The organism is Bacteroides sp. HMSC067B03 (assembly GCF_001811315.1).
Classification (GTDB): domain Bacteria; phylum Bacteroidota; class Bacteroidia; order Bacteroidales; family Bacteroidaceae; genus Bacteroides; species Bacteroides faecis.
This window is the reverse complement of record NZ_KV804338.1, coordinates 1-43,371: the sequence shown is the minus strand read 5'-3', so window position 1 is coordinate 43,371 and position 43,371 is coordinate 1. Positions and strand designations below refer to the sequence as shown.

The following is a 43,371-nucleotide window of genomic DNA, read 5'->3' as shown; positions in this document are numbered from 1 at the left end:
CGCAATCCCTGAAAATTTGTTTTTGTAATCTTTTTCATCTTACTTTTTTTATTATTATCAATTATTAAAAAAATAAATAACGGCATTGACCATCAACCATTTATTGCTATATATCCCGCGAAGGATTCTTCATAAGCCATAATCCAACAGCTGTAAGATTGCTATTTACTATTTGCTCATCAAAATACGACTCTTCAACCTTTTTATCAACAAAATATTCTATCTTATCCAGCGAGACGTCTTCTACTATAGCTATATCATAGATGATACTCCACCATAAGTTATCATACCAGAAATTCATACTATTTTGAGGTGCGGTAACGACTAATTCTTCTACCAACTTTCGTAACTGTTTACATTCCACTTCCCATATTGGAGGCAATTGAGAGAAAATTCTTTGGAATAACACTATATCGGTCTCACGATGACATCCTTGGAGAATAACTTGATGAGACAAATAAAGTATATCCCTGAACAGACTTTCCAAAGTATCTACTTCTATTTCCCTCATCTCTGATAATTTCAAAGACACATACAAGATTGAGTTTAAATATGGAAGTCTAAGCATTCCATATTTCTTTTGCCTGATACAATCCGATAATACAAGATTAGCTTGCACTATAACATTAGTTACCCATGCCTGATCTACAGTATCTTTATCATAATAAAGACGAGACAACAAATACAATCCTGAAGAATATAAAGGATAGGGGCTACGTAGTTCCTTCATAGAAGAAGAACGAATATCACAAAGTAGAATCTTATCAATATCATTCAACACATTATCTTCGGGATCACTTTCCACTAAATGCTCCCCTAAGAGTACAGACAATCCATGCCCAATACCACCTAATCCGTCAACTATGCTGGGAGAAATATTGGGTTTTAATTGATTGAATACATCATCTAGTAATTCTGAAGCGATCTCTTCATAAACTGTACTTCCTGAATAATGAGCGTATTTGTACAAGAAAAGAGCAATTCCGATTTTTCCATTGAAAAGCCCTATCAATTCTGTATTTTTCAGATTAGCAACAATAGTATTGGCTATCTGCTGAAGTATTTTATCCATATATATTCTGTTTTTTTATTCTGATTGCATCTCTGAAAAGCTGAATTAATTGAGGAACATAATAATCAAAACTAAATACCTCCCGACTACGATGCATATTATCTGTCAATTGTTTCATTCTTACCTGTTCTTTCAACTTATTCGATAATTCATAAAAATCATGAAAGAAGATGCCGACATCCAATCTTTCAGCCAGTTCCTGAGTGGCCGCAATATGTTTACTATTATCAGGAAAAATCACCGGAAGCCCGGCTGCCGCATAAGTGCTAATCCGAGCAGGTATATTCAAATCATCCCAGGTAGCTTTCAACAAATCGCCATTATTACGGCTTTTAAAGCAATGCAACCATCCGGCATCATATTGCGAGAATTCTTTCGTCCAACTATCTGCAGAAACATGAGAATGAATATGGAAATGCTTCGGTGCTATCTGCATATAGCGCACCATCGCCTTTTCCTTGCAGGCATGATAGTTTTCAGTATACAAATGAATATGAATGTTGTTCCTTACCAGAACAGACAGATCATTATTAGAAATACCAATCATCCTTCCGGCAATCAAAGTATGTACGGCTCCATCTTGTGATGATAGTTTAGAAGAGAAATCGTCCTTAAAATAATCTTTCTTGGGTAAATCTCCATCCATTATGAAAGACAATCCATGGTTTGGTGGTAAGAACTGTTCAAACCATAATTTAATCGCTTCATTCAAAAAAATCTTTCCTGTCGCATGGGTATACAGGTATATCAGTCTGTTCCACATACCATTGCGGAGGCAAACAGATGGGCCTTCTTTGAAATGCCATACAAAAGGTATGTCCGGAAAAGCCTTCAGCACATCATATGCCAAAGGAACTGCTCCAAAGTTTAACAAACCATAAATGATGTCTGGTTTCACCTCCTCGATACCCTGTTTCCAATTCTCAAACGGAATATCCTCTATATGTCCAAAAGGTAAATGTCCTACTGTAGAGAAACTATAGGTAGGATTTTGTATCCACAGCCCATATAATATGTGTCCGCCCTGCTCCAAAGCATAAATACGCTCCGGATTATAAGCCAGTTCTCCTAATATCAAAATTTTCAGAGGATTCTCACAAGGCTTCTGTTCTTTTCTAAAACTCTCATATAGTTTCTCTTCATCTATGAACTTATATTTGGAAACTTTCATCCTGACAGGAGACTGAATCTTATAGTAACTCCTATATTTATTGATTCCTCCTCCATATTTCTCACCAATGATGCAATGCCGCTGCGCAGGATGCAATGTCCAGTAACAAGATACCTTATTAGTCATACCAAAAGTACCGGACTTTGTCAATTTACACCAAAACATAGCAAACAGATCTTCAGTCACCCATTCGCTTCTTTCCAGCCAGCGTTCATCCGTTTTTTTATGCGCTGTCTGAACCAATTGTAAACAACATCCTTTTTTTAATCCTTTACTTTCGGTATCAGATGTATAGTACATGGTATCCGGAGAGGTATATTTCATACCTGTATATACAAGGACCAAATCATCGTATTCTTGAAACTTCTTATAAACCGACTCCAAATGATCCTCAAAATAATAATCATCGGAAGGCAAATAGGCTATCAATTCGTTTCGGGCAATTTTAAGTCCTTGATTTAAAGCATACCCCAGACCTTTATTACTTTCATTTTTAATATATACGATTCTTTCATCATTCAGGAAGTCGGAAATAAACATCTCCGTATCATCCGTACAACCATCATTTATAATAATTAATTCCCAATTGGGATAAGTCTGTCTTTGTAGGCTTAGAATAGCCCTTCTAATAAAAGAAGCCTGATTATAGGTAGGCATTATAACCGAAAAGTGTGTATTCATAATATTTCAGGTTTTGTTGTTATGCGAAGACAAAGAACGGGTATAATAAGTAAAAATAATGAAATTTATGGCCCAAAAAATGAAACTTTCTATTCATTTATTAACTAAAAACTTGAAAACGTATACCAAAAGAACAAAATCGATTGTTATGATCAATTTCTTTCATTTATTGAACAACTTTTCCCTCGTTATCACTTCAAAACGTTTTTACTTTACAGAGAAAAACACCGAATGTTGTTTAAATCTTATTTTATGGAAGCACAAATAGAAGAAGAAGCAAAAAAAGAAGAAGTCGTACAACGAAGTGAAGAGGTACAAACCATTATTGACAGGATGCCTACAAGAGGTGCAACCTATGCAATAATACTAACAACACTACTTATTCTTATAATTCTGATATTAGGATTTGTTATTAAATATCCTGACTCTGTAGATGGTCAGATCTCAATAACAGCGCATATTGCCCCTGTCAGGCTAGTGGCAAATACATCCGGTAAGCTACATTTACTACATGAGAACAGAACATCCGTATGTGAAGATCAGGTAATCGCCTATATAGATAATGAAGCTAACTACAAGGATATCTTGCTTCTAGATTCCTTATTAAATAGGTATAGCAATCAAGATCTTGAAGATTTCCCTATCAGATCCGGGCTTATATTAGGAGGGGCGAGCTCCCCGTACAACTCTTTTTGTATTGCACATTCCCAATATTATCGGACATTGCACTCTGATGTCTATAAAACAATGTGCAATAGCCTCCAACAACAAAATGAAATAAATTCTGAAATCATAGAAAATCTGAATAAGGAGCTTCTTTTAAAAAGGAAAAAGCTAAGTATTGAAAAAGAACGATTGACTAAAGACAGCATCCTGTATCTTGCAAAAGCTATCAGTGAGCAAGATTTTCAACGCCAGCAAAGCACTTTTTACGATTTACAGGCAGCCTATAAAGAACTGCATAGCAGCAGACTGTCGTATACCGCACAGATAAAAAGGAATGAGCAACAGATACAACAATATTTATTACAAGAGCAAGAAGCTCTGGATAAGTTGAGAGAAGAATTATCCGTCAGCAAATCCCAATTGACCAACACTATTCATGCATGGAAAAAGCAATATCTACAAATCAGTCCTATTAATGGGCAAATGGAATACCTGGGATTCTGGAGAGAAAATTATTTTGTACAAAACGGGCAGGAGCTATTCTCTATTCTTCCCGATCAAAATGAAATCGTTGGTGAAATGATAGTTCCATCCTATGGTATCGGCAAAGTTAAAATAGGTCAAACCGCCAATGTAAAAGTTAACAATTATCCATATATGGAATATGGACTAATCAAAGGTAAAGTCAGTTCAATCTCACGGTTATCAAACAAGGTTCAAATGCCATCAGCCACCCAAGCAGAGAGCAATGTTTATCGCATAATCATAACATTTCCTGATGGATTACAGACCAATTTCGGCAAAATACTCGATTTGGATTTTGAATCTCAAGGCACATCCGAGATTATCACAAAGCCGAAACGCCTCATAGAAAGACTATTTGACAACCTGAAGGCAAACGCAGAACAATAAACTTCCCATTATAATTCTATAAAACAATGATATTTCATAGATTTCCAGTCGACTACCAAATGGATTCACAAGATTGTGGTCCGGCATGTTTAAAAATCATAGCCAAACATTTTGGACGATATTACTCTTTACAATATCTCAGAGACCGTTGTGGCATAACCAGTCAAGGTATCTCTTTACTGGATCTAAGTACCGGAGCCGAAAGTATCGGATTACGTACACTTGCCATTAAATGCACATTGGAAGATGTCATCAATCAAGTCCCTTTCCCTGCTATTCTTTTCTGGAAAGATTCTCATTTTATTGTTGTCTATCATGCCAATAAGAAATACATATGGGTATCTGATCCGGCTAAAGGACGCATTAAATACACTCACGAAGAATTCAAAAAAGGATGGTATCAGAAAGGAGCAACCAATGGCGTACTTCTGGCAATAGAACCGACTATAGATTTCAATAGAAGCGATGTCGAAAAGAAACTGGAGAAAAATAGCTTCATCAGTATCCTACGTTATTTTGTTCCTTACAAAAACAGCTTTGCAACGATATTCTTCATTATGCTGGCAGTTACCTTGCTACAAGGAATACTTCCTTTTATATCCAAAGCCGTTATTGATGTAGGCATAAAGACCTCTGACATCAATTTTATTAATATGGTATTGATCGGCAATATCAGCATATTGCTGAGTATTACCATATTTAATGTCATACGCGACTGGGTGTTATTACATATTACTTCACGAGTCAATATTGCACTAATATCAGATTATCTGATAAAACTCATGAAGCTTCCTGTGACATTCTTCGAAAATAAACTTTTGGGAGATATACTCCAGCGTGCACGAGATCATGAACGTATCCGAAGCTTCATTATGCGTAATTCACTGTCAATGATCTTTTCTGTCCTGACATTTATCATATTCGGAATCATACTTTTGGTATACAACCCGATTATATTCTATATTTTCCTGTCCGGTTCAATATTATACGCAGGCTGGGTATTATTATTCCTCCGTATCCGTAAAAAATTGGACTGGGAATATTTTGAACTCATATCCCAAGACCAAAGTTATTGGGTAGAAACCGTATCCGCTATTCAGGATATCAAGATATATAATTACGAGAAACACAGGAGATGGAAATGGGAAGGAATTCAAGCCAGACTATACAAAGTCAATAAAAGAGTGCTCAACATCACTAATGCACAAAACCTGGGAGCCCAATTCATTGAAAATATAAAAAACATGGGGATCGTATTTTTCTGTGCCAGTGCAGTTATAAAAGGTGATATCACCTTCGGAGTAATGATCTCTACGCAATTTATAATCGGAATGCTTAATGGTCCACTTATTCAATTCATCAGTTTCGTTGTATCTGCTCAATATGCCAAGATCAGTTTTCTACGCATGAATGAGATCAGACAACTACAAGATGAAGAAGAACTGCTTTCTATTGGCAGTACCTCTATTCTGCCCGAAAACAGAGACATCAGTTTAAACAATATAATATTTCAATATAGCCCTAATTCTCCACTAGTATTGACTAACATATACCTGACTATTCCGCAAAATAAAGTAACGGCTATTGTAGGAGGAAGCGGTAGCGGAAAATCTACTCTGCTCAAACTATTAGTCAGACTTTATAAACCGACCTTTGGAGAAATAAAAATGGGTAACATGAATGTATCGAGTATCAACCTGCGTACCTGGAGAAATATGTGCGGGGTAGTCATGCAGGATGGCAAACTATTCAGTGAAACAATATTAGCAAACATTGTATTGGATGACGAACATATTGATTACGATCATCTGCACAAAGTGTGTCAGATGGCCCAGATAGAGGATGAAATCAATGGTATGCCCAAAGGATTTGATACAGTAATTGGAGAGAAAGGACGAGGAATAAGCGGAGGACAGAAACAGCGCTTACTGATAGCACGGGCACTATACCGTAATCCGGATTTTCTCTTTCTGGACGAAGCAACAAACTCATTGGACGTCATCAATGAGAAGAAGATTGTTGAAGCACTGAACAGTGCTTTCAAAAACAGGACTGTTATCGTAGTAGCTCACCGGCTAAGCACCATACGAAACGCAGATCAGATTGTTGTTCTTAATAAAGGCAGAATTGTAGAAGTAGGCAATCACGAAAATCTTATTGCCAGAAAAGGTGAATACTTTAACTTGGTCTCTTCCCAATCATAGCTATATAAAAACTAATATTCAACATAAATAGAGACATTCATATGAATCTTAAATGGATAACAATATGGTTTCTGCTATTTCCTGCACTTTTACAGGGACAACCATATCAGATTTCTTTAGAACAAGTACTAAACGAGTGGTGCCTGATGTCACCATCGGCACAAAAAATCAAGTTGTCACACGAGAATTCCATATTGGAGTTTGAGAATTACAAAAAAGAATTTCTACCGTCTGTCGCTTTCTCTTTAAGCCCTGTAAACTTTAACCGCTCACAAAAGCTAATGCAGAACTCTGAGAGTGGAAATTATTCATATGTAGAAGATTACTCCAACAACAGCAGTACAGAAATAGCCATCCGACAAAAAGTCGGTATCATCGGAGGCGAGCTCAGTGTCAGTTCACGACTCAACTACCTCCGGGAATTCTCCAATAACAGAAATCGTTTTGGAACTAATCCACTTTACATCAACTATTCGCAACCCTTCATCGGAGGTTTCTATAATTACAAGAGGCAAAGAGGTATACAGTATGCAGTATATAATAACTCACTGAAACAATATTGCTCGGAAATGTCAGATATCCAAACAAAAGCTGTAAACCTATTCATGACCCTGTTCTCAAGTAAGCTCGCAGCTGATTTGTCACATAAGAATCTTCTCATATCGGATACTCTTCTCATTGCCAGCAAAGCCTTACTCGACAATGGATATTTTACCGAATATGAATATCATCAAATGGAGCTACAACAGTTGAATAACAAATATGCTTTCGAGAATTCCACTAAGAATTATCAGAAAGCACTTAGAGAACTTAGCACATTCCTGAACAGGCCTGAATGGATAGATGAAGAAGTAGAGATATTAACCCCGGAATTCAATTTACCTTTGCAGATCGACGAAAAGTCAGCTATTGTTTATGCCCGTCACAATAGTCCGTTTGCCTTATCGCAAGAAGAAAAAAGACTAAAAGCCGAACAAACACTATTTACCGCCAAACTAAACAACCGCTTCAATGGCAACATTAAAATAAGCTACGGACTCAACCAATATTCCGATCATTTTCTGGATGCATACCAAAAGCCGGATTATACTCAAGGAGTCATGATAGGCATTCAGATTCCAATTTTTCAATGGGGTATCAACCGTAACAAGATTCGCATGGCAAAGAACAACTATCAAAACAGTATGATAGAAATAGATCAGGCAGAAGTCAATTTTGATAACAACATAAAAGATATAGTGGAAGATTATAATCACAATATGAATCTATGGTTTGTTGCAACTAAAAGTTATCAACTCTCTCAGGAACAATATGTATTATTGGCACATAAATTCCACTCCGGCAAAGTATCCGTTTATGATTTAGCCTCTGCACAGCAAGAACAATACAGCGCCATGCAAAGATATTACAATGCCATACAAAACGCTTGGAATAGTTTTTGTGTTCTACGCAAAAATACACTGTTCGACTTTAGCAAACAAACTGAGTTAAAAGATTTATTTTTTCCTATCACATCACATGACAATTAACTTTTTGTAAAGATCGTATTTCTCAAATACATCTTTGAGTTGTATGTCATTCTGTTGTTGCCCATGATTAATATGATGTAAAGCACAGTTTTGCACACTCAGATTTTCCAGATAGTCATTGCCCGATCTATTATGGGTGTAGACTTTCTTACATAACTTATCATTATAAAGTGCCATAGCTTTAAACCAAATATCATCACTAAACGGACATATATTCATAAAAACCGATTCATTAAAAACCTCATCAGAAAAAATATGTGGCGGATAAAGTATACCACCAACACCTGTTGGGAAATTCAGAACAGATGCTTCCATATCAAAACATTTTTTCCACCCCAGATACGGTAAAAGCTTTCCATCTTGCAAATGAATACGACGCCCTCGGTTAAAATAAATAAATTGAGGATCTTTGATGTAGCTATTGACTAATTTTTCTATCAGGTCAATATGATATATCGCATCGTCATCAATTGTAATTATTGCATCATCAGGGTAGCTACGCAGTGCTGGTATCAGTTTCTTATATGAACGGATATCCTTACAGTATCTTACTTCCAGTCCTCTCTTCATTTGCAGTTGTAAAGTATTGGGCAGAGTTGTAGTTTTAAGTGAATCAGGTAACCATAAAATGATTCGATTCGCTTTTACGGTTTGCTGCATTATCGATTCAATAGCCAGATAAGTTTCATATAAGCGTGGCTCATATGTCGTAAGTGAGACTATGATTTCATGATCACAGTAATGTGTATCTGTAACACCACTTTCACAACTGTGCAACAAATAGTCATTCAACTGGATGACCCGGCTATTATAAATTGAGTTTGTGTAAACTAAAGCAATATCTGCATAAAGTCTATCAAGATTATCGATTTTCTTAATAGCTGCTTCTATTTTTTTTATTAAAGGTGTCATTATAGTATATAAATTAAAAGTTCTACTATGATCCAATACAAAAAGGAAGACTATGAGCCTTGTGTACAAAAATAAACATACTGATCAGAAAAAGATAGAACATATAGTCCAATAAAAGCAACGATTTATTCATTTACAAAATAGAATCCTGATTATTAAACTGTGCTTGTGGAAAAACTAAGTCCCTTCTCCGAAAAAAGTAATATCTTTGAGTGCATAAATTAATTCGTCCGGCTATAGGCATTCTTTCGTCCGGCTATAGGCAAACGCAACGTCGCCTATAGGCAAACTTGCGTCCGGCTATAGGCGGACGAATTAATTTATGAAGAGAAAGAAATTATCCGTAGAACAAAAAAAATATAAAGTAACTATGAGCATTTATTACGATTTATACACGAGTGGTAATCCACAAAAAAAGGAGGAACAACAGGCACTTTATGCACGTGTTATTCCATCAGGCAGCATTGATGCCGATAAGTTCGTTGAACTAGTATCCAAATCCAACGGCTTCAGTCCAGCCACAATAGAAGGTTGCCTGCAAGCCGTCAGTGATGAGCTACAACACTGGCTCGCGCAAGGCTGGACCGTAGAAGTCGGGGAAATCGGACATTTCTCCCTATCACTGACATGTGACCGTCCGGTGATGGAGAAGAAAGAAATTCGTTCTCCTTCCATCCATTTAAATAAGGTGAACCTGCGCATTAACAAAAAGTTTCGTGAGAGTCTGGAGCCATTACAACTGGAACGCATAGAGTCACCCTATCGTACTAATAACGATTCCAACGAAGAAAGATGCCGTACCCTCCTGATACAACATCTGGACAAACATGGCTGTATCACTCGTACCGATTTCATGAGATTGGCAGAAATAAGCCGCAACAAAGCGATTGAACTACTCAATAAGTTTTTGAAAGAAGAGATAATCCGGAAGTATGGAGGAGGAAAAACTGTCGTATATCTAAAGAAGTAGTTTTTCTAATAGTAGTATCACACTACAAAGCAAGCTCATAGTGAAAAAATGACGTTCATTATCAGCAATATACGGATTATTAATTATTTGTTTAACGCACTTTCGAAAAATAACTTGCACAGTAATTTCAGTTGCCATATCTTTGCATCGTGATCACAAAACAGAAACTCGATTTATAAACTATTTAAAAAACTAAAATTATGGCACTGAAATATGTAGTCAAAAAAACAACCTTTGGTTTCGACGATACCAAAGCAGAAAAATATGTAGCGCGTCCGTTCAATGTAGTCAACGTTGATTTTAAGATGCTGTGCGATCAGGTAACCAAAGTGGGATTCGTTCCACGCGGTACAGTAAAAGCCGTCCTCGACGGACTCATTGATTCTTTGATAACGTACATGGAAATCGGAGCATCCGTCAACTTGGGGGAATTTGGAACTTTCCGTCCCTCCTTCGGATGCAAGAGCCAGGAAAACGCAGAGGAAGTCACTACGGAAACATTGAAAAACCGTAAAATCATCTTTACTCCGGGGGAGTTGCTGAAAAATATGATAAAGTCTGTCAGCATTCAGAAACTGGATGTAACCAGAAACAGCAGTTCTGCTCCTTCAGGTGGTGGTGAAGAAGGCGGAGGAAACGAAGGCGGTAATGACGGCGGTGATGAAGCACCGGACCCGACAGTATAAGGAATCATTTTATATTGTTATATTTAGAGAAAGAGGATGTCTCCAATCAGTGGGGACATCCTCTCCTTTTATACAACAAAATATATCTGTCTTTTACTTATTGTTCAGCAAAGCATAAGCACACCACAAGATAGGTGCCTGTCCATGATAATCTCCGGCAATGCGAGGACGGTCCATATAATATTGCTTACTATTTTTCTTTCCCGTTCCAATACAAACTTCGGTAAGATCATTCTTATCGTCTATGTAATTGCATAGGCCCAACCAGGCTCTGCGTGCAATAGGAGCAAATTCTTCTTTATCCAACCAGCCGTTCTGAACACCTAAAATCATGGCATAAGTAAACATTGCCGATCCGGATGTTTCAGTCCAAAAATCAGGCTGGTCAATCAATTGGTTCCACAGTCCATCTTTATTCACGTATTTCTTCAGATTGTTCATCATCAAAAGATAGCCTTTCATAATCCGGTCTCTGTTCGGATCATTTTTTGGCAGATTGAACAGAAGCTCTGTCATTCCTACAGCCATCCAGCCATCTCCACGTCCCCAATAATAAGGAACATCCGGTGCATGATAGAAAAGCCCGTTAGGATGTTGTAATTCATCCAGATATAGAACCATTTCTTTGGCAGCTCTATTGATGTACTTAGGATCTCCTGTGGCTTTATAAGCCTCAGACTGTACAATAGTAATCATATACATGTCATCGATCCAAAGACGAGTTTGCCAAGAATACCCTTTTTTATCCCATTTGCGTTCTTCTTCGTTTGCATTGGCAGGCAGCTGCCACTGAGTATCAGCATACGGCAACCCCAGATCCAGATAACGCTGGTCCTTCGTTATATTATAAAATCTAAGAGGCAAGCAACCAAACATATTCTGGTCTACGTGTATGGGTGGAGGCAAGAGTTCTTTTTCCAAGTGGAACAATAGCTCGAAACGATTTCTCAACAGTTTGATCAGCTCTTTGTTATTCGTCAATTCTGCAAAACGAAGAGCTCCATACCATGTACATACCTCAGCATAATGTATTCCCTTATCAAAATATAGCTGATGTTTGGTTTCCATCAAGCGTCTGCTTAATTTATTGCCAACAGTCTTAGGATCTGCCTTTACAGGAAAATCTCCAAAATAATTTTGAGCAGTAGCTACATTGGTCGTACAGAATGCAGCCAGCAACAATACACAAATTAAGTAATAATTCTTTTTCATCATTTTAATTGTTTACATATAGTTAATACTCACGTTATAATTAGATTATAGTCCTGCCACTGGTATCCAGCGACTTATGGAAGATACATCACTAACCGCTTCCTCTTCTTTATTATCAGTAATAGAGAAATTGACCAGCACCTGTCCCGAAGAAATTGTCAAACTGGAACGCGGAATAGATATTTCGGCAATGTAACCATAGTTGTCAATACGATCTTCATTGGTATCATTGCACACATAGGTTTTTACTTCTACCCCCATTTCCGCGCTATTCCATTTACCGGCATAAGTTTCGGTACTTTTCAATCCATCCATTGATACTTGTATCCGTTTAGCACCGTTCGCCAAACTTTTACTATCATCCGGAGAGAGATAAACAGTAGCATAATCACCTCTCAGTAAGCTCCGGTCAAGTACTTCCACCAGGAAATATACATTCTTGTCATCACACGAACAGCGGAGAGTTCCCTGCACTTGCGATTTTTCTCCGACAAAAAGCGCATGGTCCGTATTCGCCCATTCCTGATTGTTGCCATCTACCTTTACACTGCGGCATATTGCATCAATACGATGATTAAGAATAAATTGTGATAACATGATTGTTCCATTAGAAGTATCAGGCATCGCTCCCACCAATTGATGCGAATTTTCCAGATTCAGCGTTCCCCAATATCCCTTACCCGAAAATGGTGAATAAGCACTTCCAAAATTACGCGCTTTGGCATCCCCCATTTTCATATAGAAAGTAGAAGATTTGTTATACGAAAGCACAGTCTCACCCGATGGAAACTGAGATAAATATGGAGCGCTACCTAAAAAAGACAGATTGTCGCTATCAGCCGGTCCTTCCTGATCCGCATCAAGATGATCCCATTCACCATCTTCACCGGAATAAGCCAGTGATATATAATATGTTCCACGGTTATTAGTTTCTACAGCAGCCGCCAGTTCATTGCTACCTTTAAGTTGAATAACAGACGGCATCTGATGATTGAAGTATGTTTTTCCGTCTTGCTCCCACTTCATCCGTATCACATAGTAAGGGATACTACCAAATGAAGGCGTCCACGTTTGACCGCCATCTCTGGATATGACCATTGCAGTTCCGGTGTCTTTGCCTTCAATACCCGTACGGCTACTGTCCGTGAAATAGCAATGGATTTCTCCCGAAGACAATTCCAGCAAATACGGCTCCCAGTTGACACCCTGATACACTGAGACCGGTTCACTCCATGTAACGCCATTATCGGTACTACGCCTCATTTCAATACCTGCATCTTTAGGCAAGTCTCTATACCCATTATTAGCCCTATAGGAGGCTACGGCCAAAATATCTCCGTTGGAAAGTACTAGCCCATCACAATTTGAATAACGCCGGTCATTCTTTTCACCTTTACTGTCGATAATACTGTAATTAGCAAACAACTTGCCTTTATAACTCCATGTTTTAAAGTCCGTACTGGTCGCATAAGAACAACTGGCACCAATCTGATTGTTGTGATAGAACATGATATAACCATCATTAGCCAATTTCTTAACCCGTACATAATTAGGTTTGGCAGATTTTAGTACACTCTCTCCCAATTGTGAATACGTCCGAAAGTTCATCTTCAAGGACGAATGCGAAGTGACATCAGCGTGCGAATTAATCACCGGAACACCTTGATTGAGTTTGTCTATAGGAGTAATATGAGCAACAAATGGTTGTTCCGATTCTTCTTTATCACCCTTATTGCCAGTTCCGCCACCATCACCTCCCTTTTGATCCAATGCATCCTCTCCACCACCTCCACAAGCCATGGCTGTAGCGCAGAATGTAGCCAATAATACAGCTGTTTTCAACAATCCTTTCATAATACTATTTTTGAGTAATGATTAAATATGATATTTACGATACATTCTCTTGGCTGTCTCCACTGGATCAACACCAGTCTCAAGCACATACTTATTATGTGCATTTATCCACGCCTTCTCCACTTGAAACGAGTTCGGAACAGTAAGTGAACGTCCTTCCAATGTACCTTTAAGATAAGCGATGTAATTAGTCCAGCGAGGCAGATAATAATCCTTCAACAGTCCGCCCCATTCCTTGTGGGCATAGTCGCGCACCGGACTAAGCGTCTCCGTCCATGTCCCGATCAGCATACGGGCATTGTACTCATACAAATCCTGCAATTCAGGCTGCTTTGACTTCGAACGGGCCATATCCAGCCAGCGTCCCACGAAGAAGCATTCGTGAGTGGACAGTAACTCATTTTGATCCTTAATCAGCTGCAGAAACCTCTCCGACCAGTAATCAAACTGTTTCGTATCTTTCGCCCGATAAGCATCCACCAGATTGTAATATGCTTCCCGTCCTAAATCCGCAAGATACTGACGGACGAAATCGACTGCATCATACTGATAAGTTGACGTCTGCTTCAGATGATCTGCACTCTGCAAGAATAGTCCTACTCCCTGGGCGAAAAGATCCGGATCATAAAAGATTCGGCATTGGCTCCAGGCAGAAGCCGTAATTTTATCCCTTTTTAAACTAGGAGGTGCACAAAATACAGACTCTGATGGACGGCGATGACCGGAATAAGTTCCATAAGCTGTACGGTGAAAAATGATCCACGCCTTTTTCAAATTCTCATCTTCCGCCCCATAACGACGTACGGAATACTCTTTCAGCCAAGTATCAATATCCAAATATTCCGAACGCCAGCGCATTTCATTCAACAAATCAAAAACCACCGGATTCACTTCTATTCCTTCCGGTGTAGAACTGGTTCCTTTCATACTTGGTGATGCCTCCGGGTCTTTCCGACCATCTATTGGACCAGTAGCTATAGCATCCAAACGCCCATGTAGCCCAATATTAGCTCCATAATTGGAAATATGCGACCATAGCCAAGGGAAGCCGTCAAATCCCTTGCGTTTCCGCCAGTTATCCCAAAACTCAGCAGCAAGATCAACTATCAGTGTATGCTTTCTATCAAGCCCTGCCAACAATTCTTTTTTCGGATTTCCCAACCATGCCTGAATCACCCAAGTCGCATCCGGATTATATTGCTTCATAGCTGTTTGTACCCGACGGGCTGCATCCGTAACATCAATCCCCCCGGTTTTCCCACCTTCATGAAAAAGGTCACCGCCAAACAAATCAGCTTTACCATAAAGCTTCTCATATTCAGTATACCATACCCTTGCCATCTGCTCAAACAATGGATCAGCAGGATCGAGTACCGGTGGGCGTTGAAGTGAATTCCACAGCCCTTGCTCTACCAAATGTGCTTCCGGATATTTTTCTTTCAATGAGGACGGAACCATTCCAAAGAATCCCTGAAAAACGGGTTTCATCCCATACTCACGCATACGGGCAAGTATTTTCTTCTGCAAAACGGTCTGTTCCTTAAACCATTCATCAGGTAGAGGACCACCGATATTCTCCAAATTCCCCATCAACAACCAACCGAAATAAGCCGGACCACACAAAAACTCTTTCACCTCAGGAAGTGTATATCCAAACTTCAACAATGTATTCCGCCACACAACTTCTGCCCCAACCATGGCCATCGGCATGTTAATGCCGCTTAGAGCCATCAGGTCTATCTCGCGTTCCCAACGTTTCCAGTCCCAAAAAGCTGTAGTATAACTAAAAGTACAATAATTCATATAGAAATTGTCGGATAATACCGTTTCATGGCGTTCTTTCACCTGAGGCAGATCCACAGGTAAATCCGGTAATCTGTCCTCACAAAAAGACACATGAGCATGGCAATAATACTTCAGATACCAATTAATGCCAAAAGCAGCACTTACATAATTATTAGCACGGACTGTGACTTTTCGCCCACCACCATACAGTTCAAAGTAATCGCCCTGGTCAGAAGAAGAACGGATTTCAATTTTAAATCGGTTGGAAAGACCTTTCTGGAAACGTTCCAACATTTGCTTTACCGGATTAGCCTCAACAACTGTGGCCAAAAGCAAAAAGAGTATAAGTAAAAAGTGTTTTTTCATCTTGGTATTATTTGGCAAAGGATATATGCGAATCAGCAACTGAATACTGATTCGCATAACTTGGTAAATAAAGATTGAATACAAACCCTATCACCCATAATCATAACAACTATGGCAATCCTTAACTACCTATTAATCAAACAACTCTATTTCCTTGTCGGTTGTGGTCCAAAATAGGAACGTTTCATTCCTCCAAAGTCTAATACAATCTTTTGCAGTACTGTTCCGGCATCTCCACAAATAATTTTCACTGTATGCTTACCCGGTTTGTCAATATGCAAAGTTGTCTTATTGATTCTACAGTTTTTCAATACACTCTCATACCAAATTTGCGCATACTCAAAAGAAGAAGTAGACGGATTCAGTACAGGGCCCTCATCAATACACACTCCATATTTAGTTTCAATGTTCGTAGCTTCGTGTCCGGCATATCCTCTATCCTTACTTGTCACAAAGGTAGGCAGCACATAGGTATAAACATCAACTGAACCTTGCTCAAAAGTATAGAAATCGTATTCCAGACGTGGCGTGCTACGCCCTGCAGTTCGTTGCGGCGCAGCTGTCGGATCACCTAACTGAATAGCCGTATTTTCGATACCCAGATTAGGTATTGATCGCATTTTGATTGCTTTATTTTCCACTTTCCGATGGAAGCTTGCCGCATCGATAGAAACATATCCGTTATGTTCTACAAATAAAGTATCCATTTCGGCCAATGAAGGAGAGGAAGGATTAAATACAGAAACATACACATTTTCCTTCTCACCTTGGGCGGAAGTAATCTCCAGTACCCCAAATACTTTTTCGCCGGTCGGAACCTTTTCCCAGTCAATCGATACTTCAATCCGTTCCTCTGTGGAAGTCTCACCCGCTTTCTTACTCAACAGTATCCAGCTATCCGTTACAGATGCTTTCCATTTCAACGGACTTGCTCCTTTATTGAAAACATCTACATAATAAGACTGACGCAGATAAGTATTGAAGCAAGGCAATGAATGGAAACTCTTCAGCCCCTTCAGCACATCTTCTCCCTCTGCCATTACTCCCAACACAGCAGTAGGTGCCAATGAAGCTTTTCTCAATGCCGGAAGTTCAAAATAAGCAGCAGCGAATCCTTGTTTCATAGTCATTACATGATTCCATTTACCACCAAGCAGCGAATTATACCCTTTTGTTATCACTTGCAAACTGTCATAGCAGGCTTTCACCGTTTTTTCCAATTTTCCGGTAGCTGCTCTTTGCTGAATGGAATACCAACGATTTCTCTGTCCGTCCAGTATCATTCTGTTCAACAGTTCACATCCTTTCACCGGATAATACATTGACTGATAAAAACATGCCTTTTTCTCTTCCGGTAATTTATTCAATATTTCCTCTGTAATACTTCCGATTCGACGATATTCACTCAGGCGAGAATCTACTTCTCTATAATTCGTCAAGGAGAAATCAGTATCTGTATTCCGCTCTCTTCCATGCTTGTCGGTAGCCCACTGATAGCCCCATCCCATAAATTCCGGTCTGCGGGCGAAGGCCAGTTTATAGAATGAATTGAGCACATCTTGATATTCATTACGGTATTCGTCGCCCAGCATACCACATAACCATTCTGTCCGATAAGCAGCCGCTCTGTCAAAATTGAAAGAATCGATATCATATGCCATCGACAGGAAAAAATCGACAGCGAACTCACACGCCTTGATATCACCGGCATTGAGTAACCAGATCCGATCTGCTGTCATATCGTAAGCCTTTCGGAGCTCTTCATACATCAATGTGGGCGAAGTAGTATTCATCCAAAGATGGTCGTGAGGCTTGCCCAGATAAGAAGAGTGATAATAAACCCCCGAACGTCCGGAACGTTTCTGTTCTTTCGGGCTACTCAAACGCTTCATATATCCATAATTATCATCCGGCCATATAATCGTTACATCATCCGGCAGTTCCAAACCTTCATCATACACATCCAATACCTCCTTATATGGAGTAAAAGCTTGCGGAATATCTTCTCCACGTTTACCTGTTGCATCGATCAACATTTTTCGTTGTGCCATCAACGCATCCTGAAGCATCTGTTTTCTATCCGACATGTTATTACTTGCGTTCATCGCTCTATCGTGCAACCCACGCAGTGCCAGAGTGTATACATTTTCAAAAGGAGCACATTCGTTTGCACGAGCTCTCAGAACACTGTCCACCCCTGCCCTATTATTGATGTAATCCCATTCCCCCATCTTATCACGTTTCCATTCGCTTGCCGTATTGAACAACAGCGGTTCGCAATGAGAGGAACCCATAACGATAGCAAAACTATCTGCAACCAATCTATTTTCAGGGATACGGTGGAATGCCATAGACGCATCGTGCATAGCCGGGCAGAGATAATTAGCCTGAAGGCGGAGCAATAATTCACAAACTTGTGCATACGTTTTCGGTCCAAAGTTTCCACGTTCCTTCTCATAATTGTTCTTTGACCAGCGGTAAAGTCCCCAATCTTCGTCATTGATAAAAATACCTCTGAATTTAACAGTAGGTTCTTTTGAAACGAATTTATGAACATTGACAGCCAGCTTTTTCTGCTGTTTTATCGGAGCGTCGGCCCACCAATACCAAGGAGAGACTCCTATTGCTTTCGATATGGAAAGAAGTCCGTAAGCAGTACCACGTCTGTCACTACCAACTACAACAATGGCTTTTTTAATTCCCGGTGCAGGATTATCAACCGTTTCTATCATATACCGTTCCCATCCACCGGCGATAGGAGTTATATCTATTTTCTTTTTAGCTGTCAACGCATCGATCCAAGCACTTTTTCCGGCTGTCCCTACAATAATAGCATAACGAGCCGAGACCTCACCCGGATTACTTGCTTGTGCTTTCAGATCCTGCCCTGTCACGCGACGGACATCATCTGTAAATAAAGACACACTTTTACGAACCACAGTCTCATCCTTTCCATCAAAACAAACCACTACATTGGCAGACGGAGAAACAATAGGGAAACTGTTTTTACCAGCGTTCTTATCCAGTAATACTTGTGCTTCTGTTGAAATAAGGCTACAGCAAAAAAGCCCTGCTAATAAAATCTTATTTTTCATATAAAAGTTAGATTGATAATCGATGGTACAAAGAAAACCAAAAATCAACAGAAGTAATAAAAGAAATAGACCGATAAATGGAATAATATGGTCAAAAGGCTACTCTAAGTCCGTTTTATCATCCCAAAAAGGAAAAATCCAGTCGTCTAATAACCAATAAGGAAGTAGTCGATAAGTAAAGGACGAAGATTTACAAGCAAAGCCTCGCGTTGTTCCGGACTGGCGGCAAACAGAGCGGTAGACAGTATTTCTCCGACAGCTCCGTTCTTTGTTACAACAGCTATCTGTTTAATGCCCTCTACAAAAGAGGCATCGTGGGGAGAAATGATATGTTTGCGTCCATCCGATTCATTTCCGGAAGTAGTAAGGCATTCATTACAAAGAAGAACACTCTGCTTCATACCTATTTTATCTGTTTCCAGGCGGTTTCCAAAATTAACTTTCCACCCTGTCCCGGCTGGATGATCACCTAAGGCAAGTACAGAGCTGTTGCCCATATTAATCAAGGCATTCTCTATACAGCAGGTGTTCAATATAGCTCTGACAGTTTCCAGGGCATATCCTTTCAAGAATCCCGAAAGGTTGATGGTAATTCCCGGTTGCTGGAAAAAGATACTGCGTTCTTCCGCTGACAAATACACCGAATGAATGGTGTCCGGATTATAATTCTCTGAATGAACTGTGACATCGAAGCATCCTGACGTTTTCCCATGATATTCCATGCACAAATCAATCATTGTATAAAGTTGCCTGCTCAGAATCACTGGACATATAGAAGCGGTCCGGTTAATAACAGCCAGCTCGCTGGCAGGGTCATAATAATTAGCTATTTTTTCCAGATAACTCAATGCTGCATGTATGCGTTCAACCACAGACATCAATTCTTCTTCTGGCTTCTGACTGTACAAAAGAATATCTACACGCGTATGCATAGAAGAGAACCAAGCGTAAAGTAATCCGTCCCCCTCATGGGATGGTCTGTACAAATGTTGAATAGCTATTTTCATCTATCAAAAGTAAAAGGAGTTATGCCTGAAACTAAATTCATTCGCAGAATAAGATTTTCGACACAACTCCTTCTTTTTTATACAGGATATTCTTATTTCAATTCCTTAATCTTCACATTCTTGAACCAAACTTCATCTCCGTGGTCTTGTAAAAGGATATTGCCTTCAATAATATTTCCGAAGTTAGGCCAGTTCTTATACTTACTATAAGCAACTAATGCATTCCACATCGCATTATTACGGTCGTACTCAATCAGCTTTTCTCCATTCAGCCAGTGTTCTACATGATTGCCCTTAACAATAACAGTAGCTGTATTGAACTCTTTCTTATGGAAAGGTTTATTCTTAGGAGCCGGAATCAGATCATACAATGAGCCTAACTGTCTGTTACCTTTTACACCAAGTTTAGCATCAGGATGTTTATCATCATCCAGAATCTGGAACTCGCAACCGATAGCAGAACCAGCACCCTTATTCATTTCCGGATTAACGAAGTACTTGATTCCACTATTTGCACCTTCAGTTATCTTGAAATCTACGGTCAGAATAAAGTCCTTATATGTGCGGGTAGTTACAATATCACCGCCATTGGCAGATTCAGCGCCACCACTCTTCATCACCTTAAGAATGCCGTCTTCCATCTTCCAGCCTTTTGCAGGGAAAGTAGACAGTTTCGCTCCTCTCCAGCCTTCATTAGTCTTGCCATCCCACAACAAAGCCCAGCCATCTTTCTTCTCACGCGGAGACAGTGTGTTAGGAATCAGATTTCTTTCCGGTGCAGCCTGAGACTCCGGTGTCTGATAACGCTCTACGTCTGCTGTACAAATACGGATATTCTTCCAGCTCACAGTTTTTCCTTCGTCAGCAGCATTACCAATAGCGTGTACCTGTAAAGCTATAAATCCGACAGGAGTCATGTCGTCCCAGATATTAGCGCAAGGCACTCCGTTAATCCAAGTACGGATAGAGTTACCTATCGCTTCAATCCGAGCCTTGTTCCAAGCATTGTTCTTGAAAGCTGTACGTGCCGAAGGATTCCAGTTCAAAGAATAAATCCAGTTTCTGCGAGCCTCATCATAGATACCACCGGACCAAGCACGTTTGGAAGGATCAATTTCGAACTGATAGCCATGTACGCGACCTTTATTATATTCTTTTTTACTCTCACTACGAATCTGCACTCCCGAGTTTAAACCATCATCAATCTTAAAGTCAAATTCAAGGATAAAGTCTCCATAATTTTTGGTGGTTGCCAAAAAAGTATTGGGAGTTCCCATTTTTGATACTCCTACAATAGCATCGTCTACGATTTTATACTCAGCTTTGCCATTCAGTTTTTTCCAGCCTTTCAGGTTTTTACCATTGAAAAGAGGTTCCCAGTTCTGTGCCGATAAAGAAGCAGCACAGAATAAAAGTAAAGTCAATACGACATTTTTCTTCATACTCATGTTGTTATTATAATCAAACTTTATTCTGTTTTTATATTCCCTACCAGCTTTTATAATTTATAGAATTCATCCCAGCCTTTACGCGGTGGGAGTCCGGCCAACATTGAATTCGCAAATTCATTATTTGTAATCTGCTTCGTGCGAGGATCGAAGAACAACTGAGTGTTAAGACGCTGTGCCATTACTCCCAATGAGAATACCTGGCTCAAAACGCCATTAATCTCGAACGGTGAACGTGTCTTTTCAATACCATTGCATGCCAACAAGAAGTTCTCGAAGTGATTGGATGGACTTTTAGGAACTTTCGGCAACTTATCTGCCATTTCCTTTGCCTTTTCTTCCGGAATAATAGACAAGGTACTTCCGTGGCTACCCCCTTTGAAAGTCAGTTCTTTTGAATAGATAATCTTTCCCGGATTCAGTTTAGCAGGAGGAACATCTCCCTGATTGGTTTTAGGAATGTTCGGGTCTAGTCCGGAAACGCCATAACCTGCCGGGATAGGAGGAAGATTATCCAGACCGTCATACCAGGTAATATCTACCGGTGGCATTCCTTTACGCTGCGGGAAGCGGAAAAGAATAGTAGAAGAATAAGGGAAGAAGTAATCATTGTGTCCTTCCTGATGTGTCAGAGTCACTTCATAAGGCAAGCCCAATTCAAGGAACTCGTGAACAGTATCCAATATATGTGCCCCCCAGTCACCCAAGGCTCCCATACCGAAGTCATACCAGCAACGCCATTCACCCTGATCATATTTATTACAATATTCATGGTAGGGAACAGCTCCCAGCCAGGTATTCCAATCCAAATCCTTCGGGAGTTGCTGACCTGAAGGTAGTTTATAAATGTTCGTATCCCACTTATGCCAGCGACGCGGATTATTCATATGAGCAGTAACAGCTGTCACATCCTTAATGATCCCCGCATCCATCCAAGCTTTAAACTGGAAGTAATTTGCTTCCGAGTGTCCCTGATTCCCCACCTGAGTAGCCAGGTTGGGACGTTTAAGGGCAGCCTGCATCAATAGTTCTGCCTCATAAAAAGTACGGGCCAACGGTTTCTCCACATATACATGTTTGCCGGAAGCCAGAGCCAGCATGCTGATAGGGAAGTGAGAGTGATCAGGAGTAGCAATTGCTACAGCATCGAACTCATTACCGGCTTTATCAAACATTTGGCGAAAATCTCTGAACTGCTTCGCCTTAGGATACATACCCATTACTTTTCGTGTATGTTTAGCTCCCATGTCTACATCACACAGGGCTACAACTTCTACCATACCGGTACGTGCAAAATCCTGTATAATTTGCTCTCCACGGTTTCCAATGCCAATATAGGCTATCTTTACCTTTTCATTTCTTCCCTTTTTAGATGAAATAGTTTGAGCATTCAGTAACTCACCAGATCCCAGTGCCAATCCTGCAGAAGCCAGTGACATTGTCTTTAGAAAATCTCTTCGTGTTGTCATAAATTTATCATTGATATTGATTAGGTACATTTTATTTAGCTCTGCCTCACAGTCTGTTTTTCTTCTTTGCCAATAACGCCTTCACTCCATAAAAAAGGAGGCGCAGAAGCGTCCAGCAAGCATAGAGAACAAAAGCAAATATGATTATATAGAAAATAGAGGTTATCATTTCCATCATAGATCTGTTATATGCGATAATTGCATAAAGATTCACCAGATTGGCAAGTACAAAACATACGAGTAAGGTGATTATCTCTATTTTCTTCCGCCGTGCGGTCAAAACTGTATCTTTCATGTTGTTTCGGGTGTTTTAGATTGATGGTTCAGATAGTCAATTTTGTATTCATCGGGGAAATAAAGTGTTTTTTCTTCCTCCATGGCCTGATGTCCTAACAGACAGAGCATACTTGCATAGTAACCTTCTTCAGCAATTCTTTCCGGCTGTTTTTGTGTTATTACAGCTTCTACGAATGCTTCCAGCAGTAAGGATGTACCGTCACTTTTCGGACGTTCACCTATAATAAATTCACCCTTGTTTTCATTGGCTGTCTCCGGTGCCCAACTTGTACCCGCAAAAGGCAGTGAGTCAAACATCTTGTTTTCCCAGTCATTAACCAGTTGCAAAAATGCCGGAGCAGGAGCAACACTTTCAAAGTAGTATCTTCCCTTTTCAGGTTCCACAGTCCCGAGATTACCCATAATCTGTTCTTCAAGACCATAAAATTTATTGGAAATGATGGAATCGAATGTCATCTTCACACCATCATCAAATACGTATATGCAACTCACATTATCATATACCTCACGTCCGTCCTTCCAATAAGTGATGGCTCCATGCCCCATTACTTTCTCTGGAAGTTTCCGCAATGCCCAACTTCCTATCTGGAGCTGATGACAGGCTAGTTCTGTCATTAACCCTTTCGAGAACTCTTTATAGAGTCGCCAGTTTATCAGACGCTCCAGGTTTGGCGAAGGAACAGAACGTCTCCAATCTCCATTTCGGTTCCAGAATGTATGGATTCCGTTTATTTCGCCGAATGTACCGGCATGAATCATTTCCATAGCCTTGATGTAGCGTGGGTCAAACAGGCGTTGTTGTCCAGTAAAGAAGATTCTTCCGGTGCTGCGATGCTTCTGGTACATGTGGTAACATTCTTCCATCGTATAGCCGATTGACTTTTCGCAGAATATATGTTTCCCTGCGTCAAAAGCGTCCATCACTATTTTGTAGTGTGCACTGAGGGGAGTAGCCACCAAGATAGCATCCACATTTTTATCTTCCAGCACCTCCTGATAGTTACCGTATACTTTTGCCTTAGGAGCAAGTTTCAATGCTTCGTCAATGGAGGGCTGATAAATATCGCATAGCGCTACGATTTCAACCTTCGGATTCTTTACCAAGAAACTCATCAAAAAACGTCCTCGCGAACCGGGACCGATAACCGCCAGCCGGCATTTTTCATTTGATGTATTCGTGATTTCTGAAAAAGCAGAAAGCCAAGGACTTGCCGCTAGGAGCGCTCCAGCCCCAGCTATTCCCATATTTCTCAGAAAATCCCGTCTACTAATAGGTGTATCTTTCATTATTTAGTTAATTAATTTCTCGTATTTTATTTTAGTTCCCGTATCCGGTTACTACCTACTCAATCCACAAAATCTTTTGGTAACACTCCAAACTGCTTCTGAAAACATTTGGCAAAATAGGATGGAGAGTTAAAACCGACCATATAACAGATTTCAGTTACCCGTCCTTCTCCTTGTTTTAACAACTGGGCAGCCTTTTTCAAACGTTCCAGACGGAGATATTCATTCGGACTCAGATCTAATACTCCTTTTATCTTCCGATAAAAGTTAGAGCGGCTCATATTCAAACTATCCGCAATATCATCCATGCTAAACTCCGGATTATTAAGGTTCGTCAGAATTACTTCATTCAGTCTCTTTATAAAGTCCTCATCGGCCTTAGTCAATGCCATGGTGTTGGCTGCCACAAAAGGAGATTGAGCAAAAGTCCGACGCAATTTTTCTCTGTTCTGAATAAGATTGGAGGCACAAGCCTGCAAATATTCCACAGAGAAAGGTTTTTCAATATAAGCATCCGCACCTAGTTCCATGCCTTCTATCTTTGACTGAATATTCGTTTTCGCAGTTAGCAGAATAACAGGAATATGACTATAATTCAGGTCTGATTTAATCGTCTTACACAACTCAAAACCATCCATAACAGGCATGACAACATCGCTCACCACCAGATTCACATAATTGCCATCCAGCATTTCAACGCTTCCGCACCATTGGCAGCCGACAGTACCGCATACTCTTTCGACAACTGACGGACCACAAAGGCAAGCATATCCGGATTATCCTCCACTACCAGTACAGTGGGGCGATTATCTTTTATTTCTCCTTGCTCCACTTCCACCGTAGGTTCATTTACAGTTTCCGGTTCCATTTCTGTTTCCGGAGTCAACGTAATTGTCATATCCTGGACAATAGGTAACGTCAGGCAGAAGGTATTACTATCTTCTTCTTTTCCCATAGCCAATGTTCCTTGATGTAGTTCAGCCAGTGACCGAGAAAGAGCCAATCCAATACCTGTTCCGGTAGTCACCTTTCCGTCATCTCCTTCATTGAAACGGACAAAAGGCTGGAATATTTCCTCTCTCATTTCACGAGGTATTATCACTCCGTCATTCACTGTGCGGATACAGAATACCTTATTTTCCCCTCCTTCTGTCACCTCCAGAAATACATGTATATAGTGTTCTGAGTATTTCACGGCATTATTGAGCAAGTTACTGATGATCTTTGTAAATGCTTCCTGATTGACATGGGCATAAAAATCCGCTTCGGGCAACTGCAAGGTAAATTCCAATCCTTTCTGCTTAGCAAGAGAAGTAAACCGTAAATGGGTTTCTTTCAATACCTCCGTAATATTACACTTAGCAAAGTTCAAACGGAATCCCTGGCTTTCTGTCTTACGGAAGTCCAGTAACTGATTCGTCAGATTTAGCAGACGTTCCGTATTTTGCTTCATAACATTCAAGTCTTCACGCGTCTCCGCATCTACTTTTTTCTTAAGGATAATATTTTCCAACGGACCTTTAATTAAAGTCAGCGGAGTACGTATTTCATGAGCAACATTCGTGAAGAAATCAATCTTCGCATGATATATTTCTCGTTCTTTTTCCTGCTCAAACTTCTCCATCTGCCTGCGATGCCTATAACTGCTACGTTGCTTGAAATACCATATTGCATACAGAGAACAACCTATAATCAGCAAAACATAAACGCAATAGGCCCAAATAGTGAGATAAAAAGGAGGAAGTATACGAACTATCAAAGCTACTTCTTTCTCGTTCCATACTCCATCGCTATTAGCTGCTTTCACCCGGAAAGTATAATCACCATACCACAAATTGGAATAAGTTACCACAGGACTCTCGCCGACCGGCAACCACTCCTCATCAAAGCCATCCAATTTACACATGATCCGATTCATTCGTGGTGCCTGGAAATCTAAAGCAGCAACACGAAACGAGAAAGAATTCTGATTGGGCTGAAGAACCAGCTCATCCAGAAAGTTTATGCTTTTTTTCAACGGAGACGAGGGGTCACCAGCATATACTTCTTTTCCAAATAATAAAAAGTCGGTTATCACAATAGATGGAAGGGACTTGTTCTCGGAGAAATTTTTCGGATTGAAAGCGACAAAGCCATCAATACTTCCCAAATAGATTGTCCCGTCCTCTGTCTGAAAGCTGGAACGATAGTTAAACTGGTCACCTAGCAATCCATTAGCCGTAGTATATACTTTCATGGCTCCTGTAGCAGGCTGAAAAGATACCAGCCCATTATTAGTTGTCAGCCACATAAGCCCGTCTTTATCTTCCACAATCTGATATACAACATCATTCGGCAAGCCGTTACGAGAATCATAGCTGGTAAAGGTTTCCGTTTCAGGATGGAACAGACAGAAGCCTCCACCTTGTGTAGTTAACCATATTTGCCGATGAGAATCCTCAAAAATGCTCAATACCTTATCATACGGAAGACTTTTCGGATCTTTCTCATCATGAAGATAATTGGTCCACTTCTTTTCATTCACATTATAGCAATAGGCTCCATTTGCATAAGTTGCAAGCCATAGATTGCTGCCAGAGTCTTCCTTGATGTCATACACAAATTTACCGTTCAGTTCCGGTATCCGGTCAAAATCATCGGTCTGCTTATTGTAGCGTAATAAACCGAATAAAGTTCCCAGATAAATATCTCCTGTTGTTGTCCGGCAAATAGAAAAGACGCTGTTATCCATCAATGAACGGGGTGAATCCGTCTTCTGATACGTTTTCACAATCGCTCCCGTGCGTGTATCAATCACCTTCACTCCTTTTGCAAAAGTCCCTACCCAAAGATGATCACCAACCAGACACAATCCATGAACATTGGTAAAAGCAGTGCTTGGAGTGAAAAAAGAGAAGGTTTTGGTTTTCGGATCAAAGCGATTTAACCCACCATCTTCCGTACCGATCCATAAAATCCCCTGATTGTCCTGACAGAATTCACGTACTCTTTTTCCATGCAATCCATTATTTGTACCTTTCGGATAATATTTTTCAAAATAAGTATGGAAACGAGGATAGTAGTTCACTCCTCCGAAATAAGAACCGATCCAAATTCCTCCTTCGCGATCTTTACACAATGAATAGATGGCATTATCTGAAAGAGAATAAGGATCATTGATTGAACTACGAAGATGGACATATTTACCCATCCGGAGATTATAGATATAAATCCCCGATTCTGCCCCAATCCACAATTCATTATCAGAAGCAACCAGCAAATTACGGCAAAGAACAGGCTCTTCATTTTCATCAACGGAAAGCAGATCATGTAATTTATTAGAAGTTAAATTCAGTTCTTTTGCACCACCTCTCAAAGAACCGATGTACAGACAGTTATAGGCACCTTTTACAAGAGTAGTTACAACATCATTCTCGAAAGTTTCCTTATTATCAACAGGAGAGATATAAGGTTGAAGTGTTTTCAAACGGTCTTTTGAATAAAAGAGCCCGTCACCATAGCAACCTATCCAAAGAGTTCCACTATTATCAAAAACAAAAGACTGAACATTAGTAGAAATAAAAGGGAAGTTCTTCAAGGTATAATTTTGAAGTCGCTCTTTCTCCAAATCATAACAAAAGAGTCCCTGAGACTCTACCGCAATCCAAACACATCCTTGGTCATCTCCCACAATCGCTGTTACAGTATGCTCTATCTTTGTGTCTTCCACACTCAATTCTTCAAAATGCCGGAATGAATCATGTTCCGGATAATAGATATAAAGCCCCACATCCGTACCAACCCAGATATTTCCTTCCGCATCCTCATAAAGCGCTGTTATGAAACTATTACCAATGCTTTGCTGACTACGGCCATCGTGTTTAAATTTCCGGAATGATAAACCGTCATACCGATTCAGTCCATCTTTTGTTCCAAACCACATAAACCCTTGTTTATCCTGCAAAATAGCATTGACCGTATTCTGGGATAATCCATTCTGTACACTTAGGTTTTTGAAATAGTAATGCTCATCCATCACTTGTGCATGACAGATGATTTGATAGCATATAAAACCTATAAAGAGTACTAAAGCTTTCTTCATACGATGTTTGTTTTCTACCTTTTGTTTTGAGTTATCAAATGTAGGCAAAAATACTGCCTAAAGATAGAAAATATGTCCCAATGAATAAAAGAATAGTCTTATTTTTCTATTCGGATACGTGCATCGACCGCTATAACAGCCTTCTCAGTGGCCAGAAGCGGGTTTATATCCATTTCTTTTATTTCTGTTGCAAACCGGAGTAAAGTAGATAAACGAACAATAATTTCAGCAAATTTATCCTCATTCACTCCCTTTTGTCCGCGTGTTCCCTGAATAATTTTATAGGCACGCAATGAATGGATCATTGAATAAGCCTCTTCATAAGAAAGAGGTGCCAGACCGGAAGATACATCTTTCAATACCTCCACAAAGATACCGCCCAAACCGCAAAGCACCACGTGTCCGAACTTCTCTTCATATTTTGCACCAATAAACAGTTCTGTTCCTTTAAGCATAGGCTGAACCATAATCGCTTTCGCATCGGGAATCTGCATCATGCGGTCAAATTCGAGAGCCAGATGCTGCTCACCTTTAATATTCAGCACCACTCCACCTACATCTGATTTATGCACCGGCCCCACCACCTTAGCTACTACCGGAAATCCGCATCGCCGGGCAAAATCCACGACCTCTTCTTTCTTATTGGAAACAAATTCATCAACCAATGGAATACCGGCTGCATGCAGCAAAGCCTGTACATAATGAGGTTCAATATAACCATTTTCCGGGATAGAATCAATGATACGACGAATTCTCGACACATCGACTCCAAACAGTTCAATCTCAGGAACCGCCGGTCTCGGAGCGTTGACAATACGGGAAAGAGCTGTTCCTAAAGTCACTTCATCGGAAAAGTTCACGTGTCCTTTGGCAAGAAATGCCGCCACTTCCGCTCCGGCTGTATTGATGGAAGGGAGAACCGGGAATATAGGCTTGCAGCAGGTCTGCATCTTTTCATGAAGGACATCATACATTTCAAACATAGTCACCAGTCCGGGAGTACCAAAAATGGCCATAATAGCATCTACATTCTCTAATTTCTCTTCGCAATAGTCAATGCAAATACGTAAATGATCCGGTGTGCCGGTGGCTAAAATATCAATAGGGTTTCCTACGGAAGCTCCGGGAAAGAGTTGTGCTTTCAGTTCTTCCGCCAGTTCGCCTTCCAGTTTAGGTACGTTCAGGCCTCCCTTACTCAGAGCATCCGTCAGCATCACTCCCGGACCTCCGGCATGTGTGATAATGGCAAAGTTCTTTCCTTTCAATTCGGGAAGGGTGAATACACAGCCCACGGTAGTCAATTCTTCACGAGAGAAACAACGCACAATCCCAGCCTTACGGAACAGTGCTTCTACAGCCGAATCGGAACTGGCAATCGCCCCGGTATGAGAAGAAGCAGCACGGCTTCCGCTTTCTGAGCTACCTGCTTTTATCGCTGCAATCTTACAGCCTTTTCTGATCAATGAAGAAGCATGGAAAAGCAATCTGTCCGGATTGTGTATACTTTCAATATAAAGCAGTTTGATACGGGAGTCTTTCTCCGGATCAAAATTCTCATCCATAAATTGCAGTACATCTTCCACTCCAATCTGCTTGGCATTTCCCACCGACCAGACTGAGTTAAACTGCAAGCCTTTTGTCACCGCACTTTCAAGAATAAAGACCGCCGTAGCACCGGAACTGGAGATCAGGTCGACTCCTTTCGGGTTTAAATTCGGAATAGGCTGACTGAAAACACTGTGGTGCCATGTATTCATCAGTCCGATGCAGTTCGGACCAATCAGAGAAGCACCGTACTTATTGACAGTTTCCAATATACGTTCTTCCAGCAGTGCCCCTTCGTGAGTCTCTTCACCAAATCCGGCAGAGAGTATGATAAACGCCCGCGTCTGCTTTTCACTTGCCAGTGTCTCTACAATGTCCGGACACATAACAGCAGGAACAGCCAACACCGCCAAATCGGTATCCGGCAGTTCTTTTACGTCTGCAAAAGCAGGAACTCCCTGCACTTCTGTCTCCTTCGGATTCACTGCCCGAAGCTCTCCCTGATAACCTCCGTTTATCAGATTTTTCAATATAGCGCCACCCGGCTTATGTACATTATTCGAAGCCCCTACTACAACTATGCTTTCGGGACGAAGCAACTGGGTTGTTATCATATCATACACTGGTTTACATTTAACTAGGATACAAATATATTCTTTCCTGTGAGAAAAAAGAAAGAAAAAGAAGAGAATTATAGGTGGAAGTTTTGGGAAACAGAGAATAACACTTGGTTTATTCAACTATAAGCTAACTTTTTGGTCAGTTCATGTTCATTCTCTACCCCATAATTTTGATTCCTCAGAGAAAGATAAGCGCTATTGAACCACACATAATCAGGGGAAATAAACACTACTTTACTACAATCATATTTTTCAAAGAAACAACCAATTATATTTATCCATTACTAAATATTTATCCTCAACAATGACTTATAATTTTCATTCATTTTTCTAACAGGTATTAGGGTAATATTATTTTAGTACTAGCATAATTATATAAGTAATTATGCTGGATAAAAAAGAAACTTGAATCTTCACCATGGAAAAATATACTATCCTTATTTGTAGTTACAATTCCATAATTTCCAATTCCATCCTTTATACTAAACTCCCATTTTTGATATAACATTTTATCTATAACCTCGGAATACTTATCAAATAAAAAATCCATAATAACTACCACAATGAATAATCGATTCTCTTTTTTAACACATATAGATCCAATAGCAACATTAATGACAGATATAAATATTACAATAAAAAGATTAGTAAGACCATCAAAAACAACAGGCTCTTTAGTATAAAATATCAAGAACCATAATAGTACATCTAAACATATCAAAGCCAACAATATAACAACAAACAATTTCATATTCTTAAGTCAGGAGACATCATCGGATTCAAGGGGATCAACAACTTCAGCAATGTGATTTACGGAGAAATGTATATTGTAGCATTTCACCTCGACGGCGACCAGTATCTGACGGTGAAATACGTCAACCGGTCAGAGAAAGAAGGATATGTCAAACTCGTAAGCTACAATCCGCATCATGAGCCCATGGACTTGCCGGTAGACACCATTCAGGATATGGCCATAGTCAAGTTCTCGATAAGGAAAAATATGATGATGTAAAACGGAACAGGATAAACAGGCCTTTTCCGCAGATTTCCTGTCACATTTCTTCCTGAAATCTGCGGAAAGCATTATCTTTGCACGTTGCAAACCGTATCATTGCACATTGCAAGCAGTAAAATCATAAAATCACTCTATATCAATGGAAAAGAAATTCAAGAGAACCACCGTCACATCGGCACTGCCGTATGCGAACGGACCTGTACATATCGGTCACCTGGCCGGTGTATATGTACCGGCAGATATCTACGTGCGTTATCTGCGACTGAAAAAAGAAGATGTATTATTTATCGGAGGTTCGGACGAACACGGAGTACCCATCACGATTCGTGCAAAGAAAGAAGGAGTCACCCCGCAGGATGTAGTAGACCGTTACCACTATCTGATAAAGAAGTCGTTCGAAGAATTCGGCATTTCATTCGACGTATACAGCCGCACCACTTCGAAGACGCACCATCAGCTGGCTTCGGATTTCTTTAAGACATTATACAACAAAGGAGAGTTTATCGAAAAAACTTCCGAACAATATTACGACGAAGAAGCGAAAACGTTCCTTGCCGACCGCTATATCACCGGAGAATGTCCTCACTGCCATTCGGAAGGCGCTTATGGCGACCAATGCGAGAAATGCGGAACTTCCCTGTCGCCCACCGACCTGATCAACCCCAAAAGCGCCATCAGCGGCAGCAAGCCTGTCATGAAGGAGACCAAGCACTGGTATCTTCCTCTCGACAAACACGAAGGCTGGTTGCGCCAATGGATTCTGGAAGATCACAAAGAATGGCGTCCCAACGTATACGGACAGTGCAAAAGCTGGCTCGATATGGGATTGCAGCCACGTGCCGTAAGCCGCGACCTCGACTGGGGTATTCCTGTGCCCGTTGAAGGCGCTGAAGGAAAGGTGCTGTATGTATGGTTCGATGCTCCTATCGGATATATCTCCAATACAAAGGAACTGCTTCCCGACAGTTGGGAAACATGGTGGAAAGATCCCGAAACCCGCCTGCTCCATTTCATCGGAAAAGACAACATCGTGTTCCACTGCATCGTATTCCCTGCCATGCTGAAAGCAGAAGGCAGCTATATCCTGCCGGACAACGTTCCGAGCAACGAATTCCTGAATCTGGAAGGAGACAAGATTTCGACTTCCCGCAACTGGGCAGTATGGTTGCACGAATATCTGGAAGACTTCCCCGGCAAGCAAGACGTGCTCCGTTATGTGCTGACTGCCAATGCCCCGGAAACGAAAGACAACGACTTTACCTGGAAAGACTTCCAGGCACGCAACAACAATGAACTGGTAGCCGTATACGGCAACTTCGTAAACCGTGCCATGGTACTGACCCAGAAATACTTCGACAGCAAAGTACCCGCACAAGGCAATTTGACAGAGTACGACAAAGAAACGCTGAAAGAATTTGCCGACGTGAAAGCAGAAGTAGAAAAACTGCTCGACGTATTCAAATTCCGCGATGCGCAGAAAGAAGCGATGAATCTGGCGCGCATCGGCAACAAGTACCTTGCCGACACCGAACCTTGGAAACTGGCTAAGACCGACATGGAACGTGTAGGTACCATCCTGAACATCTCGCTGCAACTGGTTGCCAACCTTGCCATCGCTTTCGAACCGTTCCTGCCTTTCAGCTCGGAGAAACTCCGCAAGATGCTGAACATGGAAACTTTCGAATGGGCAGAACTGGGCAGAAACGACCTGCTACCGGTAGGCCATCAACTGAACAAGGCGGAACTCCTGTTTGAAAAAATAGAAGATAGCGTGATCGAAGCACAGGTACAGAAACTGCTCGATACCAAGAAAGCCAACGAAGAAGCCAACTACAAGGCAAATCCGATTCGTCCGAACATCGAATTTGACGACTTCATGAAACTGGATATCCGCGTAGGTACCATCCTCGAATGCCAGAAAGTGCCGAAAGCCGACAAGCTGCTGCAATTCAAGATTGACGACGGACTGGAAACACGTACCATCGTATCGGGTATCGCAAAGCATTACCAGCCGGAAGAACTGGTAGGCAAACAGGTTTGCTTTATCGCCAACCTCGCACCGCGCAAGCTGAAAGGTATCGTCAGTGAAGGCATGATTCTGAGTGCCGAAAACAACGACGGTAGCCTGGCAGTGATCATGCCTCAGAAAGAGGTGAAGCCGGGTAGCGAAGTAAAATAGGCGATAAGCTAATACACCATCAACAAATGAGGAACGGAAGGATGGGATGTGTCACTGACTTTTGGCACACCCTCCTTCACCGATTATAATAATATGAGTGAAGAACAGTCACTGAAACAAAAGACAGCCAAAGGGCTATTTTGGGGAGGACTTAACAGCAGCATACAGCAACTATTAGGACTTCTTTTCGGAATAGTACTGGGAAGATTACTGGACCGTTCCGATTATGGTATGATCGGCATGCTGGCCATCTTTCCTGCCATCGCTTCCGCTCTGCAGGAAAGCGGTCTTGTGGCAGCGCTGGCCAACCGCGAGAAGGTCAGCGATAAAGACTACAATGCTGTATTCTGGTTCAGTATCTCCTGTGGCGCCACCCTGTACGTCCTGCTCTATCTTTCAGCTCCTCTGATTGCTGACTTTTACGACACCCCGGAGCTAACGTCACTGGCCCGTTTTTCTTTCCTCAGCTTTTTTATAGCCAGTTTCGGAATTGCTCCGCGAGCTATCCTCTTCCGCAACCTGAAAGTGAAAGAAAATACCATCATTTCCCTTTCAAGCCTGTTCGTCTCCGGAATGGTCGCCATCATTCTTGCCGCGAACGGATTCGCCTATTGGGGCATAGCGATACAAACGATGGTTTTTGTCCTCATAGGCACTATGCTCAACTGGTACTTTGCCCACTGGAAACCCAGTTTCCGCATCGACTTCTCGCCTATCAAAGAGATGTTCGGATTCAGCAGCAAAATGCTGATTACCCAAATTTTTATCATCATTAATCAAAACCTGTTCTCGGTCCTGCTAGGTAAGTTCTATACCAAGCAAGAGGTCGGAGACTTTAGCCAGGCCAACAACTGGAACAATAAGGGGCACGCCCTCATCACCGGAATGATCAACGGAGTCACCCAGCCTGTACTGGCAAGTGTAGCCAATGATCCGCAGCGTCAGGCGGCTGTATTCCATAAGATGCTGCGATTCACAGCCTTTATCTCTTTCCCCGCCATGTTCGGGCTCAGCCTTATTGCCAAAGAATTTATTCTGATTACCATCACGGACAAATGGCTCGCTTCCGCCCGGATCATGCAGCTGCTCTGTATATGGGGAGCTTTTATCCCGGTCAACAATCTGTTCTCTTTATTACTGGTCAGCCGCGGACGTTCTTCCGTCTTCATGTTCAACAGTATCGCACTAAGCGTACTGCAACTGATCACTGCCTGCATCAGCTATCCTTATGGCATCACTACCATGATTTATCTGTTTGTCGCTATCAATATCCTGTGGATGTTCGTCTGGTACCTCTTTGCCCGAAGGGAAATTCCGCTGACCCTGTGGAGCATACTGAAAGATATCGCTCCGTACTTTCTGCTGGCAGCTTCGCTGACCATCGCCGCCCATTACATTACGCTGGGCATCACCAGCCTGTATCTGTCACTTGCCATCAAAGTTGTTTTCGTGGCTTCTCTATACGCACTTGTTTTGTGGAAAATGCAATCAGTCATTTTCAATGAATGTATTCAGTTCATTAAAAAGAAAAAGATATCATGACGACACCTACCAATTACATAGCGACTTGGTTCTACAAAGAATCCAAAGAAGATGCCAGTTTCTATCCGCAGGCAGGCAAACGGGGAGATTCCGCCCTCGTCCATTCCATATATATGCAGATACAAGTACCGTTTTTCACCACCTTCAGGCATTATCATCCGAATGACAAGCTGCTTTTCTTCAGCAATCTGGATCAGTTTCCCGATTATCTGGAGCGGCTATTCAAGGAGTTACAGATTGAAACCGTCTGTTTGCCCTACCTCTGCATCCCGCCCGAGGGATGGTACGGAGCATGGAGAAACCAGTTCTACCTGTATGACATCCTGCGCTATATGGAGAAAAGGATGCAGGCAGACGATACATTGCTCGTCTGCGACGCGGACTGTCTCTGCATGCGTCCGCTGGATCAGCTTTTCAGCGATACCCGGAAACATGGCTCCGCCCTGTACGACGCATCCGACCGACCGGACCTCAGCGTAAACGGAATCACGCTAAAGGAAATGACGGACATCTATAACGACTGTTACGGAGAAGCGAAGAATCCAGAAATAAAAGAGGAACTTGTCCATTACTACGGGGGAGAATTTATCTCGCTGCGGGGAGATGTAGTGGCACAAATCAATGAAGCATATCCCGCCCTGTGGAATTACAACCTCGAACGCTTTGCCGCCAACCGACCCAAGCTGAACGAGGAAGCCCACTTCCTGAGCGTAGTGGCGACAAAGCTCCACATCCACAATAATATCGCCAATCAATACGTCAAACGTCTCTGGACCTATCCCAAATACAATACGGTAGAAAAAGGAGACGAGCAACTGGCAGTGTGGCACCTTCCCTATGAGAAGAAAAGGGGATTGTATCTGCTGTACAAACACTTTGTGAACCACCCCTCTTTCGACGATGAAGAGGCATTCCGCAAGAAAGCTTCCGCTTACACCGGCGTGCCCACCGTTACTCTGGGGAAACGTATCCGTGACTTCTACACCATTCTTCTTCTAAAAATAAAAGACAAATGCATATACTGATACTTCCTATGTACTATCCTGAGAAGGACTCCTCTCCACACCGGGGATATATGTTCTTCGAGCAGGCTATGCAACTGGTTAAATCGGGCTGCAAGACAGGGCTTGCCTTTACAGAGCAAAGACCCCTGAAAAACTTCACATGGAAACGGTTCCGCAAAGAAAGCCATTTTCAGATTTCGGCGGAAGATAACGGCAGTTTCGTCACCATGCGCATGCATGCCTGGAACCCGAAGCTAAGTACCCGTACAGGAGGAATCATCTGGTCATTACTGACCGTCCTGCTAGTACGGAAATACATCCGCACACAGGGGCGTCCCGACCTGATTCACGCACATTTTGCCACGTGGGCGGGGTATACCGCCCGGCTGATTTACAAATGGTACAAGATTCCCTACGTCATCACGGAGCACGCATCTTCCATTAATGGTAATCAGACAACTCCGTCGCAGGCAGTGATCTTAAAGAAGTCATACAGCGAAGCACGAAAGATTATCTGCGTCGGCACAAAACTGAAACGAAGCCTCTACCCTTATATCAACGACCTGGATAAAGTGACGGTTATACCCAACTTTGTAGATACGAGCACCTTCAAGTTCAGCCTCCATCAGACGGAGAAAGAGAAGCATTTCACCTTCATCAGTACCGGAAACCTGAATAAACGGAAAGGATTCCGGGATTTGCTGGTTGCCTTTCACCGGACATTCAAAGAAATGCCGCATGTCTCTTTGCTCATTGCCGGAGACGGAGAAGAAATGCAGTCACTCACGGAGCAGATTCAGTCTCTTCAGCTTCAAAGGCAGGTAAAGCTGACCGGTCGCCTGTCACGGGAAGAGCTGTCCGAACTGCTGAGCACTTGCGACGCTTTTGTACTGGCCTCCTATGCAGAGACGTTCGGCATTGTCTTTATCGAAGCGATGGCAACAGGTCTGCCAGCTATCGGCACCGAATGCGGAGGACCGGAAGATATCATCACTCCCAAAAGCGGCTTTCTCATTCAGCCGGGAGATGTGGAGGCCCTCGCCGGGAAAATGAAAGCATTGTACGATACCTATGAGCAGTTCGACAAAAAGAAAATCCGTCAGTCCATTGTCAACCGTTTCGATTTTCAGTTGGCGGGACAGAAGTTACTGCAAGTTTATTCAGAAGCATTGAAATCATGAAAGTTACCGTCATTGATTGTTCAGTATCAGGCCATCGGGAGACGTACTATAAACAGTTTGCCCACACTTGGGCCGGCATGGGTTACGAAACGTCGCTCATCGCTCCCGACGGGAAACATATACAGGATACGGTCGCCTTTCAGCCCATTTCGGCGCATCCGCTGCTGCCGCTTCCTGCCGGGAAACCGTTGCAGAAGAAGCTGGTTGTATTGCGTAATGCAATGATTCGTTTGCAAAACTTATACAGGCTGCGCCGGAGCCTTAAACGGCAGCATCCCGATCTGGTATTCTTCGCCTGCCTCGACGATATGTTGCCTACCCTGGCTCCATTATGGCTGTTCAATCTTCTGTTGCCTTATCAGTGGAGCGGGCTGCTTGTTCAGTCAGCCCTGCCGCCCTACCAGCCGGGGATGCCCGATACACGGCCTTTCCTGCGCAGCAAGAATTGCGTGGGGACAGGTATACTGAACGAATACTCGGCAAAAGACCTGAAAGCATTTCAGGGCAACATTCTGCTGTTTCCTGACTTTGCCGATCTTTCGGCTCCCGCCACCACTTACCCGTTGCTACAGGAACTGAAAGAGAAGACTCAAGGAAGGAAAGTCGTATCATTGCTCGGTTCAATCAATTTCCGCAAAGGAATAAAACTGTTGCTGGAAAGCATCCCTTTACTGCCCGAAGAAGACTACTTCTTCCTGATTGCCGGAAAATCTTCTCTCACCGCACAACAGGAAAACGATCTGCGGACTTTTGAAAAGTCAAGAAGTAATTGTCTGTTTTCTTTAGAGAAGATTCCCGATGAAAGCTGCTTCAATGCCCTGATAGCGGAAAGCGATCTTATCTTTGCCGCATACAAACAGTTCACCGGCAGCAGTAACCTGCTGACCAAAGCAGCCGCCTTCCGCAAACCGGTCATCGTCAGCCGTGGCTTCTGCATGGGACAAAGAGTGGAACAGTACGGCACAGGCCAGACCACCGGAGAAGACAATGCCGGAGAATGCAGCGCAGCTATCCGTTCGCTGTGTAGCGAAGCAAAGACACCCCTCCACGCTTTCGACCGATACGCCCACGAACACACTGTGGAGAAACTAATCACATGTTTTAATCAAATCAGCAAGCATATACAATGAAAGTACTTTTTACATTCGGAGGAATCCCCCACTACCTGAATGCCATGCTCAACAGACTACAGGCAAAAGGAATCGAAATAACCGTCGTCAGCCCCCAAAAAGGAAACACAACGATTGGCAAAGGGGTGAAAATGGTAGAAGGAGGCGCCTACAAGCATCTGACAACGCCGGAAAAGAAGTTGTTCTACGGAAAAAGCGCTTTTCCCGCACTCCCCGAAATCATTGCGGAAGAAAAACCGGATATAGTAGTGGTAGGATGGCCCTACTTCCTGCAAGTTTTCTTCCAGCCTGCACTGAGAAAAGCGATCAAGTCTTGCAACGCCAGACTGGTGATTCGCGAAATCCCCTTCCAGACTCCGCCTTACGGAAAGATCAGGGAATATTTCAAGGCCAACCCGATGCACGACGAAGGTATGCGTCTGCTCAGCAAGGGTACCGGATTTTATCTGAGACAATGGGTAACGGCCCAGATACGTAAGTACTGCTATGCCAAGGCTGCCGGAACGCTGAACTACTCGACAGCCGCCTACGATATCCTTCCTTCTTACGGAGTAAAGAAAGAACAGATACACGTCACCTACAATTCGACCGATACGGATGCGCTTCTCAAAGAAAAAGAATCCGTACTGGCTTCTCCCTCCATCCTTCCGCCGTGCGACCGCCGCCTGCTGCACATCGGACGGCTGGTAAAATGGAAACGGGTGGATTTACTGATAGAGGCTTTCCGGAAAGTAGCCGCCGACTATCCGGAAGCGGAACTGGTGATCGTAGGCGACGGACCGGAACTGGACCGCCTCAAGCAACAGGCAAGCGACTTGCAATTGGCAGACCGTATCCGCTTTATCGGAGCCGTCTACGATCCGAAGATGCTGGGAGCTTATATGAACGAATCGAGTATCTATGTGCTGGCGGGTATGGGAGGACTTTCGATCAATGACGCCATGACGTACGGGATGCCTGTTCTTTGTGCCGTATGCGACAGCACGGAACGCGACCTGGTCATGGAAGGCAGAAACGGATACTTCTTTAAGGACGGAGATGCCGACAGCCTGGCAGAAAGAATCAGAGAGATGTTCGAATCTCCCGAACGTTGCAGAGAAATGGGAAAAGAATCGGAACGGATCATCCGGGAAAAGATTAATATGGAAACGGTCAGCAAACGCTACCTGAAAGCTTTTCAGGAGATCATTTCCCAATAACAGACTCATTTCCCGGTCTTGGCTATATCCATACAATCGGACTTCATCCGTACAATTGAGCTGCCTCATTCCTCTTTCGCATTCCGGTAATGAGCCGGAGAGGTTCCCAAATGCGTCTTTACGTATTTACCGAAAAAGGACTGGTTGGGGAAATTGAATTCTTCCGCTATTTCCTTGATAGACTTCTCCGAACGCTTTAGCCGGTACTTGATATGCTCGATGGTCGTTTCATTAATCAGATCCAGCGGAGTTCTGCCGCACGCCTGCTTGATGACTTTCGAAAAATGCTTCGGAGTATAGCATAGTACGTCGGCATAATAGCTCACTGAACGGTGCATGCCCTTGTCTTCCGATAACAGTTCCATGAATTTCCGCATGATATAATTTACCTGCTTGATCCCTTCTTTCGAATGCTCCGCTTTCTCGGAACACTCGAATTCCTTATGAAGCTGCCCCATCATCTCGCAAAAGAGAGCGGAAAAGAGATATTGCATCACCTCCCTGTGATAGTGGTGATGTTCATCGTTTATCTTCGCCACAATTAAATCGCGGTAGGATACGAAAACGGAATCATCCTCCTCGCCTTTGCCTACAGACTTCACCGGATTGTTGTGGATATGAATGGCAGTATTCCACGTTTTCTTTTCCATCTTAATAATACGTCGCAGAAAACGGGTAGAGAAGCCCGCAAGCCTTACCTTATATTTAGGGCTCAGCATCGTATGACTGATAATAGTACTGGGAAGACCGAGCAGCAAGTCACCCGCCTGCAACTTATAAGTCCGGTAGTTGATGTCCAGCTGAAGGCACCCTTCCACACAGATAGCAATGAGAAAACAGTTCAGCCTGATTGTCTCATTACTATGAGGGATTCCATCCAGACTGTTGATGATCGCAAAGTCATCATCTATATAATCAAGGACATGCTGGCTGTTCTTAAAGTCTTCAATATCCACGGTCACAATGTTCTCTTTTTCCATATACTCTCCTTTTTTACTTTCTGCAAAGTTGGTAAATAATAGGGAAAACAGAATCTCCCAAATCCCTTCATAATTGTTTGATATGTCTTTTATCTGCAAATAGTTAGCTAAAATAAGCATAAACCACGAAAACGGGACATTTATAGAGGAAAATCGAGCATCATTGCCTTGTTCTTTTCTCCTACTTTTGTTCCGATTTTAATAAAAGACAAAAAGAGTAAGTATGATTACAGTGAACAAAAAATGGATACGGCTGATAGGGATTGTCGGTTGTACAGTGTGGATGGCATCTTGCAAGCAGGCACCGGATGCAGGAGTGAAATCTTCTTATGCAGTAATGCGGATAGAGACAGCGGACAAAGAACTTTCTTCCTCCTATTCGGCGAGCATACGCGGACGGCAGGATATTGACATCTACCCGCAGGTATCGGGAACAATCGAGAAACTCTGTGTGACCGAAGGGCAGAAAGTACGCCGGGGACAGCCACTTTTCATCATCGACCAGGTGCCTTACAGGGCTGCACTCAAAACCGCCACCGCCAATGTGGAAGCGGCACGCGCTGCAATGAGCACAGCCGAACTGACGTACCAAAGCAACAAGGAACTGTATGCGCAAAAAGTGGTTTCGGAATTCAGCCTGAAGACAGCCGAAAATTCTTATCTCACTGCCAAGGCGCAACTGGCACAAGCGGAAGCTCAGGAAATAAACGCACGCAACAACCTCTCTTATACCGAAGTGAAAAGTCCCAGTGACGGAGTCGTAGGTGCATTGCCTTACCGTGCAGGTGCATTGGTCAGTGCCAACCTGCCTTATCCGCTCACTACGGTCAGCGACAATTCGGACATGTACGTCTATTTCTCCATGACCGAGAACCAGCTGCTTGCCCTGACCCGTCAGTACGGCGACATGGACGAAGCGCTAAAGAACATGCCGGAAGTGGAACTGCTTCTGAACGACAATTCGGTTTATAATAAGAAAGGAATCATCGAGTCCATCAGTGGAGTCATCGACCGACAGACGGGTACCGTAGTGGCCCGCGTGGTATTTCCCAACGAATCGCGGTTACTCCACAGCGGAGCATCGGGTACGGTAGTAGTGCCCAACATTTATAAAGACTGTATCACCATTCCGCAGACAGCCACCGTGCGGATACATGAATCGGCTGTATCGCAGATGGAAGCGACCTATTATCAGGTTCAGAGTTCCGTCCTCGACTTACAGCAGCAGATCAATCAGGTAGAAAACAGTCTCGCTTTATTGCTGGCAGAGACACCCCGCAACTACGAACGCGGAACGCTGGCGGAGCAACAGTTTCCCACAGATTTTGCCATAGGGATTCCGGTCCGGATGCTTTCTTCCCGCCCCGATGTCCGCACAGCTGAACGGACACTGGAAGCAGCGTTCTATGGTACCAATGCGGCACGTTCGGCTTTCTATCCTTCCATCACCCTGAGCGGGAGTGCCGGATGGACGAATTCTGTAGGGTCTATGATTCTCAATCCGGGCAAGTTTGTAGCATCAGCAGTGGGTTCGCTCACACAGCCGCTCTTCAACAGAGGACAAGTGGTGGCCCAGTACCGCATTGCCCGTGCACAGCAGGAAGAAGCTGCCCTCGGCTTCCAGCAAACGCTGCTCAATGCCGGCAGTGAAGTGAATGATGCGCTGACAGCCTATCAGACCAGCCAAGGGAAAAGAATCTTGCTGGACAAACAGGTCGCTTCTCTGAAAACAGCGGTGCGAAGCACTTCCCTGTTGATGGAACATAGCAATACGACTTATCTGGAAGTACTTACTGCCCGACAGTCATTGCTCAGTGCACAACTGTCACAGACAGCCAATCATTTTACCGAAATACAAAGTCTAATTAACCTATACCGTGCTCTAGGGGGAGGGCAGGAATAAAGTATATCTTACTCTCTCTGTTTTTTTGATTCTCAATGAAGAAGGGCTGCCGAAGAAGGGATTCTTTGGCAGCCCAATTTTGATATTGGAGATTCTTAAGATTAGTCATCATAGAAAAAGTTACAAATTAGAAGTTAAAACATCTATTATGGGGATATATACATTTGAAAATTAAGCAGATTCTATTGTCATCTGTCAGGTTTTAGTGATTAAAATGCTGCAATACAGTTATTTGTGTCATGACAATAAGCCTGATAATAAGGCTGACAGTAGAAAAACAGGCGTTTTATTGTCAGCCTCTTTTTCAATTCTGATAGGATGCATCAATGAGTTCCCTTATTCTTGCGAATCTTGAAGGGGATAAATGAC

27 protein-coding genes and 2 pseudogenes are annotated in these 43,371 nt (G+C 42.2%); 13 read left to right on the top strand and 16 right to left on the bottom strand.

From position 1 onward, the window contains the following. Positions 1-106 precede the first annotated feature (106 nt). Together HMPREF2794_RS10430 and HMPREF2794_RS10425 are read right to left on the bottom strand one after the other, a co-directional pair. Positions 107-1,072, bottom strand: coding sequence for a glycoside hydrolase family protein (locus HMPREF2794_RS10430; protein WP_070751477.1), 966 nt, complete (start codon positions 1,070-1,072; stop codon positions 107-109). Further along, positions 1,065-2,924 carry a glycosyltransferase family 2 protein gene (locus HMPREF2794_RS10425; protein WP_070751476.1) on the bottom strand — a complete coding sequence of 620 codons (1,860 nt, stop codon included), beginning with the start codon at positions 2,922-2,924 and terminating at the stop codon, positions 1,065-1,067. Before HMPREF2794_RS10425 ends, HMPREF2794_RS10430 begins: the two co-directional genes overlap by 8 nt. Before the next feature lie 252 nt (positions 2,925-3,176). On the opposite strand from HMPREF2794_RS10425, the gene HMPREF2794_RS10420 reads away from it, so the two are divergent. Genes HMPREF2794_RS10420 through HMPREF2794_RS10410 form a run of 3 tightly spaced genes read left to right on the top strand, consistent with a single transcriptional unit; the run spans position 3,177 to position 8,235 of the window. After that, positions 3,177-4,502 carry an HlyD family secretion protein gene (locus HMPREF2794_RS10420; protein WP_083312054.1) on the top strand — a complete coding sequence of 442 codons (1,326 nt, stop codon included), beginning with the start codon at positions 3,177-3,179 and terminating at the stop codon, positions 4,500-4,502. A 26-nt stretch (positions 4,503-4,528) separates the two neighbouring features. After that, positions 4,529-6,706, top strand: coding sequence for a peptidase domain-containing ABC transporter (locus HMPREF2794_RS10415; protein WP_070751475.1), 2,178 nt, complete (start codon positions 4,529-4,531; stop codon positions 6,704-6,706). Positions 6,707-6,747: 41 nt separating this feature from the next. Then, positions 6,748-8,235 (top strand): TolC family protein, encoded by a 1,488-nt coding sequence (locus HMPREF2794_RS10410; protein WP_070751474.1) that lies wholly within the window; start codon positions 6,748-6,750, stop codon positions 8,233-8,235. On the opposite strand, the gene HMPREF2794_RS10405 is transcribed toward HMPREF2794_RS10410, so the two are convergent. Next, the gene (locus HMPREF2794_RS10405; protein ID WP_070751473.1) at positions 8,221-9,147 is read right to left on the bottom strand and encodes a hypothetical protein; all 927 of its coding nucleotides are present in this window, start codon (positions 9,145-9,147) and stop codon (positions 8,221-8,223) included. The two genes, HMPREF2794_RS10410 and HMPREF2794_RS10405, sit on opposite strands and share 15 nt — an antisense overlap. A gap of 370 nt (positions 9,148-9,517) precedes the next feature. Between HMPREF2794_RS10405 and HMPREF2794_RS10400 the strand changes: the two genes are divergently transcribed. Then, entirely contained in the window at positions 9,518-10,117 is a 600-nt protein-coding gene (locus HMPREF2794_RS10400; RefSeq protein ID WP_070751482.1) for an HU family DNA-binding protein, read from the top strand. 200 nt (positions 10,118-10,317) lie between these two features. Next, positions 10,318-10,803, top strand: a complete 486-nt coding sequence (locus tag HMPREF2794_RS10395; protein WP_048696085.1) for an HU family DNA-binding protein — start codon at positions 10,318-10,320, stop codon at positions 10,801-10,803. 93 nt (positions 10,804-10,896) lie between these two features. Here HMPREF2794_RS10395 and HMPREF2794_RS10390 read toward each other — a convergent pair whose 3' ends face one another. From HMPREF2794_RS10390 to HMPREF2794_RS10335, 12 genes and pseudogenes are all read right to left on the bottom strand, one after another. Next, the gene (locus HMPREF2794_RS10390; RefSeq protein ID WP_070751481.1) at positions 10,897-12,015 is read right to left on the bottom strand and encodes a glycoside hydrolase family 88/105 protein; all 1,119 of its coding nucleotides are present in this window, start codon (positions 12,013-12,015) and stop codon (positions 10,897-10,899) included. Positions 12,016-12,060: 45 nt separating this feature from the next. Next, a complete protein-coding gene (locus HMPREF2794_RS10385) occupies positions 12,061-13,869 on the bottom strand; it encodes a hypothetical protein (protein WP_070751472.1) in 1,809 nt (602 codons plus the stop codon). A 21-nt stretch (positions 13,870-13,890) separates the two neighbouring features. Beyond that, positions 13,891-16,020, bottom strand: coding sequence for an alpha-N-acetylglucosaminidase (locus HMPREF2794_RS10380; protein ID WP_070751480.1), 2,130 nt, complete (start codon positions 16,018-16,020; stop codon positions 13,891-13,893). 146 nt (positions 16,021-16,166) lie between these two features. After that, on the bottom strand, positions 16,167-19,115 hold the full coding sequence (locus HMPREF2794_RS10375; protein ID WP_070751471.1) for a glycosyl hydrolase 115 family protein: 2,949 nt from the start codon (positions 19,113-19,115) through the stop codon (positions 16,167-16,169). A gap of 146 nt (positions 19,116-19,261) precedes the next feature. Then, a complete protein-coding gene (locus tag HMPREF2794_RS10370) occupies positions 19,262-20,122 on the bottom strand; it encodes an FAD:protein FMN transferase (RefSeq protein WP_022300825.1) in 861 nt (286 codons plus the stop codon). 92 nt (positions 20,123-20,214) lie between these two features. Beyond that, positions 20,215-21,564: a 3-keto-disaccharide hydrolase gene (locus HMPREF2794_RS10365; RefSeq protein ID WP_022300824.1), complete on the bottom strand. Its 1,350-nt coding sequence runs from the start codon at positions 21,562-21,564 to the stop codon at positions 20,215-20,217. Positions 21,565-21,620: 56 nt separating this feature from the next. After that, complete coding sequence (locus HMPREF2794_RS10360; RefSeq protein ID WP_022300823.1) at positions 21,621-23,039, bottom strand: Gfo/Idh/MocA family oxidoreductase; 1,419 nt, start codon at positions 23,037-23,039, stop codon at positions 21,621-21,623. Between the two features lie 46 nt (positions 23,040-23,085). After that, positions 23,086-23,334 (bottom strand): hypothetical protein, encoded by a 249-nt coding sequence (locus tag HMPREF2794_RS10355; protein WP_022300822.1) that lies wholly within the window; start codon positions 23,332-23,334, stop codon positions 23,086-23,088. Then, complete coding sequence (locus HMPREF2794_RS10350; protein ID WP_022300821.1) at positions 23,331-24,623, bottom strand: Gfo/Idh/MocA family protein; 1,293 nt, start codon at positions 24,621-24,623, stop codon at positions 23,331-23,333. The genes HMPREF2794_RS10355 and HMPREF2794_RS10350 overlap by 4 nt, the downstream gene beginning before the upstream one ends. A gap of 59 nt (positions 24,624-24,682) precedes the next feature. Beyond that, positions 24,683-28,704: pseudogene (locus tag HMPREF2794_RS10345) on the bottom strand (two-component regulator propeller domain-containing protein). 98 nt (positions 28,705-28,802) lie between these two features. Continuing rightward, positions 28,803-30,863, bottom strand: coding sequence for an acetate--CoA ligase family protein (locus HMPREF2794_RS10340; RefSeq protein WP_070751479.1), 2,061 nt, complete (start codon positions 30,861-30,863; stop codon positions 28,803-28,805). Positions 30,864-31,209: 346 nt separating this feature from the next. After that, positions 31,210-31,620, bottom strand: coding sequence for a hypothetical protein (locus HMPREF2794_RS10335; protein ID WP_010535738.1), 411 nt, complete (start codon positions 31,618-31,620; stop codon positions 31,210-31,212). On the opposite strand from HMPREF2794_RS10335, the pseudogene HMPREF2794_RS10330 reads away from it, so the two are divergent. From HMPREF2794_RS10330 to HMPREF2794_RS10300, 7 genes and pseudogenes are all read left to right on the top strand, one after another. Beyond that, positions 31,618-31,881 (top strand): annotated as a pseudogene (locus HMPREF2794_RS10330) (S24 family peptidase); the annotation flags it as partial. The gene HMPREF2794_RS10335 and the pseudogene HMPREF2794_RS10330 overlap by 3 nt on opposite strands. Positions 31,882-32,023: 142 nt before the next feature. Next, positions 32,024-34,063: a methionine--tRNA ligase gene (metG, locus tag HMPREF2794_RS10325; protein ID WP_010535740.1), complete on the top strand. Its 2,040-nt coding sequence runs from the start codon at positions 32,024-32,026 to the stop codon at positions 34,061-34,063. 93 nt (positions 34,064-34,156) lie between these two features. Continuing rightward, entirely contained in the window at positions 34,157-35,605 is a 1,449-nt protein-coding gene (locus HMPREF2794_RS10320; RefSeq protein ID WP_070751470.1) for a lipopolysaccharide biosynthesis protein, read from the top strand. Continuing rightward, positions 35,602-36,630 carry a hypothetical protein gene (locus tag HMPREF2794_RS10315; protein ID WP_070751469.1) on the top strand — a complete coding sequence of 343 codons (1,029 nt, stop codon included), beginning with the start codon at positions 35,602-35,604 and terminating at the stop codon, positions 36,628-36,630. Before HMPREF2794_RS10320 ends, HMPREF2794_RS10315 begins: the two co-directional genes overlap by 4 nt. After that, the gene (locus HMPREF2794_RS10310) at positions 36,618-37,790 is read left to right on the top strand and encodes a glycosyltransferase family 4 protein (RefSeq protein ID WP_070751468.1); all 1,173 of its coding nucleotides are present in this window, start codon (positions 36,618-36,620) and stop codon (positions 37,788-37,790) included. Before HMPREF2794_RS10315 ends, HMPREF2794_RS10310 begins: the two co-directional genes overlap by 13 nt. Beyond that, positions 37,787-38,920: a glycosyltransferase gene (locus HMPREF2794_RS10305; protein ID WP_070751467.1), complete on the top strand. Its 1,134-nt coding sequence runs from the start codon at positions 37,787-37,789 to the stop codon at positions 38,918-38,920. The genes HMPREF2794_RS10310 and HMPREF2794_RS10305 overlap by 4 nt, the downstream gene beginning before the upstream one ends. Continuing rightward, complete coding sequence (locus HMPREF2794_RS10300; RefSeq protein WP_070751466.1) at positions 38,917-40,119, top strand: glycosyltransferase family 4 protein; 1,203 nt, start codon at positions 38,917-38,919, stop codon at positions 40,117-40,119. Before HMPREF2794_RS10305 ends, HMPREF2794_RS10300 begins: the two co-directional genes overlap by 4 nt. 65 nt (positions 40,120-40,184) lie before the next feature. Here HMPREF2794_RS10300 and HMPREF2794_RS10295 read toward each other — a convergent pair whose 3' ends face one another. Then, complete coding sequence (locus HMPREF2794_RS10295; protein WP_070751478.1) at positions 40,185-41,099, bottom strand: helix-turn-helix domain-containing protein; 915 nt, start codon at positions 41,097-41,099, stop codon at positions 40,185-40,187. Between the two features lie 223 nt (positions 41,100-41,322). On the opposite strand from HMPREF2794_RS10295, the gene HMPREF2794_RS29915 reads away from it, so the two are divergent. Then, complete coding sequence (locus HMPREF2794_RS29915; protein ID WP_083312053.1) at positions 41,323-43,002, top strand: efflux RND transporter periplasmic adaptor subunit; 1,680 nt, start codon at positions 41,323-41,325, stop codon at positions 43,000-43,002. Positions 43,003-43,371 lie beyond the last annotated feature (369 nt).

Excerpts from the sequence above, each read along its gene's own strand:
- HMPREF2794_RS10430 (WP_070751477.1), bottom strand. The coding sequence starts at position 1,072 with ATGGATAAAATACTTCAGCAGATAGCCAATACTATTGTTGCTAATCTG.
- HMPREF2794_RS10425 (WP_070751476.1), bottom strand. The coding sequence starts at position 2,924 with ATGAATACACACTTTTCGGTTATAATGCCTACCTATAATCAGGCTTCT.
- HMPREF2794_RS10420 (WP_083312054.1), top strand. The coding sequence starts at position 3,177 with ATGGAAGCACAAATAGAAGAAGAAGCAAAAAAAGAAGAAGTCGTACAA.
- HMPREF2794_RS10415 (WP_070751475.1), top strand. The coding sequence starts at position 4,529 with ATGATATTTCATAGATTTCCAGTCGACTACCAAATGGATTCACAAGAT.
- HMPREF2794_RS10410 (WP_070751474.1), top strand. The coding sequence starts at position 6,748 with ATGAATCTTAAATGGATAACAATATGGTTTCTGCTATTTCCTGCACTT.
- HMPREF2794_RS10405 (WP_070751473.1), bottom strand. The coding sequence starts at position 9,147 with ATGACACCTTTAATAAAAAAAATAGAAGCAGCTATTAAGAAAATCGAT.
- HMPREF2794_RS10400 (WP_070751482.1), top strand. The coding sequence starts at position 9,518 with ATGAGCATTTATTACGATTTATACACGAGTGGTAATCCACAAAAAAAG.
- HMPREF2794_RS10395 (WP_048696085.1), top strand. The coding sequence starts at position 10,318 with ATGGCACTGAAATATGTAGTCAAAAAAACAACCTTTGGTTTCGACGAT.
- HMPREF2794_RS10390 (WP_070751481.1), bottom strand. The coding sequence starts at position 12,015 with ATGAAAAAGAATTATTACTTAATTTGTGTATTGTTGCTGGCTGCATTC.
- HMPREF2794_RS10385 (WP_070751472.1), bottom strand. The coding sequence starts at position 13,869 with ATGAAAGGATTGTTGAAAACAGCTGTATTATTGGCTACATTCTGCGCT.
- HMPREF2794_RS10380 (WP_070751480.1), bottom strand. The coding sequence starts at position 16,020 with ATGAAAAAACACTTTTTACTTATACTCTTTTTGCTTTTGGCCACAGTT.
- HMPREF2794_RS10375 (WP_070751471.1), bottom strand. The coding sequence starts at position 19,115 with ATGAAAAATAAGATTTTATTAGCAGGGCTTTTTTGCTGTAGCCTTATT.
- HMPREF2794_RS10370 (WP_022300825.1), bottom strand. The coding sequence starts at position 20,122 with ATGAAAATAGCTATTCAACATTTGTACAGACCATCCCATGAGGGGGAC.
- HMPREF2794_RS10365 (WP_022300824.1), bottom strand. The coding sequence starts at position 21,564 with ATGAAGAAAAATGTCGTATTGACTTTACTTTTATTCTGTGCTGCTTCT.
- HMPREF2794_RS10360 (WP_022300823.1), bottom strand. The coding sequence starts at position 23,039 with ATGACAACACGAAGAGATTTTCTAAAGACAATGTCACTGGCTTCTGCA.
- HMPREF2794_RS10355 (WP_022300822.1), bottom strand. The coding sequence starts at position 23,334 with ATGAAAGATACAGTTTTGACCGCACGGCGGAAGAAAATAGAGATAATC.
- HMPREF2794_RS10350 (WP_022300821.1), bottom strand. The coding sequence starts at position 24,623 with ATGAAAGATACACCTATTAGTAGACGGGATTTTCTGAGAAATATGGGA.
- HMPREF2794_RS10340 (WP_070751479.1), bottom strand. The coding sequence starts at position 30,863 with ATGATAACAACCCAGTTGCTTCGTCCCGAAAGCATAGTTGTAGTAGGG.
- HMPREF2794_RS10335 (WP_010535738.1), bottom strand. The coding sequence starts at position 31,620 with ATGAAATTGTTTGTTGTTATATTGTTGGCTTTGATATGTTTAGATGTA.
- metG (WP_010535740.1), top strand. The coding sequence starts at position 32,024 with ATGGAAAAGAAATTCAAGAGAACCACCGTCACATCGGCACTGCCGTAT.
- HMPREF2794_RS10320 (WP_070751470.1), top strand. The coding sequence starts at position 34,157 with ATGAGTGAAGAACAGTCACTGAAACAAAAGACAGCCAAAGGGCTATTT.
- HMPREF2794_RS10315 (WP_070751469.1), top strand. The coding sequence starts at position 35,602 with ATGACGACACCTACCAATTACATAGCGACTTGGTTCTACAAAGAATCC.
- HMPREF2794_RS10310 (WP_070751468.1), top strand. The coding sequence starts at position 36,618 with ATGCATATACTGATACTTCCTATGTACTATCCTGAGAAGGACTCCTCT.
- HMPREF2794_RS10305 (WP_070751467.1), top strand. The coding sequence starts at position 37,787 with ATGAAAGTTACCGTCATTGATTGTTCAGTATCAGGCCATCGGGAGACG.
- HMPREF2794_RS10300 (WP_070751466.1), top strand. The coding sequence starts at position 38,917 with ATGAAAGTACTTTTTACATTCGGAGGAATCCCCCACTACCTGAATGCC.
- HMPREF2794_RS10295 (WP_070751478.1), bottom strand. The coding sequence starts at position 41,099 with ATGGAAAAAGAGAACATTGTGACCGTGGATATTGAAGACTTTAAGAAC.
- HMPREF2794_RS29915 (WP_083312053.1), top strand. The coding sequence starts at position 41,323 with ATGATTACAGTGAACAAAAAATGGATACGGCTGATAGGGATTGTCGGT.